The organism is Agathobaculum ammoniilyticum (assembly GCF_025567315.1).
In the GTDB taxonomy this organism is placed as follows: domain Bacteria; phylum Bacillota; class Clostridia; order Oscillospirales; family Butyricicoccaceae; genus Agathobaculum; species Agathobaculum ammoniilyticum.
Genome location: NZ_JAOQJE010000001.1, coordinates 146,762 through 204,432 on the forward strand (window position 1 = coordinate 146,762; position 57,671 = coordinate 204,432).

54 protein-coding genes, 1 pseudogene and 1 riboswitch (1 of these 56 cut by a window edge) are annotated in these 57,671 nt (G+C 53.5%); of the genes and pseudogenes, 37 read left to right on the forward strand and 18 right to left on the reverse strand.

Annotated elements, in window-relative coordinates; translation table 11 throughout:
* Window positions 1-649: 649 nt before the first annotated feature.
* Window positions 650-1,231: a TetR/AcrR family transcriptional regulator gene (locus OCV66_RS00750; protein WP_107630430.1), complete on the reverse strand. Its 582-nt coding sequence runs from the start codon at window positions 1,229-1,231 to the stop codon at window positions 650-652.
* Between the two features lie 307 nt (window positions 1,232-1,538).
* Between OCV66_RS00750 and OCV66_RS00755 the strand changes: the two genes are divergently transcribed.
* The gene (locus tag OCV66_RS00755) at window positions 1,539-4,820 is read left to right on the forward strand and encodes a M28 family peptidase (protein ID WP_262563556.1); all 3,282 of its coding nucleotides are present in this window, start codon (window positions 1,539-1,541) and stop codon (window positions 4,818-4,820) included.
* Window positions 4,821-4,872: 52 nt separating this feature from the next.
* Entirely contained in the window at window positions 4,873-5,010 is a 138-nt protein-coding gene (locus OCV66_RS00760) for a hypothetical protein (protein ID WP_162531768.1), read from the forward strand.
* 62 nt (window positions 5,011-5,072) lie between these two features.
* Here the strand turns inward: OCV66_RS00760 and OCV66_RS00765 are convergent, their stop codons facing one another.
* From OCV66_RS00765 to OCV66_RS00775, 3 genes and pseudogenes are all read right to left on the reverse strand, one after another.
* Window positions 5,073-5,552 carry an IS110 family transposase gene (locus OCV66_RS00765; protein WP_243182337.1) on the reverse strand — a complete coding sequence of 160 codons (480 nt, stop codon included), beginning with the start codon at window positions 5,550-5,552 and terminating at the stop codon, window positions 5,073-5,075.
* Between the two features lie 487 nt (window positions 5,553-6,039).
* Window positions 6,040-6,231: pseudogene (locus tag OCV66_RS00770) on the reverse strand (hypothetical protein); the annotation flags it as partial.
* 35 nt (window positions 6,232-6,266) lie between these two features.
* Window positions 6,267-6,581 carry a hypothetical protein gene (locus OCV66_RS00775; RefSeq protein WP_054325874.1) on the reverse strand — a complete coding sequence of 105 codons (315 nt, stop codon included), beginning with the start codon at window positions 6,579-6,581 and terminating at the stop codon, window positions 6,267-6,269.
* 242 nt (window positions 6,582-6,823) lie between these two features.
* Between OCV66_RS00775 and OCV66_RS00780 the strand changes: the two genes are divergently transcribed.
* The 7 genes from OCV66_RS00780 (at window position 6,824) to OCV66_RS00810 (ending at window position 14,734) form a co-directional block, all read left to right on the forward strand.
* Window positions 6,824-7,366, forward strand: a complete 543-nt coding sequence (locus OCV66_RS00780; RefSeq protein ID WP_054325875.1) for a hypothetical protein — start codon at window positions 6,824-6,826, stop codon at window positions 7,364-7,366.
* A gap of 103 nt (window positions 7,367-7,469) precedes the next feature.
* Window positions 7,470-7,664, forward strand: coding sequence for a hypothetical protein (locus OCV66_RS00785; RefSeq protein WP_147573662.1), 195 nt, complete (start codon window positions 7,470-7,472; stop codon window positions 7,662-7,664).
* A gap of 603 nt (window positions 7,665-8,267) precedes the next feature.
* Window positions 8,268-9,857 carry a PucR family transcriptional regulator gene (locus OCV66_RS00790; RefSeq protein ID WP_147573663.1) on the forward strand — a complete coding sequence of 530 codons (1,590 nt, stop codon included), beginning with the start codon at window positions 8,268-8,270 and terminating at the stop codon, window positions 9,855-9,857.
* Between the two features lie 159 nt (window positions 9,858-10,016).
* A complete protein-coding gene (locus OCV66_RS00795; protein ID WP_054325878.1) occupies window positions 10,017-11,117 on the forward strand; it encodes a DUF917 domain-containing protein in 1,101 nt (366 codons plus the stop codon).
* 109 nt (window positions 11,118-11,226) lie between these two features.
* Window positions 11,227-12,519, forward strand: a complete 1,293-nt coding sequence (locus OCV66_RS00800) for a purine-cytosine permease family protein (protein ID WP_054325879.1) — start codon at window positions 11,227-11,229, stop codon at window positions 12,517-12,519.
* A 216-nt stretch (window positions 12,520-12,735) separates the two neighbouring features.
* The gene (locus OCV66_RS00805) at window positions 12,736-12,912 is read left to right on the forward strand and encodes a transposase (protein ID WP_407925827.1); all 177 of its coding nucleotides are present in this window, start codon (window positions 12,736-12,738) and stop codon (window positions 12,910-12,912) included.
* Between the two features lie 373 nt (window positions 12,913-13,285).
* Entirely contained in the window at window positions 13,286-14,734 is a 1,449-nt protein-coding gene (locus OCV66_RS00810; RefSeq protein ID WP_159068014.1) for an aminoacyl-histidine dipeptidase, read from the forward strand.
* Between the two features lie 384 nt (window positions 14,735-15,118).
* On the opposite strand, the gene OCV66_RS00815 is transcribed toward OCV66_RS00810, so the two are convergent.
* On the reverse strand, window positions 15,119-16,471 hold the full coding sequence (locus tag OCV66_RS00815; RefSeq protein ID WP_242977788.1) for a hemolysin family protein: 1,353 nt from the start codon (window positions 16,469-16,471) through the stop codon (window positions 15,119-15,121).
* Between the two features lie 353 nt (window positions 16,472-16,824).
* Window positions 16,825-16,929, forward strand: a riboswitch (TPP riboswitch).
* 99 nt (window positions 16,930-17,028) lie between these two features.
* On the opposite strand from OCV66_RS00815, the gene thiD reads away from it, so the two are divergent.
* From thiD to OCV66_RS00850, 7 genes are all read left to right on the forward strand, one after another.
* A complete protein-coding gene (thiD, locus tag OCV66_RS00820; protein WP_107630438.1) occupies window positions 17,029-17,823 on the forward strand; it encodes a bifunctional hydroxymethylpyrimidine kinase/phosphomethylpyrimidine kinase in 795 nt (264 codons plus the stop codon).
* A 6-nt stretch (window positions 17,824-17,829) separates the two neighbouring features.
* The gene (gene thiW / locus OCV66_RS00825; protein ID WP_054325881.1) at window positions 17,830-18,339 is read left to right on the forward strand and encodes an energy coupling factor transporter S component ThiW; all 510 of its coding nucleotides are present in this window, start codon (window positions 17,830-17,832) and stop codon (window positions 18,337-18,339) included.
* The gene (gene thiM, locus OCV66_RS00830) at window positions 18,336-19,163 is read left to right on the forward strand and encodes a hydroxyethylthiazole kinase (RefSeq protein WP_242977789.1); all 828 of its coding nucleotides are present in this window, start codon (window positions 18,336-18,338) and stop codon (window positions 19,161-19,163) included. Before thiW ends, thiM begins: the two co-directional genes overlap by 4 nt.
* 64 nt (window positions 19,164-19,227) lie before the next feature.
* Entirely contained in the window at window positions 19,228-19,899 is a 672-nt protein-coding gene (gene tenA / locus OCV66_RS00835) for a thiaminase II (RefSeq protein WP_243182338.1), read from the forward strand.
* Between the two features lie 3 nt (window positions 19,900-19,902).
* On the forward strand, window positions 19,903-20,658 hold the full coding sequence (locus tag OCV66_RS00840) for an ABC transporter ATP-binding protein (protein ID WP_054325882.1): 756 nt from the start codon (window positions 19,903-19,905) through the stop codon (window positions 20,656-20,658).
* A complete protein-coding gene (locus OCV66_RS00845) occupies window positions 20,655-21,407 on the forward strand; it encodes an ABC transporter permease (protein ID WP_054325883.1) in 753 nt (250 codons plus the stop codon). The genes OCV66_RS00840 and OCV66_RS00845 overlap by 4 nt, the downstream gene beginning before the upstream one ends.
* Window positions 21,408-21,451: 44 nt before the next feature.
* Complete coding sequence (locus OCV66_RS00850; protein WP_147573665.1) at window positions 21,452-22,459, forward strand: ABC transporter substrate-binding protein; 1,008 nt, start codon at window positions 21,452-21,454, stop codon at window positions 22,457-22,459.
* 54 nt (window positions 22,460-22,513) lie between these two features.
* On the opposite strand, the gene OCV66_RS00855 is transcribed toward OCV66_RS00850, so the two are convergent.
* On the reverse strand, window positions 22,514-23,386 hold the full coding sequence (locus tag OCV66_RS00855; protein WP_107630441.1) for a LysR family transcriptional regulator: 873 nt from the start codon (window positions 23,384-23,386) through the stop codon (window positions 22,514-22,516).
* Window positions 23,387-23,508: 122 nt separating this feature from the next.
* Here OCV66_RS00855 and OCV66_RS00860 point away from each other — a divergent pair, with 122 nt between their 5' ends.
* From OCV66_RS00860 to OCV66_RS00870, 3 genes are all read left to right on the forward strand, one after another.
* Entirely contained in the window at window positions 23,509-24,048 is a 540-nt protein-coding gene (locus OCV66_RS00860; protein ID WP_147573666.1) for a prolyl-tRNA synthetase associated domain-containing protein, read from the forward strand.
* A 2-nt stretch (window positions 24,049-24,050) separates the two neighbouring features.
* Entirely contained in the window at window positions 24,051-24,845 is a 795-nt protein-coding gene (gene proB, locus OCV66_RS00865; protein ID WP_054325885.1) for a glutamate 5-kinase, read from the forward strand.
* Between the two features lie 119 nt (window positions 24,846-24,964).
* A complete protein-coding gene (locus OCV66_RS00870) occupies window positions 24,965-26,134 on the forward strand; it encodes an AI-2E family transporter (protein WP_147573667.1) in 1,170 nt (389 codons plus the stop codon).
* Between the two features lie 83 nt (window positions 26,135-26,217).
* Here OCV66_RS00870 and OCV66_RS00875 read toward each other — a convergent pair whose 3' ends face one another.
* Complete coding sequence (locus tag OCV66_RS00875) at window positions 26,218-28,572, reverse strand: M13-type metalloendopeptidase (RefSeq protein WP_147573668.1); 2,355 nt, start codon at window positions 28,570-28,572, stop codon at window positions 26,218-26,220.
* Between the two features lie 270 nt (window positions 28,573-28,842).
* On the opposite strand from OCV66_RS00875, the gene OCV66_RS00880 reads away from it, so the two are divergent.
* Window positions 28,843-30,213, forward strand: coding sequence for an S-layer homology domain-containing protein (locus OCV66_RS00880; RefSeq protein ID WP_054325890.1), 1,371 nt, complete (start codon window positions 28,843-28,845; stop codon window positions 30,211-30,213).
* A 50-nt stretch (window positions 30,214-30,263) separates the two neighbouring features.
* Here the strand turns inward: OCV66_RS00880 and OCV66_RS00885 are convergent, their stop codons facing one another.
* Complete coding sequence (locus tag OCV66_RS00885; RefSeq protein ID WP_107630447.1) at window positions 30,264-31,208, reverse strand: L-lactate dehydrogenase; 945 nt, start codon at window positions 31,206-31,208, stop codon at window positions 30,264-30,266.
* 130 nt (window positions 31,209-31,338) lie between these two features.
* On the opposite strand from OCV66_RS00885, the gene OCV66_RS00890 reads away from it, so the two are divergent.
* Together OCV66_RS00890 and OCV66_RS00895 are read left to right on the forward strand one after the other, a co-directional pair.
* Window positions 31,339-32,601 (forward strand): S-layer homology domain-containing protein, encoded by a 1,263-nt coding sequence (locus tag OCV66_RS00890; RefSeq protein ID WP_107630448.1) that lies wholly within the window; start codon window positions 31,339-31,341, stop codon window positions 32,599-32,601.
* A 67-nt stretch (window positions 32,602-32,668) separates the two neighbouring features.
* Complete coding sequence (locus OCV66_RS00895) at window positions 32,669-33,700, forward strand: copper amine oxidase N-terminal domain-containing protein (RefSeq protein ID WP_147573670.1); 1,032 nt, start codon at window positions 32,669-32,671, stop codon at window positions 33,698-33,700.
* A 70-nt stretch (window positions 33,701-33,770) separates the two neighbouring features.
* Here OCV66_RS00895 and gltA read toward each other — a convergent pair whose 3' ends face one another.
* The 3 genes from gltA to OCV66_RS00910 all read right to left on the reverse strand — a co-directional run bounded on the left by gltA (window position 33,771) and on the right by OCV66_RS00910 (window position 36,879).
* A complete protein-coding gene (gene gltA / locus OCV66_RS00900; RefSeq protein WP_107630450.1) occupies window positions 33,771-35,162 on the reverse strand; it encodes an NADPH-dependent glutamate synthase in 1,392 nt (463 codons plus the stop codon).
* Between the two features lies 1 nt (window position 35,163).
* A complete protein-coding gene (locus OCV66_RS00905; protein ID WP_107630451.1) occupies window positions 35,164-36,009 on the reverse strand; it encodes a sulfide/dihydroorotate dehydrogenase-like FAD/NAD-binding protein in 846 nt (281 codons plus the stop codon).
* Between the two features lie 123 nt (window positions 36,010-36,132).
* Window positions 36,133-36,879 carry an SH3 domain-containing protein gene (locus tag OCV66_RS00910; protein ID WP_054325895.1) on the reverse strand — a complete coding sequence of 249 codons (747 nt, stop codon included), beginning with the start codon at window positions 36,877-36,879 and terminating at the stop codon, window positions 36,133-36,135.
* A gap of 211 nt (window positions 36,880-37,090) precedes the next feature.
* On the opposite strand from OCV66_RS00910, the gene OCV66_RS00915 reads away from it, so the two are divergent.
* The 3 genes from OCV66_RS00915 (at window position 37,091) to OCV66_RS00925 (ending at window position 39,502) form a co-directional block, all read left to right on the forward strand.
* The gene (locus OCV66_RS00915; protein ID WP_054325896.1) at window positions 37,091-37,930 is read left to right on the forward strand and encodes a basic amino acid ABC transporter substrate-binding protein; all 840 of its coding nucleotides are present in this window, start codon (window positions 37,091-37,093) and stop codon (window positions 37,928-37,930) included.
* An 80-nt stretch (window positions 37,931-38,010) separates the two neighbouring features.
* A complete protein-coding gene (locus OCV66_RS00920; protein WP_107630452.1) occupies window positions 38,011-38,793 on the forward strand; it encodes an amino acid ABC transporter permease in 783 nt (260 codons plus the stop codon).
* Window positions 38,780-39,502 carry an amino acid ABC transporter ATP-binding protein gene (locus tag OCV66_RS00925; protein WP_107630453.1) on the forward strand — a complete coding sequence of 241 codons (723 nt, stop codon included), beginning with the start codon at window positions 38,780-38,782 and terminating at the stop codon, window positions 39,500-39,502. The genes OCV66_RS00920 and OCV66_RS00925 overlap by 14 nt, the downstream gene beginning before the upstream one ends.
* A gap of 38 nt (window positions 39,503-39,540) precedes the next feature.
* On the opposite strand, the gene OCV66_RS00930 is transcribed toward OCV66_RS00925, so the two are convergent.
* The 4 genes from OCV66_RS00930 to rpmB all read right to left on the reverse strand — a co-directional run bounded on the left by OCV66_RS00930 (window position 39,541) and on the right by rpmB (window position 43,106).
* Window positions 39,541-41,694, reverse strand: a complete 2,154-nt coding sequence (locus tag OCV66_RS00930) for a Tex family protein (RefSeq protein WP_054325897.1) — start codon at window positions 41,692-41,694, stop codon at window positions 39,541-39,543.
* A 103-nt stretch (window positions 41,695-41,797) separates the two neighbouring features.
* Window positions 41,798-42,127 carry a branched-chain amino acid transporter permease gene (locus OCV66_RS00935; RefSeq protein WP_054325898.1) on the reverse strand — a complete coding sequence of 110 codons (330 nt, stop codon included), beginning with the start codon at window positions 42,125-42,127 and terminating at the stop codon, window positions 41,798-41,800.
* A complete protein-coding gene (locus OCV66_RS00940) occupies window positions 42,124-42,813 on the reverse strand; it encodes an AzlC family ABC transporter permease (RefSeq protein ID WP_054325899.1) in 690 nt (229 codons plus the stop codon). The genes OCV66_RS00935 and OCV66_RS00940 overlap by 4 nt, the downstream gene beginning before the upstream one ends.
* A gap of 104 nt (window positions 42,814-42,917) precedes the next feature.
* A complete protein-coding gene (gene rpmB, locus OCV66_RS00945; protein WP_078096872.1) occupies window positions 42,918-43,106 on the reverse strand; it encodes a 50S ribosomal protein L28 in 189 nt (62 codons plus the stop codon).
* Window positions 43,107-43,307: 201 nt separating this feature from the next.
* Here rpmB and hprK point away from each other — a divergent pair, with 201 nt between their 5' ends.
* The 6 genes from hprK (at window position 43,308) to OCV66_RS00975 (ending at window position 48,513) form a co-directional block, all read left to right on the forward strand.
* A complete protein-coding gene (gene hprK, locus OCV66_RS00950) occupies window positions 43,308-44,240 on the forward strand; it encodes an HPr(Ser) kinase/phosphatase (protein ID WP_107630457.1) in 933 nt (310 codons plus the stop codon).
* Window positions 44,241-44,389: 149 nt separating this feature from the next.
* Complete coding sequence (locus tag OCV66_RS00955) at window positions 44,390-45,112, forward strand: phosphatase (protein ID WP_054325900.1); 723 nt, start codon at window positions 44,390-44,392, stop codon at window positions 45,110-45,112.
* A 12-nt stretch (window positions 45,113-45,124) separates the two neighbouring features.
* A complete protein-coding gene (locus OCV66_RS00960; protein WP_147573671.1) occupies window positions 45,125-46,048 on the forward strand; it encodes an ROK family protein in 924 nt (307 codons plus the stop codon).
* 144 nt (window positions 46,049-46,192) lie between these two features.
* Entirely contained in the window at window positions 46,193-47,737 is a 1,545-nt protein-coding gene (locus OCV66_RS00965; RefSeq protein ID WP_161804668.1) for an N-acetylmuramoyl-L-alanine amidase, read from the forward strand.
* Window positions 47,738-47,756: 19 nt separating this feature from the next.
* A complete protein-coding gene (locus tag OCV66_RS00970) occupies window positions 47,757-48,161 on the forward strand; it encodes a C-GCAxxG-C-C family protein (RefSeq protein WP_262563557.1) in 405 nt (134 codons plus the stop codon).
* A 130-nt stretch (window positions 48,162-48,291) separates the two neighbouring features.
* Window positions 48,292-48,513, forward strand: coding sequence for a DUF6514 family protein (locus OCV66_RS00975; protein WP_147573672.1), 222 nt, complete (start codon window positions 48,292-48,294; stop codon window positions 48,511-48,513).
* 37 nt (window positions 48,514-48,550) lie between these two features.
* On the opposite strand, the gene OCV66_RS00980 is transcribed toward OCV66_RS00975, so the two are convergent.
* The 3 genes from OCV66_RS00980 to OCV66_RS00990 form a co-directional block, all read right to left on the reverse strand.
* On the reverse strand, window positions 48,551-49,117 hold the full coding sequence (locus OCV66_RS00980) for a chromate transporter (RefSeq protein WP_147573673.1): 567 nt from the start codon (window positions 49,115-49,117) through the stop codon (window positions 48,551-48,553).
* Window positions 49,114-49,656, reverse strand: a complete 543-nt coding sequence (locus OCV66_RS00985) for a chromate transporter (protein ID WP_054325905.1) — start codon at window positions 49,654-49,656, stop codon at window positions 49,114-49,116. The genes OCV66_RS00980 and OCV66_RS00985 overlap by 4 nt, the downstream gene beginning before the upstream one ends.
* Window positions 49,657-49,792: 136 nt before the next feature.
* Window positions 49,793-50,161, reverse strand: a complete 369-nt coding sequence (locus OCV66_RS00990; RefSeq protein WP_054325906.1) for a VOC family protein — start codon at window positions 50,159-50,161, stop codon at window positions 49,793-49,795.
* A gap of 143 nt (window positions 50,162-50,304) precedes the next feature.
* On the opposite strand from OCV66_RS00990, the gene OCV66_RS00995 reads away from it, so the two are divergent.
* The 6 genes from OCV66_RS00995 to ftsH all read left to right on the forward strand — a co-directional run.
* The gene (locus tag OCV66_RS00995; protein ID WP_107630462.1) at window positions 50,305-52,293 is read left to right on the forward strand and encodes a DHH family phosphoesterase; all 1,989 of its coding nucleotides are present in this window, start codon (window positions 50,305-50,307) and stop codon (window positions 52,291-52,293) included.
* 43 nt (window positions 52,294-52,336) lie between these two features.
* A complete protein-coding gene (rplI, locus tag OCV66_RS01000) occupies window positions 52,337-52,783 on the forward strand; it encodes a 50S ribosomal protein L9 (RefSeq protein ID WP_054326073.1) in 447 nt (148 codons plus the stop codon).
* Between the two features lie 79 nt (window positions 52,784-52,862).
* Window positions 52,863-54,227, forward strand: coding sequence for a replicative DNA helicase (dnaB, locus tag OCV66_RS01005; protein WP_054325909.1), 1,365 nt, complete (start codon window positions 52,863-52,865; stop codon window positions 54,225-54,227).
* Window positions 54,228-54,230: 3 nt separating this feature from the next.
* A complete protein-coding gene (tilS, locus tag OCV66_RS01010) occupies window positions 54,231-55,568 on the forward strand; it encodes a tRNA lysidine(34) synthetase TilS (RefSeq protein WP_147573674.1) in 1,338 nt (445 codons plus the stop codon).
* A gap of 7 nt (window positions 55,569-55,575) precedes the next feature.
* Entirely contained in the window at window positions 55,576-56,130 is a 555-nt protein-coding gene (gene hpt / locus OCV66_RS01015; protein ID WP_242977792.1) for a hypoxanthine phosphoribosyltransferase, read from the forward strand.
* Between the two features lie 44 nt (window positions 56,131-56,174).
* Window positions 56,175-57,671: the 5' portion of an ATP-dependent zinc metalloprotease FtsH gene (gene ftsH / locus OCV66_RS01020; protein WP_054325911.1), read on the forward strand. It continues 411 nt past the right edge of the window; only the first 1,497 of its 1,908 coding nucleotides appear in the window; its start codon is at window positions 56,175-56,177; its stop codon lies off the right edge, out of view.

A 57,671-nucleotide genomic window follows, 5' to 3' on the forward strand; every position in this document is an offset into this window, starting at 1 on the left:
CCATGATTTCAACCGCGAGGGAGATGTGCATGAGCATTGGACCAAGCTGACCGCTGACCCAGATTGGACGAAGTATCAAACTGACAGATAGGACGGGAGACAAGGGTAAACCATACGAAGTTGGGGGCTTCGGCCTCGGCTTCTCCGAGCCTTTCGCTTCGGCGGAGGGTTCGGAGAAGCTCATAAAAAGAGAAAAGGAGCTGTTGCTTATTCACTATGCGGCAGAAACTTAATTTCCACCATAAAATACCGGAACGAGGGATGCCTATGGCTATGGCCTTGGGTTAGTATCTGAAAACTGTATAGCTCCCACAAAAGAGCCCGCAAAGGCCGTTCAGGTCTTTGCGGGCTTTCGTTATGTCGGGTTATGGAAAAGTTTTTGGAATACCCCCGTATTTTGCTGGTTTCTCCCGCAGCCCATAGCATCCCCCGTTCCCGCTGTTCTTTCGGCCTGCATCCTCTTTTTCTCTGTCACCGTTCCGACAAGCTCCCCTGCTTTGAGACAAAGTGTCCCGAAGCCCGCTGCCGCTCACAGATAAATCGACTGTAAAAGTGAATGGCGTAGATAGAGGAAAGCCTTATCTGAAATCTTTGACTACATCATAAGATCATTTCAGATAAGACTTTTCCATTGTATATAACTAGTATACTAGCGCATGATCAATCCATACAACATTGTGTGCAGCAATTCATGTGCTTTCTGCTCAGCATCGGGTACCGAATCCTCACGGATATAGACCCCCAGAAAATTTACAAACGCTCGAAACTGCGCAATAGCTTGATCAAGCGTCAGACGATCGGCCAGATTTTCTTTTTGCAGGATGGTGCGCAATGCATGATCGTTAAACTGGTCAAACTCCTGTCGGCATTTTGCAATCTGTTCGGCCAAATGGCTTTGCGGATATATCAGCACATCGTAAAACAACTGACGATGCATCGGATGCTTCTGAAAAAAATCTATGCGCATGGCAAAGTATTGGTCGATCGTCAGTGTGGAGAGATCAAGCTGCCCACGCAGGAAATTCGTCATTTCCTGAAACAAAAGAGATATGCAGTCAAGATACAGTGCATCCTTGTTTTCATAATAATGATATAGCAGTCCCTTGGAAATGTTTCCTCTGGTGCAAATCTGGTTGATACCGCTGCCGGCATATCCGTGCTCGGCAAATTCGGTAAACGCGTGCATGCGGATCATGCTGCGGCTGCGCCGGCTTCGTTCTGCCTGCTTCATAATCCATCACCTCTTGGTTACAGTATAGCAAAATTTCTATGATACAGCAATACAGGAATTGACTGTTTGGTCTGTTTGTTGTAATATAAAACAAACCAAACGGTTTATTTTATGATCTCAGACAGGGGTGATACATATGAAAAGGGCGATCGTGTCGGCTGTATTGTGTTCCACTATATTGGCAGGTACATCTGGTGCCACTGCATGGCCAGGATGGGCGCAGGACGCAAGGGATTGGGCACAATCGCTTGCGTTAAGCGAAGATATTCTGGATGCACCGGAGGCCGCTGTTACACGCGGACAGGCGGTGCAACTGCTATATGAGGTGGCAGGGCGGCCGAATGCACCGGCAGACACGCCATTTACCGACGTGCCGGAAACCTATGCCGATGCAACTGCATGGGCCGCTGAGCAGGGCTTTGTCGAAGGCCTTGGTGACGGAAAGTACCAGCCTGAAAGACCATTGACACGGCAGGAATTTGCCGCTATGCTGTACCGCAGCGCAGGTGGGCCAGCGGTCAGCGGCAGTGAGCTTTCCGCCTACACGGATGCGGCATCGGTTGCAGACTGGGCATGGGACGCGGTGCTCTGGTGTAGCAAGATCGGGTTGCTTAACGGCAGATCCAACCACCTCCTTGCACCGGAGGATACCATCATCTTGGCGGAGGCCGTGCTGATCCTCCAGCGGGATGCACAGCTGCCGGATACCGCGCAGCTCCAGAAGGATCTTGAGACCCTAAGCATGCAGCATCACCCGATCGGCTCGGTGGGTGAGCAGGCGGCGGTGCAGTATCTGCAAAGCCGTTTCACAGAGATGGGCTATCTGGTCAGCACGCAAGACTATACGAATGATGCAGGGCAGACCGGCGCTAACGTGATTGCGGTCAAGCCGGCGGCAGCGGCAAATGCAGATATCCTTTTGGTGTCTGCCCACCATGATAGTGTGCCGACGGCCTACGGTGCGAATGACAATGCTTCGGGCGTGACCGCGCTGCTCGCGGTTGCGGAGGCGATGAAGGACACGGCGACCGATACCGAGATCCGCTTCATCAGCTTTACGGATGAGGAAAACGGAAAAAACGGCTCGCGGTACTACACCTCGAAGCTCTCCGAAGCAGAGCGCAGCCGCATGATCGGCGACATCCAACTGGATATGCTGGGCGGACTCGGTTCGAGCGGCAGCAAGGTCTGTACGATGGACGGCGAAACCAACTGGCTGAGCGACCTGATCGGGCAGAAAAACGCCTCCTTTATGATGGGCGCGGAGACCGCGAGCGACCACGCCTCTTTCCAACTGGCGGGCGTGCCGAGCGTTCTGGTGATGCAGAACGGGCGCGGCTACCTCTATCACTCGGCGGCGGATGTCGCCAGCCAGATTGACCTGTATACCCTTGCAGGCGCGGCGCAGACCGTGACCGCTGCAGTGCAGGAAATCGCGGATGCGGATACGCCGTCCTATAGGGATATAGCGCATGCGCAGGCGGAGGGCTATACCTACCGCCAGACCCGCCAGAACGTGATTTATTTCAACAGCTCGCTCGCGGACACAGAGGCTTATATAGGCGTTGTCGGCGAGCTGGTGGATACGGAAGAGGTAAACGGCGACGGCTGGACCGATGTTTACGACACCTATCTGTACTCTATGCGGTGGTTCGACGGAGAACAGCCGATGAACACCTACTACCGCTACCGCAACGGTTTTTTGCAGAATATTGAGATCCATCCCACCGAAACCGGCTACACCTCAGATCAGGTGCGCAGCCTGATCACTGCAATGTACGGTGCGCCATCCGCTTCGGTGCAGGGAAGTGAAAGCTGGGCCGACGAGGTGTACAGCAAATACATCACTCTGTCGGATACGGCTGAGGGCTGTATGGTCACAGTGTCAAACTATTCGCTCGGCATCACCAACGTGATCGCAGAATATCCGGTCGTGAACGGCCGCGCGCAGATCGGCAATGCCCAGCACGCAAAGGTGTGGGACTTCCTATGCGCTATCCTGCCGGATGAGGCGCGTGTCAAAATTGCGGAGTTTAACCTGTATACCGACGGCTACAGCAATGTTCTGGCCTATACCTCGCCGGTTGAGGACGAAAACGGCGGGACGGATAACACCCGCTTTTCCATCAGCATCGACTACTACGATGTGTATGATGAAAACGGTAACTCGCGCGACTGGAGCAAGCTGACTTATACCATCCTTCATGAGTACGGCCATGTGCTGCTCGAAGATGAGACACAGGTTGACCTATTGGTCGGCAGCGATACGCACGACCCAGCGGGCTTTGTACCCGGCTCGTTCCGCAAGACGTTTTATGACCGCTTCTGGAAGCAGATCGACACCGGTGCCGGTGTAAATGATTACGAACAAAACCCGACGCACTATGTCAGCCGCTACGGTGCAAATTACTTCCATGAGGATATTGCGGACACCTTTGCGGTGTTCGTGCTGGGTGCCAAGCCTGAGGGCGATACTGTGGCCGAGCAGAAGCTGCTTGCGTTCTGGGCGGATGCAGATATGGTGACGCTGCGGCAGGCAATCCGGGATAATATGAGCCTGGATCAGCCACAGAAGCCGGTGGAACCGGAAGAGCCGACTGAGTCGGAAAACCCAGACAGCGGAGAGGAGGTGCTCTGCGTAACAGATACTGCACAGATCAAGGCAGAACTCAACGATGCGATTGCGACGGTGCGGCAGCCTGCCGCCTTTGTAATCGCTGCGCTGGAAGATACCTCTGATCTTAAAATGGATGTGCAGAACCTCTATAACAGCCTGCTTTCCGAGCATCCGGCGTATAAATACGCCTATGATATGCAGGTCTCGGTCAGCAACAGCGTGCTGCGCTGCACGTTCTCCTACATGCCCTATCGAAGCGGGGACTATCCAACGGGTTTTCAGGGTGTGAAGGCCGCCTGCCTGAACGATCTTATCCGGATCGCATGGGACAATAAAACGAAAGAAAGTGTATCCATCCGCATCACCGATCCGGAACTGACGGTGGACGATATGAACAAGGCGCTTCAGCAGGCTGGCGGCAGCTATATCCTGTGCCAGCTGAACGAGGACGGCACAGCGATCACCTTTACGCCACAAAATCATCTGGGCCGGACGGAGGCGCTGGAACGTTTATCCGAGATTGACCGCCTAACCAGTAAAGTGGTAGATGAAATCATCACAGCGGACATGACTGGGGCCGAGAAGGCCGAAGCGCTGTATACCTATGTGACCGAAAACGTGCGATATGACCAGCGGTATTACGTGGACCGAGACAATATGCCGTACGATTCGCAGACCGCTTATGGCGCGCTGCACGACGGGCTTGCCATCTGCGGCGGGTATGCACAGGCCGTACAGCGCTTATTTGAAGCGGCAGATATCCCGTGCTATACCGTCACCGGCACGATGGGCGGTGAAAACCACATGTGGAATATCGCCTATCTGGACGGTGTATGGCGGTATTATGATGCGACCAGCGACCGCGGTCGTGCGGCCTATTGGTTTAATTATTTTGGAGTGCCCTCAGAACAGCTTGCGCGGTATGAGTGGGACACGGATTGGGTGCAGCGGCTGACACGGTCTGCTGTTTGAATAGAGCCGCCATTGTAAAAAGTCCAATGGTATGAAGTCAAGGAGATGATATATGAAAATTTTGAAGAAAAGTGAAGTGAAACGGCTATTTAGTCAGGAAAAAGGCAACATCGAACCAAGCCCTACCCCCTATGATTTTAGAAACAGGGCTTTGGCGTCAGAGCGGCAAGTAATAAGCCCAGCTCTCTAATGGGATATACAGGCGGTTGTCCTTCAGCAGTCGAAAGATCAACCGAATCAGTTTTCTGGCAGTTAAAGCGAGTGCGCGTTTGTGCTGGTATTTGTTGATTTGAGGTCATAGTAGCGCCAGAACGCGGAGTCGCATCTTCTCACAAAGTTGGCAGCTTCCAGCAGGTAGTAGCGGAGATAGCGGTTGCCGGATTTGATCATTCTGGAGTGTTCGGCCTCGAAGTTGCCAGACCGGTTCTTGTACCAGACAAGACCGGCATATTTGGCGACAGAGGCTTGAGAATCAAAACGGTGAATATCGCCGATTTCAGCGACGATACCGGCTGAGTAGACTTTGCCAATGCCTGGGATGGATGTCAGCGTGTTTCGAATGATCTCAAACTGGTGTTCAATGCCTTGTCCAAGATCTTGCCCCGCTTTTCCAAGGCCTACATCGAAGCGGTGGATACGGCAATGGCTTGGTTCACGGAGTTGTTTACGGTAACAGGCAAGCGGTAAGATAGACCTCCCTGTTGATTCTGCCGAAATGGAGATGGTCGGCAATCACAAAGGCATCCCCCAGTCGTTTTTCGGCAGGTCTGGATAGGCTTCCTTGAAATCATGCGCCTGCTTTGGGTTGAGAACATGGATCTTCCGTTGAAACCGGCTCAAGCTGCCACATCCTCATGCAGTGCGCAAACAAGGCTGTCACCATAGATGGAGGCAATCACTACATCGTTGAGCTACATGGAACCAAGCGCCGACACGATTCTCTCTGACAACCGTTTAGCACCACTCAGGTTATTCTGCATGGAAAAACTGGAGTGCAGGCTTTGAGATACCCATGATAACCGGAGCATCCGCAACCTCGTGTATCAGAATCATTCCAGAGAAGACCAATGCGATATCCCTCACGGCTGAAAGAGCGGCCTTTCCTCCGACGAACAGCCAATGAGTTTGCAGCTAACTTCCGGCTCAGGGGAACAGACTTCCTTTGAGCAGCCTTGTGGCTCAACTGGAGGAACCAAAACTTGACCCTGCTGTCCTACAGCTATTGTATCACGGGCATCTCAATGCCTGCCGGCCTTTTCGCTACGCTACTGGTTCCAAAGGAAAGATGTAGCGCCAAGATAGAAAGGAACTTCGATGCTTTTGGCTTTTGGGGCAATGGATGCTGGGCTAATGTTTCCAGCAGTGCTGGGTGGGGGTCCCATACGACATTAACGGCGGTACGAATATTACGCTCTACGCACTTCTAGGTAGTCGCGTAGTGTTTCGCTACTTCTGGATACAGCCATTTTGCCACCAGAGCAGCCGGTCTGGCTGCTGGGTCGCCAGATACACTGCATAAGAGGTGTGAAAGAAGCCAGTGTAATTTGCCGTAAGACCGAGTTGGTATAACAGTGTGAAAATTTCGGAAATATCGGGGGTGTTCTTAGGGGGACTCCTTTTACGGAATCCCTTCAGGAAGGCGTTTAGTTCATCAGCGTTCAACATGAGCAGAAGGAAAAGCCGAGCGATTGCAGAAAAGCGGTATTGCTCACGCTCTAAATCTCCGTATGCCCGGCTGGTAATGCGCAGCCGCTCCGCCATTTCCTCATGCGTCAGGTTTTAGAGCTTCTGAAGCGTATCTGTGTATTCCGCAAGAAATTCTTTTGCTAACATTTTGTACAGTTTCATGAGATAAGACCTCTATTTTCGACAGATTCTATGGAAATCTTATTCTGGACAGAAGCGTGCTTCCAGGTAGCACACTTCCTCCCTTGAAATGTTCTATTTCTGTTTTATTCGATTGTTATTGTTATTTTTTGTTATTATACGAGGAGGAAGGACCTATGAAGAAAAAGACGTTTGCCGGTGGGATCAGTCTGGTTTGCGCATTGCTGCTGATGGGCTGTAGCATTGCGGGGGCTGGGACCAGCAAAAAGTCGGATACCGAACAGGCAGAGGCTATACAATACACTATCGCGGATGCCGATGAGCTGATCGGTAAGGCAGATAGAGATATTGCGGATGTTTTCGGCGGTGGAGAGGAGAACTGGACGAGTGATAAATCGACATATATCGGCCGGATGTATCAGACCGAGCTGTATGGAGAGTCGGTAACGATCCATGCCGTGTGCGGTGGTGAGAAGACCGTGGACGCGGTTTCCATCTGGATCACCGACGGCGGACAGGAAGTTGCGGATGAACTTGTGCAGATTTGGCAGGATCGTGTCACAGCGTTCACAGGCACGGAAATGCAGGATCAGGGCATCGCAGAAGAGTCCGGTGCAAAATCATGGAAATGGCCTGCGAGCGACCGATTCTACACCCTGCGTTTAATGGGAAATATTTTGACGCTTGATATCAATCCTGCTGTTGGTGAAATAAAATAGAAAAACGGTGGCCGATTAGATAAGGGGTTGTCTATCATTTTATCGATCATATGTATCCGATCAAATTCTAATAGCATATTGATCGTTGATCGGGGAAAACAAGTTGCAGTGGCTGGCAAAGAGGCGCCAGATGCGCCGTGGTACATCTGGAACGGAACTGCATCCAGATCAAGCGCAAACAATTAGAAAAGGTGATACAGTCTGGACGTTATCTAACGAAAAAGAGCCTGGATACATATTAATTTATATCATAAAAAGTAAAATGAAAGGCTGTGATTTTATTGTAATTATGATATAATCAATATATCGCATCAAGGCTCTTTCCCTAACAGACGGAAAAGAACGATACCATGTTGGAACAGCGGACTGAGGAGAATCAGAGTAAAGCAAGATATTTTTATAAATATGTAGCTATAGACGGAAAGCAGAAGTCTGTATACTTGTAGAAGCTGCCAGCGATGAACAAAGTACCTGTCAGGAAGCGAGATTGTATCCCCCTGTGCAACAAGGAGCAGGAGATACAGAAAAATTTTGCGGACAGGCGTCTGCATAGTAGACGATGCGATAGGCGGGAAGCTGATCGCCAGACCGGCCGCTTTGATTATTCGTTGAATGCTTACAATCAGGAACAAGGACAAAACACGGATAATTCTGGCCGAGGAACATGAATAGGCATCGTTTTGCATCATTAAAAAGAACAAACGATATAGGAAGTTGTGAAAATCAAAGCGAGGAAATATGAAGTGTATTCTGAAAAAGTTCTATTGAACGCTCAAAATCAATGTTTTATAAATATTTAGCAGGTAAATAGTTAAACGCTCTATGAGTACACTCCCTCTTACAAAATCGACTATGCTTGCTATAATTTTTCACAATACTACTCTAATATGAGGCGGCTTTCATGAGTATTACCCTTGCTGATGTACTTCGGTTGCCATCGATGGCTGGTGCAGAAGTCTTATCTGGACACAATTCACTATTGCAGCCGGTAGAATCTATAAATGTTTTAGAATATGCCGAGATAAGCGATGAATTGGAACAGTTTTTCGGTTCCAACCATTACGAGGGCAGTGAACTGATTATCACCGCCTTTGCTAACATCCGGAATGATATAGAAACGCAGTGTGAAAATATTAGGCGGTATCATAGCATTGGTGCTGTGGGTTTCATCTTGTTTTATGTGGGATTTCTCCTGCCGGAAGTTGATCAACGACTGATCGACCTGTGTAATGAGTTGGAATTTCCTTTGATTTGCATGCCAAAAGGACGGCTAAATATACGATACAGCGAGATTATCGGTGAGATTATGTTCGAAGTATTCCGATCTCGTCAGAGGGAAAGCTACTTCGTTAGTGACCTACTGCAGCGTATATCCGATTTGCCTCCCCATCAGCGAAACATAAAGGCGCTTATGCGTATGTTAAGCGATCATCTTCATGCTTCTGTAATCTTGACCGATCCCTTTTCGCAAGACCATTTGTGCGTTTGCTGGCCGCGCGCCCTACTTGATACCATACAAGACAATTTAAGCAAGTGGCTTAGGAAAATGGAAGGGCTCAACTCGTTGCAAATTTCCCTTGGGGATAGCATCGGCCATCTCCGGCGTTGCCCTGTTCTCTTTAGCGATCCCGGCGAACGTTGCGTGTATTTGCTAAAATATAAGGACTCTTTATCGGAGGATGTTCTTTGGCAAACCAGTGAACTAATTCGACTATTTATCAATATCTGGAGCAAGAATCCGCAGAAAATGGTCACCACAGAAATCGTTCGGGCTATTATTAACGATGATGTTGGTCAAATGACCCGTTTATCACAACTTTTTAATATCGATGTCAGCAAGCTAAATCAAATGTGGCTTTTCCATCCTAAAGACAACAGCCAGCAGTATAGTGAAAGCATAGTACGGGAGATTACCGAGTATTTTTCATCTCATTATAGCTTGTTGTTAATCAGTTATTACGAAGAAAACCTGGTAGTATTCACTTGCGCCCCTGACCGGTACGACCAGAGGCAGGAGTTGCTTGATAATATCTGCCCTCTACTTGCTCAATCCTGCGCCAATTACGATATTGTTTGCTATGATTGCTTACAGACTACGAAAAGCGTGCGCAATGCCTACTTGGATAGCGTTGCATGTCTTGATGCAGCGCGAAAGATTTATCCAGAGAAATTGGTCATGCGTTCCTCAGATATTTTGTTTGCAAGGCAGTGTTGCGCGTTGTTGGGCGACCGTGAAAGACTGCAACAGTATCTGGATATATTGAATCAACTCCAAACAGCCAATCCCGTTCTGATTTCTACGCTTGAGACATATCTGCTGGATACTCCATCTAACATGGCACAGACAGCGAAGCTCCTTTTCGTCCATTTAAACACAATCAAATATCGGCTTCACATTGCTCAAGACCTGCTCGGATATGTTCCCAGCCAGATGCCTGACGCATATCCGCTTTATATGGCCGTATCCCTGAATCGCCTACTTAGAGAATAATGTTTGTTGACGGGCCTGCTTGTTCAAAACGAATAAGCAGGCCCGCTGTTTTTTTGTCCCAAAAGACAATTACAGATCAACAGTGTAGAGCTATAATTTTTATAGAACAATTTTTACACTTATACCACACAAAACATGTAATTTAGGAGGCGGCATGATATGAAGAAGTTCGATGTCTATGATTACGACAAACTGGTGGATGTCATTTATGGTGCTACTTTTTTTGGTGCAGGTGGCGGTGGATCGATCTCCAATGGCATGGACCTTTTGAACACCTTCCCTAAGGATGTAGAGTTAAAAGTCTATCCTCTCAGCGAAATGGAGGACGATGAGTATTCGGTTATGGCCGCCGGCTTGGGTTCTCCGTTAGCTATGAAAGAGAAAGGCTTTGGACCTGAAGCTATCAGTGTGGTTAAAGGTATGATGAAAGTAGCAGAGGATGCCGGAAAGAAAGTTGCCTACGTTTATTCCGGGGAACAGGGCGGGTTTAATACAATGGTTCCCATTTATGCTGCCCTTCACGCAGGACTTCCGTTGCTAGATCTGGACGGCAATGGCAGAGCAGTACCCGAGTTAAATACCGGCTTAGCTCCAATCAATAATATCCCGATAGATCCTTTAGTTTTGGCAAATTCCAATGGTGATCTTGTGGTAGGCCATCCTAAAAATCCGCTGGACAGTGTAGCCTGCGAGACAATTGCCCGCTCTATCTGTATGGCGTATGGTATGAGTGTAGGCTTCTCTACTTGGATGATGAGCAAGGCCGATCATGAAAAGGCATCCGCCATTGGGCAAATTAGTCGGGATCAGCAGGTGGGTGCTATCCTTCGGAATAATGCAACCACTAAGGATAACCTTTCCCAAAAGCTTGAAGAAATTGGTGTAAAACATAAGGTGTTTACTGCCGGAAAAATCAGTAAAATTGATGTCTCCGTGGAAAATGGATTTGACTTCGGTAAGACAATAATTACCGGTGACGATGGTAAATTGTATAAAATAGACTTTAAGAACGAAAATCTTATTATCCGAGACGCGCAAGATAGTGCTCTGCTGGTAGTCCCGGAACTCATTATCCTTCTCGATACTGACACAATGAAGCCTCTGACCAACGCTGACACAAAAGAAGGACAAAATGTAATGCTTCTGGGTGTCAGGGCTCCTCAGCGCTGGTGGGATCACGAGTCTGGATATAGTTGCTGGGCTCATATCTTGAAGTTAATCGGTTATTCTGTGGCAGACAAAGCTATCCCCTTGAACTGATTGATTATATATTTGCACCTCTTGGCGTGGGGGAGTCCCCCACGCCGTTTGTCAAATATTTGGACACTCCTGACGATTATGGAAATAAAAAAGTAATGGAGGAGAACATATGGCGAAAAATTCACAAGTGGAATCTGCCGGCCTAAACGCTATCCCGATAGAAGAACGGAAAAGCTGGCCTGGAGTTGCATTTATTTGGGCTGGTTCCTGTTGCTGTGTTCCTGCGCTGATGGTTGGCGCTGGCATCACTATGGGCCTTCCTTTTGGCTTGGCTGCCTTAGCGATGATAATTGGATATAGCGTCTCTGTTATCATGATGATCCTTATGAGTATCCTCTCTGCTGATCGTGGGTTGCCGGCTGTCGTTGCAATCTCCAGTTCTTTTGGAAAAGCGGGTGCAAGCAAATTGGTTTCTCTGATCATAGCATTTTGTTACACTTGTTGGTTTGGATTTCAAGCAGTTGTTTGCGGTGAAGCCTTTGCATCCATTCTTCAGGGGATTGGTGTGCCTATCCCCAGCATGCTTTCCACTATCATTTGGGGAATGATTATGTGCATTACTGCAGTTTATGGATATTCCTGGATTGAAAAGCTGAATGTCATCGCAGTTCCCGCACTTATTCTCATTTTAGTATATGCCATGATTGTAGTATTTGGCGACCCTGAATCCATTGTTAAAATCACCAACCATACCCCTACTACGCAAATGTCGATGATTGCTGCTGTAGGAACTTCTATTGGCGGTTTTGCTTCTGGCGCTGTTTTATCCGGTGATGTAACTCGCTACTGTAAAAGCCGAAAAGATGTTGTTATTTCCAGTATAGTTGGTGTCATTCCGGTAGGCGTTGGTACGATGCTGGTCGGATCTATACTGGCAATCCATTCAGGGGCTGTTGGAATGGACACTGGAAGCATTGTTACTATGCTTTCCAGTGTCGGCAGTCCCATCTTGGGGATGCTGGTGCTGGTTCTCGCGACATGGACAACCAATGTATGTAATGCCTATTCCGCTGGGTTTGCATTGTTAAGTTTGACAGGCGCCCATGATAACAAACGCGCATGGTTTACATTAGGAGCCGGCATCATAGGCACACTGCTGGCAGTGATTGGGATTACTAATTATTTCAACAGTTTCTTGAATATCCTGGCTGTATTCATACCTCCCATCGTAGGTGTCGTCGCTGTGGACTACTTTGTCATAAAGAAAGGTAATCCTGCCGCGTGGGCAGAGAAGCCAGGTTTCAATTGGGCTGGTGTTATTGCTTGGATTGTTGGCTCTGCCATAGCATTATTGCTACCAGAACTCCTGATTCCTACTCTCAACGCCATTGTCATTGCTTGTATATTGTATCTCATTCTGTATCCAATATTCTATCGTGGAAACCGTACCGGCGTAGAGTGACATTGAGTCTATTTCTATATTTTATGGGCAAGACCGGCTATAAAAGGTCAAGAGGTTAGTACGAAAAAGGTGGAAGAAAGATGAGAAGTGATCAGGGCATGATAAGGTGCCGGGGAGCAGTCTGCGGCTGAAAGGGACGCAGTATGTAAGAAGCGATGATCTCAATAAATTCAGAGGCGGTAGGGATACCGGTCAGGGGATAGCCAGATTTCTGGCATCTTGGACATCCTTGGGGTCATTATTTTGAGCGAAATTGGAGACATCCACCGCTTTGACACCCCCAACAAGCTGGCTGCCTTTGCCGGGTTGGATGTACGGGTTACACAGTACGGAGAGTTTATCGGAACTCGGCAGAAAATTTCCAAACGTGCCCTCTTTGCTGTTGGCGAATGAGATGCTGTCCAGTAGGGCTTTCCCACTTTCATCTATAAACGGTTGCTTCGTGCTTGTATTTCGCGATGTCGATCCCGCAGTAGAACATGGCGAAATCCCCTGTTACAAAATTTCAGACAGAGTTCCCTTACGCTTCTTTGCAGGGCACAGCCTCGTCAGATATACCCCGCATACTCGCTATCCAGCTCATTCGTGTCTACCCGCAAAGACAGAGGCGCAATTCTTTCGTCCGAAGCACTTCTTCAATGAGCTGATCTGTACCCTCTGTCTGTTGGCCCTATTATCTCATCTGCCTGATGAAACAACAAGTGGGTTTTATGCGGTTCCCACCACAATCCAAAACCGTAAATACATTATACAAGGAGAGGATATTATGAACGGTTTAACGGGTTTACAGCCGCAACGAGTGTTCCAATTTTTTGAATCGATCTGTAGAATCCCCCATGGCTCTGGCAATGTATCTGCTTTAGTAGACTATTGTGTCCAATTTGCAGAGGAACAGGGTCTATCTTGGACTCGAGATTCATCGAACAATCTGGTAATCCGCAAGTCTGGTAGCATAGGATATGAAAATTCAGATGTACTAATCCTTCAAGGACACACGGACATGGTTTGTGAGAAAGATACTGGCGTGGAGTTCGATTTTGAGAAAGATAGTATTGTCCCGTTCGTAGACGGGGACTGGATTCGCGCAAATGGAACTACATTGGGTGGAGACAATGGCATCGCGATTGCTATGTGTTTAGCATTACTGGAAGACAATTCGTTGGAGCATCCGCCTTTGGAGGTTCTGTTTACCTCAGATGAGGAGGTTGGGATGCTTGGCGCATTTGCATTTGACTGCCGCAATTTATCGGGACATAAACTCATCAATTTAGATTCCGAACGCGAGGGGGTGTTGATGTGTAGTTGCGCCGGCGGGGCTAATGTCCATTCTATAGTTCCTATCCAACGAGAAAGCAAAAGCTTACCTCAAATCACATTGGAAATAAGTGGGCTGAAAAGTGGACATTCTGGTGTGGAGATTGACAAGGGTCGTGCTAACGCTAATGTCTTAATGGCAAGAGTATTGAACGCGATAGCAGAAAAAACATCCTGTCAGTTAGCTGAGCTTAATGGTGGAACCAGAGAGACTGCTATTGCGCCTAAAAGTAAAGCAATCCTATTTGTACCGGCCAACGAAATAGATATGGTGTTACATATAGCGGCCTCCATAGGCGAATCACTCAAGAAAGAATATGCGTCGACAGAGCCGGATTTAACTGTTGCTACAGAGGTTCGGCCTGAAAAGGAGGCTCTCATTCTCACTGTGCCATGCACAAAAAGAGTTGTGCAGTTGTTGCTGGCTTTACCAGATGGGGTGCAGGCTATGAGTATGGATATGCTTGGTCTGGTGCAGACCTCTGTCAATTTTGGAGTGTTGGAGTTGCATGAGCAGGAGCTATTTCTTTCCCATTCCGTACGTAGCTCTATGACGACACAAAAAAAATGGGTGTTAGATCGCGTGAAAGCAGCTGTTACTTTAGCTGGTGGAGATACTGATATCTCTGGAAATTATCCAGGGTGGGCCTATAATCCAAGTTCGGTAGTCAAAGACACCATTGTAAACGCTTATCGATCCTTGTTTGGTGTGGATGCGAAAATCGATGCAGTTCATGCTGGAATAGAATGTGGCCTGTTTGCAGACAGTATTGAGGACTTGGACTGTGTATCTATCGGCCCAGATATGGAAGATGTCCACACATCTAGGGAACGTCTTAGCATATCTTCTGTACAACGTACCTACATGCTTTTAAAAAAAGTGCTTAAGGATAGCAAGTAGTCCACTACTTTTTCCTGATCTGATACATGATACGACAAGCCCGACGAAATCTTGTGATTTCGTCGGGCTTGTTTTGCTTTCAATGGATTCATTATAACCAGGAAATTTAAAGGCGGAAGTGAAACGGAGAAAATCGACGGTTACTCCTAACACAGTTCTTATTGTGAGCCGGTATGTAGTGGTTTAAAGTTTTTTTAAGCTGGTATAGGGACAGCAACCTCCAGCCGAGCCGTCGATAGTCGGGAAGGACGGCGTGCCTGGTGCGCTGTCGTTAAAATGGAAAGCCACTTTGCAGGCAGGAAAGATCCAAACAAAAAGCTGATAATAAAACTGCAGCCTATTGAGATAGGCTGCAGTTTTTTGCTTCACGATCCGTTATGTAGATCAGGCTGTCTGACCAGAGGCATCGTCGCAAGTAACAGGGGCGGTGCTTTTCAAATGAATAATAGCGTTTTCCACCTGGTGTTCCCGAATGCTGATTACTTTGACTACCATACAGCCGATTTCAAGATCAAATTGAGAGCCATCCTGTGGAACTGTGCCAAGGGTTCCAAAAACCAAGCCGTTGAAGGTATCGTGATCCTCATACGCAAGGGGAATCCCCAACGCTTCTGACAAGTCCTCGAGGGAAGCACTGCCCTGTACCTGCCAGGTGGATGTATCAAGCTGGACGATGGGAGGAGATACCTGGGCTTCAGTTTCCTCGTCGCCTAGATCGCCAACCAACTGTTCGATCAGATCATTAAGCGTAAGGATACCATCCAGGCCGCTGTATTCGTCCAACACAACAGCGAAGTTGTGATGGTTCTGACGCATGTTTCGGAATAAAACGTCCGCTTTTACACTATCAGGGACAAAATATGCCGGCTTTACCGCGTTTTTTAGGACAGAATCCCGACTTTCATCCTCTAACCGGAAATAATCCCTTGCATCCAAAATTCCGATCACGTCGTCGGCCGTCTCGCCGCAGACCGGATAGCGGGTATGGCGGCTGCCATAAATCGTTGCCTTCCATTCTTCCATGCTTTCTTCCAGCCATAGAAAAACCACATCGGTTCTGTGAGTTGCGATGTCGCCTGCTGTCAAGTCATCAAACTCGAATACATTTTGGATAAATTCCTTTTCCTCGTGGTCGATTGCGCCTTTTTCACTGCCGACATCCACCATAATGCGGATGGACTCTTCGCTGACCTCCTCATCGTCTGCCTCCGGATCGATCCCCAGCAGCCGAAGGATTGCGTTGGTGGAAATGGTCAGCAGCCAAACGATGGGGGCAAAGAGCTTTGCGATCGCACTCATCATGGAGGCCATGCCGAGGGCAAGCGTTTCCGCTTTCCGCATGGCGACACGTTTGGGGACAAGCTCGCCGAAAATCAGGGTGACGTAGGAAAGAATGACCGTAATCACAATGACGGCGATGGTATCGAGCGTGGCGGCCGGTATCTGGACGCCTAAGGAAACCACCCAGCCGACCAAAACATCCGAAAAGTTTTCCGCAGCGAACGCGCTGCCCAAAAAGCCGGAAAGCGTGATGGCAACCTGTATTGTTGCCAAAAAGCGCGCCGGCTGATTGGTGAGGCGGGCGAGACGAATTGCCCGTTTATCGCCGGCCTCGGCCAGTTTGGCGAGTTTATTATCGTTCATCGAAATGACCGCAATTTCCGCGCAGGCAAAAACCGCATTAAACGCAATCAAAACCAATTGAAGTAACAGCATCAATCCAATAGACTTTTCCAAGGTAATCCTCCTCGATGATTCTTCTGAAATACTGTCCGGTCGCAGAAACGGACAGCTACAAAAGCAGGCACAGCAAATCCACCCTGCAAAAAGGGCGTAATGCTATGCCTGCTGATATGATTTCCTGAAAAATTACGTTTTCATCTGCGTCGCTACTGTCCGCGTTATCCATAATGGCAGGGATACTCCTTTGTAAAATAGGTTGGGTTCATTATACATAAAGCTCCTGACGCTGTCAATCCGGTTGCTATGGAATAAATAATTCTTCACGGATTCTTTATATGAGGGAAGCAGGGGAGGAAAGGGACACATTTTCCGTATATCTCTTGACAAATAAAATGTGGAATGATACGATAGCACTGCAAGGGAGCTTCCGTTGGAGGCTGAGAGGAGGGGGTCCCCCTCGACCTTACCTGATTTGGATAATGCCAACGTAGGGATGCAGAGGAAAACGCCTGTTGTCACATGCTGTGAAACGTGTCGAATACATGAGAACATCCTGAAGAGGGGTGTTCTTTTTGTTTTTAGCGAGATATTAGTTCGTGTAGGAGGATATTATGTTAAAAAAAATACTTACGATTGCCGGTTCGGACTGTTCGGGCGGAGCTGGCATCCAGGCTGATCTGAAAACAATGGCGGCGCACGGCGTATACGGTATGAGCGTGATCGTTTCTGTGGTCGCGGAAAACACCGCGCGTGTGATCGATATTCAGGATATTAGTCCAAAGATGATTGAGGAACAGATCGACGCTGTGTTCGAGGACATCGTGCCGGACGCGGTCAAGATCGGCATGCTTTCCTCACCCGCCTGCATGAAAGCGGTAGCCGGAAAGCTTGAACAATACCAGCCGCAGCATGTGGTGATCGATCCAGTGATGTTCGCCAAAAACGGCGACCCGCTTATGGAGCCTGCTTCCGTCGGCACATTGATAAAATATGTGCTTCCGTATGCGGATCTGCTGACGCCGAATATTCCGGAAGCGCAGCATATTGCCGGCATGAAAATCAGCACACCGGAGGATATGGAGGAGGCGGCGCGCCTGATTTACGCCAAGGGCTGCAAAAACGTGCTGATCAAGGGTGGGAGGAACATGGCCGGCGCGGTAGACGTGCTTTTTGACGGAGAGAGTGCGCGGCGCTATGAGATTGGGCAGATTGATACCAGTAACACGCATGGAACAGGCTGCACCCTCTCCTCCGCGATCGCGTCGAATCTGGCGCTGGGGCATCCAGTTCCGGAAGCGGTGGAGCTTGCGAAATCCTATGTGACGGATGCGATCCGCCGGGCGCCCGGCCTGGGGCATGGGTGTGGTCCGCTGAACCACTTTTGCCGTATATTTCCGGAGGAGTGAACGATCATGAATAACAAATCTATCCGAAAGCTTTGCTTCGCCGGCCTGCTCGTCGCGGTTGCTGTAATCGGAAGCCTGCTTGTCATTCCGGTATTCGGTGCGAAATGCTCTCCGGTGCAGCATATGGTTAATGTGACCGCAGCGGTCCTGCTGGGGCCGGGATATGCGCTGGGCATGGGTTTTGCAGCGGCGCTTATCCGCAACCTACTGGGTCTGGGTACCCTGCTGGCGTTTCCCGGTTCGATGATTGGTGCGCTGTTGAGCGGCCTTGCCTACCGGATTTTTCCCAAGCTTTCCGCCGCCTATGCCGGCGAGGTGTTTGGTACGGGCGTATTGGGCGCGATAGCGTCCTATCCGGTCGCCGCTTTGCTGATGGGCAATTCCACCGCAGCCCTGTTCACCTTCGTCCCCTCGTTTCTTGCTTCCACTGTCGTCGGCGCGGCGGTTTCGGTCCTTGTTCTGTCTGCTCTGAAACGGACGCACGTTTTCAGCCAACTGGAGGGTACCCTACGGTGACAGAGTGTGTAGCGCAAATTGTAGAGCGTACCCTGCAAAAACGGCCGATGGTTCATTCAATTACCAATAACGTCACGGTCAATGACTGTGCGAATATCATACTCGCCGCGGGCGGATCGGCGATCATGGCGCAGGATGAACGCGAGGTGGCTGAGATCACCTCGCGCAGCGACGCGCTTTCCTTGAATATGGGCGCGCTGCGGGCGCAGGAAGCGATGCTGCTTTCCGCGCATGCCGCAAAGCGCAGAAAACGGCCGGTCATCCTGGATCCCGTGGCTGCGGGGGCGAGCCGACTGCGGGGGGAAATGTGTGCCCGCCTGCTGGAGGCTGGGCTGGTTTCTGTGGTGCGAGGCAACGCGTCCGAGGTGTGGGCGCTGATGACAGGCGCGCAGCATACGCTTGGCGTGGAGGTGAACGCGCTTGACCAGGTGACCGAGCAAAACCTCAGTGAATCCGCGCGGCGTGTGAGCCTGTTCAGCAGGGAAACCGGCGCGGTTGTTTTGCTGAGCGGGGCGCTGGATATTGTTTCCGACGGAAAGTGTACCGCCGTACTGCGCGGCGGCAGTGAGATGATGCGCCGTATCACGGGCGCGGGATGCATGCTGACTTCGCTGACCGCAGCATACTGCGGCGCAAATCCGGAAAATCTTTTTGAAGCCGCGGTCGCGGCATCGGGGGTGATGAAAACCTGCGGGGAATTGGCGTACCGGCGTGTATGTGAAGAGATGGAGGGCACCGCTTCCTTTCGTACACGCCTGATTGACGCGGTCAGCATGCTGACCGGAAGCGATCTTGCGGCAAAGCTCCGCGTACAAATTCTGTAAGAAAAATCAACAAGTGCTGCCGGCCAAACGCCGTCAGTCGGGAAAATTCATTGGGGGTACCACCTTGAAAAACAATTCAATAACCGAAAGGATGCTCGACGCATCCCGCCCGATCTGGGAGGGGTACTTATCCCACCCCTTTGTGCGGGGGATCGCGGACGGCAGCCTTGCTGTAGAAAAATTCCGTTTTTATCTGTTGCAGGACTATCTGTACCTGTTCGACTATGCCAAGGTGTTTGCGCAGGGCGTGGTCAAATCACAGGAGCCTGAGGTGATGCGGACGTTCGCCTCCTATGTGGCGAGCATCCTGAATGGCGAGCTGGAAATTCATCGGGGCTACATGCGCCGCATGGGCATTACCGAGGAGCGGGCCGAAACCGAAAAGCCGACCTTGAGCAATCTCTCCTATACCGCTTATATGCGCGCTGTCGCGGCGGAGGAGGGGCCAGCTGAGATCATGGCGGCCGTGCTGTCCTGCGCGCTCAGCTATGAATATATCGCGAAGTGGATCGTCCGGAATTATCCGGACGCCGAGCAGCACGGCTTTTACGGCGAATGGGTGCGGGGCTATGCGAGCAAAAGCTACGCGGAGGAAAACCAGCGGTTGACCGCGCTGATGGAACAGCTTGCCGCAGGGTATCCGGAAAAGCGCCAGGCGCGCCTGACGGACATCTTTGTCGCCTGCTCGCGCTATGAGGCGATGTTCTGGGACATGGCTTGGAACGGAGAGATGTGAGCGATGCTGGAATTTCAAAAGGTTGTTTTCCAGTACGACAGCGAGGATTTCAATATTATCAACGGCTTGTCGTTTCAGATTGAAAAAGGAGAATTCGTTTCGGTGATCGGGCCGTCCGGCTGCGGCAAGTCCACGATCTTCCGGCTGGTGGGTCAGCTTCTGACACGCAAGGCGGGGGAGATTCTGGTCGGCGGAGAGCGCATCGACGGGCGGCGCGGCTACTGCGGCTATATGCCGCAGCGCGATCTGCTGTTCCCATGGCGCACCGTGCGGGATAATCTGTGCCTGCCGATGGAGGTGCGCGGAGATGTCAGCCGCGCGGAAATGGACCGCCGCGCGGAAGAGACGCTTGCGCATGTCGGTCTGTCCGGCTGGGGCGATAAGCGGCCGGACGAGCTTTCCGGCGGGATGCGCCAGCGCGCGGCATTCGCGCGCACGCTGTTGACCGGTTCCGAGCTGCTATTGCTGGACGAGCCCTTTTCCGCACTGGATTTCCTGACCCGTATCACCATGCAGGAATGGCTGCTCGGTCAGTGGGAAAACGACCACAAGACCGTGCTGTTTATCACGCATGACGTGGAAGAGGCGATTTTTCTGTCCGGCCGCGTATTGGTGGTGGAGGAAACGCCGATCTGCCGCCTTGCTTCGTTCGAAGTGCCTGCGCCTTATCCGCGCACGCGCGCCTGTCTGACCGAGCCGAGAATGCTCGCCCTGCGGGAACGCCTGATCGGCATGCTCCGGCGGGAGGTGGCGGTATGAAGCGCTGGAATGCGAACCTGCCTGCGCTGGTACTCCTGTTCGCTTTGCTGCTTGTGTGGCAGCTCGGCGCGACGGGAATGGATGCCGCATATATCCTGCCGTCCCCCACACAGATACTGGTCCGCATGTGGGAGCTGCGAGAGCCGCTGCTGACCGCGCACCTGCCGGCGACGCTGCTGTGTACCGGCATTGGGCTGGCCATATCGGTTGTTCTCGGCCTGTTGCTCGCAGTACTGATGGATGCAAGTCCGGTGGCGGAAAAAATGCTGTATCCCCTGATTGTGGCTTCGCAGACCATCCCGACGACCGCGCTGGCGCCGCTGTTTGTCCTGTGGTTCGGATATACGATCTGGAGCAAGGTGCTGGTCACCGTGCTGATCACATTTTTCCCAATCGCGATCACAGTGTTTGACGGCTTTCGGTCGGTCAAGACCGATATGATGGATATGCTGCAAACGTTCGGCGCGGGGCAAAGGGAGATATTTTTGAAGCTCAAGTTACCGGCCGCGCTGCCGTATTTCTTTTCTGCCATCAAAATGGCGATCCCGTTGTCCATCATCGGCGCGGCGATCGGGGAGTGGCTGGGCGCGCAGGCGGGGCTGGGGTATTTCAGCCGGCGCATGATGACGCAGCTTGACGGGGCGGGCGTGTTTGCCCCCATCGTGCTGCTCAGCGCGGTGGCGATGCTTGCAGTGGCAGCCGTATCCTGGATAGAGAAAAGGGTCATTACCTGGCGCGGAAGCCTGTGAGCGGAGGAATTTGCTGTAACAGTGGAAAGGAACGGAATTGATTGATGAAAAAAAGAGTGTTTGCCGCGATTGCGGCTTTGACGATGCTGCTGGGCGGCTGCGCCGGCAGACAGACAGAAAACGCTTCGGATAACGGCGACGGGCTGCGCGAACTGACGGTCGTACTCGATTGGTACCCGAACGCGCTGCACGCGTTCCTCTATCAGGCGGAAAAGGCGGGATATTTCGCGGAGGAAGGATTAACGGTCAATATCCAGCCGCCGGCCGGTGTCAATGACGCGATGAGCATGGTCGCGGCGGGCAAGGCGGATATCGGGCTGTACTACCAGCAGGATGTGATACAGGCGCGTGTCCAGCAGGATGTGCCGATCAAATCGATCGCTGCCGTCGTGCAGACACCGCTTAACATTGTTCTTTCGCTTAAGGATGAAAATATCACAAAGCCGGAGGATCTGGTCGGCAAAACGGTCGGCTATGCCGGTACCGAGCTGTCGGAAGCGCTGATCCGCAGCGTTATGAAAAACAGCGGCGCTGATCCCTCGGATGTAACAATGGTGGATGTAGGCTTTGAACTGATGGCGTCCATGACGACCGGCAACGTGGATGCAACGATTGGGTGCCTAGTCAACCATGAGGTGCCGCAGATGGAGAAGGAAGGTTTTGCGGTTAACTACTTCTTTCCGGATGATTTCGGCGTGCCGAAATATTACGAAGGGATTTTTTTGGCGAGCGATGAAATGATAGCAAACGAGCCGGAAGTGCTGGCAGGATTCCTGCGCGCCTGCGCAAAGGGCTTTGATGATTTCCAGAGCAATACGGACGAGGTGCTGCAGGTGCTGCTGGACAATCAGGACGAGGCGAATTTCGCGCTCGATCCAGAGGTGGAGAAGCAGTCCTGCGAAACGCTTCTTCCGCTGATGGAGACAGCGGATGCGCCTTTCCTCAGCCAGACCGAGGCGTGCTGGCAGGAGAACATTAACTGGATGTACGACGAAGGCCTGATTTCGGAAAAGCCGGATGTGTCAGAAGTCATGGCGTCGATCGAATTTTGAAATAAAAATGACCGCACAGCGTGCAGCGTAAAAGCTGATGCTGTGCGGCTTGTTTTATGCATTCCGGTAGGGCAGGTAGTCTAAAAAGCGTTTGACCGCTAGGGAAACCGTTTTATTATCCCGCAGCGCGAGGCCAATATTGCGGTGAGCCGGAACGTCAAGTTCTTTCGCGACAATGCGGTAGGGGATGCGCTTTAGAATGAGTTGGGGTAGGATGCTGACGCCAAGGCCGCTTTCCACCATGGACATGATCGCATAATCGTCCCAGGTCGTAAAGTGTATGGGGGGATGGAGGTCACAGCGCTTGAGAATTTCGGAAACCTCCGTATTTGCTCCTTTTTCAAGCAGCAGAAACGGTTCGCTGCCAAAAGCGGAAACAGGGAAACGGCTGCAGTCCGCCAAAGGGTGCTGCACAGGGAGAACGGCAAGCAAAGGGTCCTGCTCTAAAAAGATGGTTTCCAGATCGGGATGCGCCGGCAGGCGCAGAAAGCCGCAATCGACCCTACCTTCCATGATCCAGGTTTCGATTTCCGTGTAATCGCCGAGCAGCAATTCATAATCTATATGGGGATAATCCTTTTGAAACGCACGGATGATGTTGGGCAGCCAGTGCGTTGCCACGCTGGAGAACGTGCCGATGCGGATCAGGCCGGACTGCAGGCCGTTCAATTCCTCCACCTGCATTTGCAGCTTGCGGTATTCCTCGCAGACGCGCTTCGCATACGGCAGGAGCGTGAGACCGTCCGACGTGAGGCGAACGCCAGCCCGCCCGCGTTCAAGCAGGGAGACGCGCCACTCGTTTTCCAGATCGCGGATCATGCGGCTGATACCGGACTGCGAATAGGAAAGCATCTCGGCAGCCTTGGTAAAGCTTCCGCATTCCACGGTTCGGATCAATGCGAGATATTTTTGAATATTCCCATCCATATGCCATGTCCCATCCTTTACATCTGATTTTATCATGGTTTGCATGAAAAACATTCGTTTTTGTAATTTATAAAAATATGGTACAGTATATTTGTCGATGATGCAAGGGAAAGAGGCAAAAAATGTTTTATGTTAGCGAGATTCAAACCACAGCGCCTGTGGTGTACAAAACACCGCTTCAAAAATCTGTTTATGAGACGCTGGAGCGGCTTCAGATTCCGTTTGAGCGCGTGGATACGGATGAGGCGGTCACCATGGAGGATTGCGCCAGTATCAACCGAAAGCTGCAAATGGATATGGTGAAAACCCTGTTCCTCTGCAACCGGCAGCAGACGTCGTTTTATTTGTTTGTCACGAAAGGGGATAAGGCGTTCCGGTCCGGAGCCTTCAGCAAAGCGTTGGAGATTGCGCGTGTTTCGTTTGCGCCTGCGGAGAGCCTTTTGGAGATGCTGGGGACAAAGGTCGGGGCTGCGACGGTATTCAGCGCTTTGCTGGACCGGCAGAACCATGTGCAGCTCGTCTTCGATCGGGAGGTGGCGGATGCGGCATGGTATGGGTGCAGTGATGGGACTACGACGGGCTATATGAAAATACAGACAGCGGATATTATGAAAAAATTTCTTCCGTTTGTCAACCATGCGGCAATCGTGATCGAGGTGTGAAAATGGGATTATATCAGAACCGGATTGTTATAAAGGTAGGGACATCGACGCTGACGAACGAATGGGGAAAAAGCGACTTCCGATCCTTTGACCGGCTGGCCTGCGTGCTTTCCGGCGTGCAGAATATGGGGTATGAGGTCATACTGGTTTCTTCCGGCGCGATTGCGGTAGGGAAAAATAAGCTCAACCTGCAGGCCGCAGAAAGTATGCGGCACAAGCAGGCCGCCGCAGCGGTAGGACAGTGCAGCATCATGTTCCTGTACGATAAATTTTTTGGGGATTACGATAAAACGATTGCCCAGATTTTGCTGAATGCGGACGATATGGAGCAGGAGGAGAAAAAGGAAAACCTGATCCATACCTTTGATACCCTGCTTGAGCTGGGAATCATTCCGGTCGTCAATGAAAATGATTCGGTCAGCTATACGGAAATAGAGTCGGACGAAAAGCTGTTCGGAGACAACGATATGCTTTCCGCCATTGTCGCAGTCCTATGTCGGGCTGGAAAGCTGATTATCCTCTCGGATATCGACGGATTGTACGACAGCGATCCCCGTCTCCATCCAAACGCAAAGCTGCTCAGCCGGGTAGAATGCATAGACGAAAGCAAATATGCACTAGCAGGCGGCGCAGGCTCGCGGCGGGGGACAGGAGGGATGCGCACCAAATTAAAGGCCGCGGAGCTGGCAGTCTCCCAGGGGATCGATACAATCATTGCCAATGGCAGGCATCCGGACGCGATCTATGAAATCATCAGAGGAGGCGTTTCGGGAACACTGTTCCCGGGAAAGCTGTGAATCGGCGCCAAGACGGGAATCTCTTAAAATAAAGTAAATTTTGCGGCAATAGTCTTGACTTCATCAAAGGATAGTGCTTATATAGAGATACTTATATTGTGCAAGAGGGGTTCAAGGCGTTGAATTTGAATAGAGACAATATCCTGAAAATCATGGGGCTGATCCTATTTACGGTGCTCCTCTATGCCGGACTGCAGAACACAAAGCTGTTTGCCGATGCGTTGCGCTATCTGTTCGGACTTATGGCGCCGTTTGTGATCGGCGGCTGTATTGCGTTTGTGCTGAATGTGCCGATGCGCTTTTTTGAAACCAAGCTGTTTTCCCGCCTTAAACGGGCGAAAGGGAAAAGGGCCGGCAAGGCGAAGCGCATTTTCAGCCTGATCCTTACGCTTGTTGTGGTTGGCGGCGTGATTGCCATTATGCTGTTCCTGATCGTGCCGGAGCTGTATCAGTCCTTTTCTGCGATCGGCAGAGAAATGTCCTATGCCCGCGTGCGCATCCCGCAGCTTTTGGACGAAGCAACCGCGCTTTTGCCGATGTTTGAAAGCGAAATTGCTTCAATTAAGGACAGCTTCCTTAATGTGGACTGGAAGGCAATCGGTTCCATGCTGATGGAATTTTTCCGGAACGGGAATATCCTGAGCAATACAGTCAGCATTGCGACCTCGGTGGTCAGCGGCTTTGCCAACGCCATCATCGGCATTGTTTTCGCCATATATATTTTGCTGCAGAAGGAAAATCTTGGGCGGCAGTTCCGACGCCTGTTTTATGCGTTCCTGCCAGAAAAACAGGTTGACCGTTTCCTCATGGTCTGCGGTCTGACCTCATCTTCCTTTAACAGCTTCCTGTCCGGCCAGTGCCTGGAAGCCTTCATCTTGGGAATGATGTTTTTCGTCAGCATGTCGGTTTTCCAGATGCCTTATGCTTTGGTTATCGCGGTCCTGATCGGCATTACGGCGTTAATTCCGATTTTCGGCGCGTTTATTGGCTGTATTGTCGGCGCTTTTCTGATTTTGATTGTCAGCCCGATAAAGGCGCTGTGGTTTATCGTTCTGTTTTTGGTGCTGCAGCAGATCGAGGGGAACGTAATTTATCCCCGTGTGGTGGGCAGCTCGGTGGGCCTTCCCTCCATCTGGGTGCTGGCGGCGGTAACGCTGGGCGCGAGTCTGGGCGGTGTGCTGGGCATTTTGTTTGCCATTCCGGTATTCTCCGTCATATATACTCTGCTGCGGACGGATGTCCGCGCCCGTATCAGGGAACGCGGGATTGCGGAGGGTAAAATCAAATAGTGTTGAAAAGGAGTCAAAAAGGGTCCGTATCGCTTTGATACGGACCCTTTCGAATTTCTTTGTACAATTAGTAGGGATTTTTTTTACCAGATCGCCACGCGGTCCTCGGGCGCAATCCACATACCGTCGCCCTCGGTGATACCGAAAGTGGTGTAGAATGCGTCAAGCGTTTGCAGCACGCGGTTGGCGCGCAGCTTATCCGGTGCGTGTACGTCGACTGTCGTATAATACGCAGCGGTTTCGCGCGGCATGGTAGAGCACCAGGTGTTCGCCATGGCGCGGAACATAGCTTTCAGATCGGGATTGGTTTCGCGCTGGACGGCTTCCAGTATGCACTGCGCCGCGCCGAGATCGGCGATGTTCTCCGAAAGGGTGAGCGCGCCGTTACAGGTGATGCCGGGCGCGGCTTCCACGCCGTCATAGAAAGCGGTCACTTCATCGCAGAGCTGTTGGAAAGCGGCGTAGTCCTCCGCCGTCCACCAGTCGGCGGCGTTGCCGTTCTTGTCGTACTTGGCTCCATTGTTGTCAAAGGCGTGCGTAATCTCGTGCGCGATGATGTAGCCGATGCCGCCGAGGTTCTCCTCACGCGAGGCGTTCACGTCATACAGCGGAGCTTGCAGGATGCCCGCAGGAAATACGATTTCATTGCTGGAGGGTACATAGCAGGCGTTGACCGTATAAGCCGCCATCGGCCACAGGCCCTTGTTGACCGGCTGGCCCTGCCACTTGATCAGCATCTGCTGCTGCGCTTTCAGCAGGGTGATGATATTGTCAAAGTAGCTGCCGCCCTCGTCCGCGGTTTTGAGCGTCACGCCCTTGAAATAGTCATTCCACTTGCCTTCATCCGGATAGCCGACCTTGACGCCCAGCGCGTCCAGCTTTTCGATTGCTTTCGCCTTGGTCGCGTCGCTCATCCAGTCGAGCGAGCGGATGCGGCTCTCGTAGATGTCAATGAAGTCGTATACCATATCCTCCACATCGGCCTTGGCTTCCTCGGAGAAGTATTCCGCAGCGTACAGGCGGCCCAGCTCGTCGGACAAATACTGCTGGACAAGCTGGGTGGCCAGGGCTTCGTCGCTCAGCGTGCCGGAGATGCCGAGGAAAGCTTCCTGATAGGCGTCGGAGGCATCCTGGAAATCCTGGCTGAGCATGCCGCCGTAGCCTGCAAGGATGGTCAGGCGCAGATAGGCTTTCAGGTCGGTCAGGTGCTCCTCGGTGAAATATTTGGGCGAGGCTTCAAGCAGGCCGATGTCGGAAACGACGATCTGGTCGTCCGAGCGGGCCAGGCCGGATTGCGCGTAGATATCGTCTAGGTCGAGCGTGGGATAGAGCGACTTCAGTTCATCCATGGTGTAGACGTTGTAGGTCTTGTCCACATTGCCGTAGTCCTGCCGGTCGAGCGCGTGTGTGGACAGTTCCTTTTCCATTTCCCAAATGCGCTGCGCGTCCGCCGCAGCGCTCGCTTCGTCTGCGCCGCCGATTTCAAACAGCGTTTGGATATAGGTCAGGTACGCGTCCTTCTGGCTCCCACCATTGGCATATGTGTCCTTGCTCAGCGAGGGGGAGAAGGCGGAAAAGCCGACCGTATAGCGGGTGGAGTCCTTCGCGTCCGCCGAAAGCGTGAAGCCGACCAGCGCGTTGCCCGCCAGCTCCTCTGCGAGCTGCTTTTTGACCTCCATCACCTCGTCTACGCTCTGCGCGGCTTCGGCTGCTTCCAGATAGGGACGGATCGGCTCGATACCCGCCATATTGCGCGCGTTCCAATCGAGGATATTGGTATACAGCGCGGCGATGCGCTGCGCGTCCTCGCCCACGGGGTTCGCAACCGTGCGCTCGATCAGATTGTTGAGCGGCTCGGTGTCGTACATCTTTTCATACAGCGTGCCCGTGGAGGACTGGCCTGCCGGAATGACCGAGCTGTCCAGCCAATCCTTGTTGACCGAAGCATAGAAATCGTCCTTCAGGTTGGAGCCGAACAGGGTATAGGTACGGTGGATGAACTTGTCGAGTTGTTCCATGGTGACGTTCTCATCCGGCGAAAAGGTTGTGGACGAGGTGCCGGCAACAATACCGGCGGCGAACACGTCCGCCAGCTCCTCCTTCGCCCAGGCGGGGACGTCGGTGAAGTTGGACGCCGGATAACCCTTGCGGGCGTTGTCGCCCTGCGGGGCGGGCAGGCCGCCGAACGCGCGCTGCAGCATGACGAGCGCCTCGGCGCGGGTGACGGGGGCGTTTTCCCGCAGGTTTCCGTCTGGGTCGCCGTGCATCACATCCGCAGCGGTCACGCCGGGGTTGTAGTCGTCCGCCGCGGCGATGAGCGCGGCGCAGACTTCACCACGGGCAGCGGGAATCTCGCTGTCTGCCGCGAGCGCGGCGGGAAGCGAGGCCAGCAGAGCGGCGGCTGCCAGGGCGGATGCAAGGATTTGTTTTGCTTTCATAAGCGGTCCTCTCCTAACTATATTATTGAAATGATACAATTGTACAATGAGGCATTTGCCTTGTCAAGTGCCATATTGTACATATATTATATATACAAAATAGCATGGAAGATGAACCCTGTCAAGCAACTTTTCCATAAAAGCAGGAGGTACATATTAAGATTGCGTAAATGCGAAAAAAAGAAATAGAAAATTGTTTACATTATCTAAATGTAATGGTAAAATAAATCAAACAGCAGTCAAGCTGCTGTAGTAAAAGGAGGCAGAAAGATGAAAACAAAATTAAGGATTGTGCTGGCATCCGTGCTGGTAGCGGCGGGCCTTGCGGTAACCGCAGGTGCTGCAAGCTATGATAATTGCGCTGATCAGCTCAAGGATTTGGGACTGTTTCAGGGTACGGAGGACGGGTATGAGCTTGACCGCGCACCGACCCGCGGCGAGGCTGCAACCATGCTGGTACGTCTGCTCGGTAAGGAAGCGGAAGCGAAAGAGCTTACTTATGAGGCTCCGTTTACCGATCTGGATGACTGGCAGAAGCCGTACGTCCAGTATCTGTATGATAATAAGCTGACCAATGGCGCGACCGAAACGACCTTTGAGCCGGAAGAGGCCTGCTCCGCGCAGATGTACACGACGTTCCTGCTCCGCGCGCTCGGTTACAGCGATGCGGCAGAGGGCGATTTCACCTATGACGCGGCGATTGATTTCGGCGAGACCATCGGCCTGGTCGACTATGCCAACTGCAATGAGAGCGCGTTCCTGCGCGACCATGTGGCGGCGATGAGCCTGACTGCGCTGAACACCGACGTGAAGGGCGAGACCGAGACCAAACTGCTGGAGAAGCTGGTGGCGGATGGCGCCGTAGACGAAGCCAAGGCGGAAAGCCTGCTGGCGTTCTTTGACAATTATGATGCCTATGTGGAAGCGACCGCCGCTATGGGCGACGCGACCAAGATGGACGTTTCCGCTGATGTTTCCGCCAGCGTTGCGCTGGGCGATCAGCAGGTCATGAGCCTGTCCATGCCGATGGAAATTAAGGCGGACATGGATATGGAGAGCCTGGATCAGTCCAAGATGGCCGTTACGGGTACGATAGAAGTGACAATCGATGAATCCCTAGTGGAAGAGGGTGCGGATACATCGTTTGAAATGCCGATGGAGTACTACTACACGGATGGCGTTTACTACATGAATATGGGCGATCAGAAGGTTAAGATGGAGATGTCCATGGAGGATGCGATGTCCCAGATGGGCGATCTGACGGACCTTCAGAACAGCGAGCCGATCTGCCTGATCGAGTCGATCACGAAGTCCGGCAGCACAATGACGGTGACCTATTCTTCGGCTGGCATGAGTGGCCTGGTGAATTCTGTTCTGGATTCCATGAATATTGACACTGCGGCAGAAGGCGTAGCGATCGATATCGGCGAGGTCATCTCCAAGGCGACAGTTTCCAATGGTAAGATCAGCGGCATGGATATGAACATGAAGATGACCATGACGGTTGAGGGTCAGACCATGACCATGGATATGAACATGAAGTGCGACATCAACTCGATTGGAAATGTAACGATCACGCTTCCGAGCGATCTGGACAGCTACACTGACCTGATCGGTGGCGCGGATGAGGCTGCTGCATAACAGAAACAGTGTGAAATAAAAGGCGGAACGGCTTTTGCCGTTCCGCTTTTTTAATCGCCCAGCTCGTCGATCAGCTCTTTCATTTTTTGCGCGGAGGACTGGAGCTGGAACAGTTCATCCTGCGACAACGGGATGTCGAGCACGGATTCTGCGCCGTTCCTGCCCACAACGGCGGGTAGGCCGAGGCAAATGCCATCCACACCGTAATGGCCGGAAATCATGGAGGATACAGGGAGAACCGAGTGTTCGTCTCGTACAATTGCCTCCGCGATGCGCCGGACCGCCATACCGATGCCGTAGTAAGTCGCGCCCTTGCCCTCGATAATAGAATAGGCGGCGTCACGTACATTTTCGTAGATGCGCTGCATCGCCCCGAATGAATCGTCCTTTCCGGTGATGCGGCAGTAATCCGCGAGATCGACGCCCGAGATATTTGCGCTTGACCAAACGGCAAGCTCGCTGTCGCCGTGCTCGCCGATGATAAAGGCATGGACGTTGCGGCTGTCCACATTGAGGTGCTGGCCGACCAGGTATTTGAGCCGCGCGGTATCAAGAACGGTTCCTGAACCGATGACCTGACCGGCGGGCAGGCCGGACATCTTCTGTGCCATATAGGTCAGCACATCGACCGGATTGGACACGATCAGCAGTACGGCGGACTGGTTGACCGCCATCAGATGTTCGATGATCGAGGACATGATGACACGGTTCCGGCCGAGCAGCTCGATACGCGTCTCGCCCGGCTTCTGGTTTGCGCCCGCGGCGATGACGACAAGCCCGCACTCCGCAAGGTCGCCGTAGTCGCCGGCACGGACAAAGCACGGCTTTGCAAAGGAAATGCCGTGGTTGATATCCGCAGCCTCGCCTTCCGCCTTTTTGCGGTTCATATCGACAAGTACGACTTCAGAGAAAAGGCCGGAGGTGGACAATGTAAACGCGCTGGTCGCACCGACAAAACCGACGCCGATCACGCCACATTTTTGTATACTAGTCATTGAAGAGCACTTCCTTTCCGTTTCCCGCATAGTATGCCCGCTTTCCCTTGGAAAACATACGAAGCTGTGCTATAATTAAAAAACAAATCATCACAAATTTGGAATATTGAAACGATGGGAGACAATGCGAATGAATAAATGGACGCGTATGCTTTGCGCGGGCGCGGCGTTGGCCGCAGCCCTGACGGTTTCGGCGTTTGCCGCGGATTTTACCGAATGTGCGGAGCATTTGGACGATATGGGCCTGTTCAGAGGAACCGAGCAGGGATATGAACTGGACCGCGCGCCGACCCGCGCTGAAGCGGCCGCGATGCTGGTTCGGCTGCTGGGGAAAGAGGAAGAAGCCGGCCGGCTGGCGTATGACGCGCCGTTTACCGACCTGCAGGAGTGGGAAAAGCCCTATGTGCAGTATCTGTATGAAAACGGTCTGACGACCGGCGCGACCGAAACGACATTCGAACCAGAGGAACAATGTACCGCGCAAATGTACGCGGCGTTTTTGCTGCGCGCGCTGGGCTATACAGAAGCAGATGGGGATTTTGTTTACGCGGATTCATCCCGCTTTGCCAGTCGGATCGGGCTGTACGATCCGGCAACTGTAAATGAAGCGGATTTCCTGCGCGACCATGTTGTGGCGGCAAGCTATACGGCGCTTTCGATATCTCCGAAGGGTACGGATGACACGCTGCTGGCGCGGCTGGCAGCAGCCGGCGCGGTAGAGGAGCCGGCTGCTGCGCCGTATCAGGAATTATTCCAGGCCTATAACCGTTATCTGGATGCGACCAGTAAAATGGATGGATTGACGGCGTTGTCCGTCGGTCAGGAGCTGCGCGTGGATGCGGGTACCTTTGTAATGACCTGCGAGGAGCAGACAGCGATCGATTTGGGCGCGCCGGCGATGCTTACAGACCGCACAGTCACCCTGTCTGCGGAGCAGGCCGGAGAAAAAACATTTACTGCCGAAAGTTATACGGCAAATGGCTTTCGCTATTTGCGGCAGGACGGGACAAAATCGCGGCGCGCTTTGACCAATGGGCAGATGCAGCTCGCGTTTGAAGGTTATGCGCGCGTCCCTGTGGCATTGATCGATTCGGTTTCGGTATCCGGCCAAAGTTATACCATTGGATATAATCAGGCGGGGCTGGCGCGGTTGGACAGTGTGCTGGAAGCTGCGCAGTCGGCAGTGGGGGCGCTGGGCGATCTGGAAATCGAAGGGTTTACTGTCGTGCAGGAAGCCTCGGATGGTTTGATTCAGGCGCAGGAGGTCCGGTTTGGCTTTGCGGCAGACGGCATATCCGGCCAGGTGGAGAGTCGCATGACGCTGCAGGGAGTTGACAATCAGGTCACGGTTTCCGCGCCGGCAAACTTGGAGCAATACCCCTTGGTAAAATAACAGGGCGGCCGTGTAAAGGGAACAAAAGAGAACGGGGCGTCGTCCAAATAGAAAAGGAGGGATATGCATGAAAAGGAAGTTTTTGTCCAGTATGCTGGCGGCCGCGCTGCTGTATGTCGGCTCGTTTTCAGCAGGGGCTATGGGTGTGGAGGAGGTGAGCGTGCCAAACAAGCAGCTGCCTGCGCTGCAGCAATCGCCGGCAGGAGAGTATGCGACCGTTCTTGAAATGCAGGTCAAATCCGGCATGGAGTCGGTCATGACGGTCAAAACCGATATGTATGACCGGTTGGTGATGCGCTTTTCCAACACCTTGCTCATGGACACCCAAACAGGTACTCCGGTTTCGGAAACCGATATCGCAGCGGGCGACAAGGTATTCGTCTATTATGCGGACTATGTGATGGAAACTGAACCGCCGCAGACCGACGCGGCGGCGGTTCTGGTCAACCTGGAGGATGGACATGCGCCGGCGCGCCTGCTCACTGCGGAAGCCATCCAGCATCCCGCGGAGGAGGATGGGAGCGTTACCATCCTGACGGATAATGGAGAGTTGCTGCTTACCGTGCAGAAAGATACGGATATTCGGCCGTTAGGCACAAAAAATATCGCTTCAGCAGATGATATCCATATGGGGACACGGTTTTTCGCTTGGTACGATCAGGTGGCGTTGTCCGAGCCGGGGCAGGCGGTTGCAACGCGTATTGTCATCCCCGCGCAGCAGGGTAGCCGTTTTGCGATCGTCGTGGAAGGGGACATGGTACTTCCACTCGATGGGCGCGTGGAGCAAGGTATCTTGATGGTACCCGTGCGTACGGCGGCAGAGGCGTTAGGCTATACGGTGGTCTGGAATGGCGAAAACGAAAGCATATCTCTGAAAAAAGGGGAGCGGGAAACGCTGTTGGTATTGGGAAAGGACCAATATGCCGCGGATATCCGCATGGGCGTGGCCATGGCGCTTGGCGCAGCGCCCTACGAGGTGGATGGCGTTAGCTGGGCGCCTGCGGAATTCTTTTCCCTGTTGGGCGAGTCGGTCACTCTGCGTGCGGGAGAACTGCATCTGGGGATCGTGAGAAATAACCAGTTGCCCGCGCCAAACTGAAGCAGTGGAGAAAACCGGTGAGGAAAAACAAAAGGACCTGCATGTATGCAGGTCCTTTTTCAATAGGCAGTTATTTTTTGTTTTTAATGTATTCATCCATCGCAGCAGCGGCGCGCTTGCCCGCGCCCATAGCGAGGATAACGGTGGCTGCGCCGGTGACGGCATCGCCGCCAGCAAAAACTCCGTCCTTGGAGGTGATGCCGTGTTCCTCATCCGCTACGATGCAACCCTTGCGGTTTGTGTCCAGTCCAGGGGTGGTCGTACGGATGAGCGGGTTGGGGCTTGTGCCGATTGCCGCAATCACGCAGTCCAGATCGAGGGTGAATTCGCTGCCCGGCACCGGCACCGGACGGCGCCGGCCGGATTCATCCGGCTCGCCCAACTCCATCTGCTGGCACTTCATGCCGGTTACATTGTAATTCTCGTCCGCGGTGATTTCCAGCGGCGCGGTCAGGAACTTGAAGATAATGCCCTCTTCCTTGGCGTGATGGATCTCCTCCAGACGGGCGGGGAGTTCCTTTTCCGAACGGCGGTAAACAATGTAGACCTCCTCCGCGCCCATGCGCTTGGCGCAGCGCGCCGCGTCCATCGCCACGTTTCCGCCGCCGACAACCGCTACCTTGTGCGCGTGCAGAATCGGCGTATCCGCACCGTCGCGGTAGGCCTTCATCAGATTGATACGGGTCAGGTATTCGTTTGCCGAGTACACGCCGTTTGCGTTTTCACCCGGCACGCCGATAAAGGTTGGCAGGCCCGCACCCGAGCCAACGAAAATCGCCTCATAACCGTCCGCAAACAGTTCGTCAATGGTTTCCGAACGGCCGACGACAAAATTAAGTACAAATTCGACGCCAAGGTCTTTCAGCGTGTCGATCTCCTTCTGGACGATCGCCTTGGGGAGACGGAATTCCGGTATACCGTACATCAGCACGCCGCCGGCGGTATGCAGCGCTTCAAAAACAGTTACTTGGTAGCCCATGCGCGCCAAATCACCCGCGCAGGTCAGACCGGCAGGGCCGGCGCCCACAATCGCACACTTGTGGCCATTCGCCGCAGGCTGGACGGGTTTTTCTTCACCGTGCTCGCGCGCATAATCCGCGACAAAGCGCTCCAGGCGGCCGATCGCGACCGGCTCACCCTTAATGCCGCGTACGCATTTCTGCTCGCACTGTGTTTCCTGCGGGCACACGCGGCCGCAGACAGCGGGCAGCGCAGAGGTTTCCTTGATTTTGGCCGCAGCTTCGAGGAATTTGCTCTCGGCGACAAGCGCGATAAATTCAGGGATCTTTACCTGCACTGGACAGCCCGAGATACAGGGCTTATGCTTGCAGTTCAGGCAACGCTGCGCTTCCTCGACCGCCATTTCCGGTGTGTAGCCGAGTGTGACCTCATCAAAGTTCTTGTTGCGGACGTTGGGGTCCTGCTCCGGCATGGGCATTTTTTTCGGATTCATGTTCGGCATCTCACTTGACCTCCTGCTTCATCAGATTGCACTCGTGACGCTCGACAGACGCCTTTTCCTGCGCCTTGTACATCGCGCTGCGGCGCATCGAACCATCGAAGTCAACCAGATGCCCGTCAAAATCCGGTCCATCCACGCAGGCGAACTTGGTCTCTCCGCCAACCGTCAGGCGGCAGCCGCCGCACATGCCCGTGCCGTCCACCATGATCGTGTTCATAGAAACAATGGTCTTGATGCCATAGGGGCGGGTGGTTTCCGCTACGAACTTCATCATGATCATCGGCCCGATGGCGATGACCGCGTCGTACTGGTTGCCCGCCTCGATCAACTCTTTCAAAACTTCGGTGACAAGCGCCTTGCGGCCGTTCGAGCCGTCGTCCGTGACAACATAAAGGTTGGTGGATGCGGCTTTCATCTCGTCCTCGAGGATAATGATATCCTTGTTGCGGAAGCCGGCGATCAGGTCGACCTCGCAGCCCATCTCATGCAGCTTTTTCGCCTGCGGGTAGGCAATGGCGCAGCCCAGACCGCCGCCGACAACGGCGACTTTTTTCAAGCCCTCAAGCTCGCTCGCTTTGCCCAGGGGACCGACGAAATCGTGCAGGCAGTCGCCCACGTTCAACTGGCCGAGTGCCATTGTCGTCGCGCCGACCTCCTGGAAAATAATCGTGATCGTACCCTTTTCGCGGTCATATTCCGCGATTGTCAGCGGGATCCTCTCTCCGTCCTCAGTCACACGCAGGATGATGAACTGACCAGGTTCCGCCTTGCGCGCGACATGAGGCGCTTCTATTACCATCAGCTTTGTGTTGGCATTCAGCGTCTTTTTTTCTAAGATCTGATACACTCTTTAAGTACCTCCTTGCGTTAAATCGCATCGAACAGTATTATTATACTGTTTATGCGGTGGGAACGCAAGTATAAATAAGGACACATAATCGGTTGTTTTGACCAAATTATACAATCCGATTCAGTAATTGAGTACAATATAGTCGCCGGATACATACCCTTCGTATTGATCGTAGCGCACAACGTACCACCCGTCATATTGCCCAAGCACAAAAACCTGCGCGCCGTTGGGCGCCTTGCCGATAACAGGCGCGGAAAGGGAGGGAGCGGAACGGATGTTCAGGTTGCCGGAAGATACCTCCACAGTGGCGGTTTGGATCGGTTGCGGTTCGACAAAGGGGATTTTAAAGTACTCTGTCAGGGAAAGGACGACGTTTCGGGCGATTTCATCGATATGATTGCGGATCCATTCCGCGTCCATGGGATTGTCGTGGTAGGCGAATTCGATCAGGACGGAGGGGGCGCGGGTGCGCGTGACCTCGCCGAGCGAGGTGGTCGGCCGGACGGTAACATCGTCGGGGTTGGGATAGAGGGCTTTCAGGCCGGAAACAATGGTCTGAGCAATCTCTTCGCTGCGCAGGGAATCGGGATAATAATAAACATCCGTGCCGCGAAGCTGACCAGACAGATTGACGGGCGCAGCGTTGGAATGTAGGGCGATATGCGCGTCGTAATTGCCCTCGTTGGACGCGCGGATGGAGGAGGCGGCTGTCATTTCCGGAGTGTTGCGCGTGAATTCAATGCCGGAAGCGGTCAGGTAGGGTGCCATTGCATCCGCGATCTGGTTCATATAATACTCTTCGCTGCCATGTCCATCATAATAAAGGTTGTATTCTTGGGTTGAGGGAGATAAGTAGATACTCGGCATAACTAGGACCTCCAAACAGGATTTTGTCGCTGTCAGACTATGCCGCGGTACGGAGATTGGTCACCATGAACGATATAATAAAAAAGAGCGGGTGTTTTTCGGCGGTTTTCCCTGTTTTTTGTGTTGCATTTTTAAACGCGGCACTGTATAATATATCTTGTCTGAAATGTTCGGCCGCCCAAACGGCCGAGATAAGGAGGAGAAAGAAGCAATGAAGAAATTTTCGATTGCAATGCTGAGCATGGTGCTGGCCGGCTCTCTGCTGTTGAGCGGCTGCGGCGGCAATACCGACACCCAGCAGAATGAGGATAGCAACACGGACGCGGCCGCGACCGACAGCACGGATACGGCGGATGGCGGCGTGCTGCGCATGGGTACCAACGCAACCTTCCCGCCGTATGAGTTTACCGATGAAAACGGCGAGGTTGCAGGCATTGACGCGGAAATCGCTGCGGCGGTTGCCGAGAAGCTCGGCATGGAGCTTGATATCACCGATATGGCGTTTGAATCGCTGATTCCGGCGTTGCAGGCTGGTACGATTGATATTGTTCTGGCTGGTATGACGGTGGATCCGGAGCGTGCGGATCAGGTGAACTTCACTGATTCTTATGCAACCGGCGTACAGGTAGTTATTGTTCCGGAAAATTCGGATATCGCACCGGTAGAGCAGGAGGATGGCTCGCTTGCGGTAGATCTGACCGGTAAGACCATCGGCGTGCAGACCGGCACGACCGGCGACCTGTACTGCACCGATGATTATGGTCAGGAGAACGTCAAGCAGTTTGATAACGGTCCGCTTGCGGTGGCCGCTTTGGTCAACGGCCAGATCGACTGTGTGGTTATTGACCAGGAGCCGGCAAAGAATTATGTAGCGGCTAACGAGGGCCTCAAGATTTTGGATACCGCATACGCAAACGAGGATTACGCGGCGGCGATCAGCAAGGACAACACAGAGTTGCTGGAGCAGGTAAACGCGGCGATGCAGGAGCTGAAAGACGACGGTACGCTTCAGTCCATCATCGACAAATACATCACGGCAGATGGCGAGTAATTGATTTGGTTATGAACGAAAGGGGACGGCGCGCGCCGCCCCTTTTCGCTCGATTATGAGAAATAGAAAGGGGATAGGCTGTGGTAACGCTCACATTGTCAAACTGGCTGGAAACCGCGCCTGACTGGATTCTCTCGCTTCCGGAAAATCTGCAAAGGCTGCTGTTCCAGCTCTACCAGACCTTTATTTACCAAGACCGTTGGACTTGGTTTGCCCAAGGCCTGCGTATCACATTTATCGTAACGATCGGCGCGCTTATTTTGGGTATCATCATCGGCCTGCTGGTCGCCATGGTCCGCACGGCGCACGACTCCCAGCGGATGGGCAAGCACAATCCGGTGCTAGGCGTGCTGAATGTATTGTGCAAGGTATATCTGGCCGTGATCCGTGGTACTCCAATGATGGTTCAACTTTTAATCAGTTGTTTTGTCATCATGGTGCCGAAGGATGACTTCGGCAGCCTGATATGCGGTATTGTGACGCTGGGCATCAACTCGGGCGCCTATGTTGCGGAGATCGCGCGAAGCGGCCTGATGTCGATCAGCGCCGGCCAAATGGAGGCGGGGCGCTCGCTTGGCCTGAACTACGGCAAAACGATGCGCTACATCATCATCCCGCAGGCCATTAAAAATATCCTGCCTGCGCTGGGCAACGAGATGATTACCCTGCTCAAGGATACCTCGCTGGTTTCGGTCATTATGCTGCGCGACGTGACCAAGCAGGCGCAGAATATCGTTGCCAATACTTATCAGCCCTTTGTGCCGTATGTCAGCTTGGCGGTCATTTATCTTGTGATCGTCCTGATTTTGACCAAGCTGCTCGGTATTTTGGAAAGGAGGCTGCGTGCAAGTGATCGACGTTAAAAACCTGTGCAAGTCCTTTGGGGATCATCAGGTGCTCAAGGGCGTCAACGAGCATATCGAAAAGGGAGAAAAGGTCGTTATTATCGGACCGTCGGGGTCCGGCAAATCCACTTTTCTGCGCTGCCTCAACCTGCTGGAGGAGCCTACCAGCGGCGATATCATTTTTGAAGGGCAGAATATCACCAGCAAGGTGACCGATATCAATTTGATCCGCCGCAAGATGGGCATGGTGTTCCAGCAGTTCAACCTGTTTCCTCATCTGACCGTGCGTGAGAATATTAAGCTGGCACCTGTCAAGCTCAAGATCATGACAGAGGATGAGGCGGACAAGCGTGCGATACAACTGTTGGAGCGCGTCGGTCTGCCGGATAAGGCGGACAGCTATCCGGTTCAGCTGTCCGGCGGGCAGCAGCAGCGTATCGCAATCGCCCGCGCGCTGGCAATGAATCCGGATGTGATGCTGTTTGACGAGCCTACCTCCGCACTGGATCCCGAAATGGTCGGTGAAGTGCTGGAGATCATGAAAGAGCTTGCGGACGATGGCATGACCATGGTTGTGGTTACACACGAAATGGGATTCGCACGCGAGGTCGGCACCCGTGTACTGTTTATGGATGGGGGAAACATTGTGGAGCAGAACGAGCCGCACGCTTTTTTCACCAATCCGAAGCATCCTCGGCTGAAAGATTTCCTGTCCAAGGTATTATAAAAAACGGGGTACAGCTTTTGCTGTACCCCGTTTTCCGTTTATTTGGCCTGCTTCATGGAAAGGGCGATGCGGTGGCTTTTGGGATCAGCCGACAGGACGACCACATCCACGATATCACCGACGGTGACCGCTTCGGAGGGGTGCTTGATATAACGGCTGCAGATTTGCGAGATATGCACCAAACCGTCCTGATGGACGCCGATATCCACGAACGCGCCGAAATCCGCCACATTGCGTACCGTTCCTTTGAGCTTCATACCAGGCTTCAGGTCCTTGAAATCGAGGACATCCGCGCGGAGCAGCGGCGGCGGCAGCTCATCGCGTGGATCGCGCCCGGGCTTCTGAAGCTCGGAAATAATATCCATCAGGGTCGGCACACCAACCCCGCAGCGCTGTGCGGCATCGGTTCGGCCCAGTTTCTCTATGCGTGCAGAAAGCTCTCCCAGCTTGCCGGAAGCAGCGTCCTGAACGGAGTATCCGCACAGGGTAAGCAGCGTTTCAGCCGCGGCGTAGGATTCGGGATGGACCGCGGTCCGGTCGAGCAGGTTGTCACTTTCCGGTACGCGCAGAAAGCCCGCACATTGCTCATAAGCCTTGGGGCCAAGCCCTTTTACCTTCAATAGCTGCCTGCGGCTGTCAAAACAGCCGTGTTCCTCACGATAGGCAGTAATATTTTTCGCCACGGTACCGGAAATGCCGGCAACGCGCGACAGCAAAGCGGAAGAAGCAGTGTTGAGATCCACGCCGACAGCGTTGACGCAGTCCTCAACCACGCCATCCAGCGCCTCGGATAGGCGTGCCTGCGGCATATCGTGCTGGTATTGCCCGACACCGATTGCTTTGGGGTCGATTTTGACCAGTTCGGCCAGCGGATCCTGCAGACGACGGGCAATCGATACGGCGGAACGCAGGTTGACGTCATAATCCGGAAACTCCTCGGCCGCAAGCCTGCTCGCGGAATAAACCGAGGCACCGGCTTCAGAGACGACCATGTACTCGATGCCGCCGCCGTATTCCCGAATAAAGTCGGCAATCAATAGCTCGCTTTCCTTGGAGGCTGTGCCGTTGCCGATCGCGATGCAGGTAACATGGTGCGCGTCGCACAAACGGCGCAGCGTTTTTTTCGCTTCGTCCACTTTTTGATAGGGCGGCGTGGGGTATATGACAGCGGTATCCAGCACCTTGCCGGTGCCATCCACCACGGCGAGCTTGCAGCCGTTCCGGTAGCCGGGGTCGAAACCGAGCGTCACACGGTTTTTCACAGGCGGCTGCATAAGCAGGGGGCGCAGGTTGAGCGCAAAGGTATGGATCGCCTGTTCGTTTGCCGTATCGGTCAGTTCGCTGCGCAGCTCGCGCTCCAAGGAGGGGAACAGCAGCCGTTTCCAGCTATCCTCACAGGTGGTGCGCAGCATGGCGCAGAACGGATTTTTGGGATGCAGGACAGCGCGGTTCAGCTCGACCAGCGCCTGGCTGTCGTCCACGGTCAGGGCCACCTTGAGCTTACCCTCCTTTTCCCCGCGGTTGATTGCAAGGACACGGTGGCTTTGCAGCCGGCGGACCGGCTCGGAAAATTCGTGATACATCGCATAGACGGTATCCTCCGCGTCGGTTCCGGCGGTTTGTATCACACCGGTCTGGCGGATCAGGCGGCGCAGGCGGCCGCGGATATCCGCATCGTCCGAGATATCCTCCGCAATGATGTCCGAGGCGCCTGACAAGGCTTCCACAGCGGTTTCGATGCCTTTGGCGGGAGCGACGAAAGGCGCGGCAAGCGCGTCCAGATCGGGGGAAGGCGTGCGCGCGGCAAGAAGCTGTGCAGCCAAAGGCTCCAGACCCTTTTCGCGGGCAACAGAGGCGCGGGTGCGGCGCTTGGGGCGGTAGGGGCGGTAGAGGTCGTCGAGCGCGGCCAGGGTCTGTGCCTCTGCGATTGCGTGGTCAAGCGTCTCGGTCAGCTTGCCCTGCGACTCGATCGATGCGCGGATTTCCGCACGCTTTTCATCCAGGCTGCGCAGATAACCGAGCCGGTCAGCAAGCGTGCGGATCATCTGGTCGTCCATCGCGCCGTGCAGCTCTTTCCGGTAGCGGGCGATAAAGGGGACGGTATTCCCCTCGTCAAGCAGTTTGACGACATTGGAAACGTATGATTCCGGCTGCCGCAGCTCATGCGCCAGCATATTAATAATAGTCTGCATAAAATAACTCCTTTTTCAGCTTGCTTTATTGTACCACAAAATTCTTGGTCGGGAAATAAAAAACCGCATTGGAAAACCAATGCGGTCAGGGATAGACAGGGCATCAGACAAATATACCCTGCACCAAAAACATATACAGGATGGTGCCGATGCCGATCGATAACAGGTTGTTCCGTTTCCAGACGTGCAGCAGCGCAACGACAGCGATACAAAGCAGCTCCGGCGCACCGTGCGGCACAGCAAGCCAGTCCACGCTTTTGACGCAATAGATGACCAACAGAGCGATCACAGCGGGTGGGAGCGTCTCGCCGAGATAGCGCACGATCGGGGGGATGGGCTTTTTTCCATTAAAAAGCAGGAACGGCGCGACGCGTGTCGCAAAGGTGCAGAGCGCGGCGACGGCAATCATGGCAAACGCTTTTTGCGGGGTCATTCCGACACCTCCCCTGCAAGCTTCCCGCGTAGCGCGACCAGCATGACGCAGATGGCCATCATGGCGGGCAGGATAAAGTTATCCGGACCGAGCAAGGTAAGCGATACAGCGGCCGCGCCAAGCCCGAGAAAGGCAGGGATATGGCATTTGCTGCTTTTCCACTGCTCGACAAAAATCACAGTAAAGAGCGCGGTCATCGCGAAATCAATGCCTGTGGTATCGAACGGCAGCACGCCGCCGATGATTGCGCCAATAACCGAGCCGATGATCCAGTAGCTTTGGTCAAGCACGGAGATCAAAAAGCGCATCGCAGCAGGGTCGACACCGTCCGGCGTTTTCAGCGAACAGAGCAGGGAATAGGTTTCATCGGTCAGGGAAAAGATCATGTACCACTTGGCGCGCCCCATCTGGTAGAAGGTATCGAGAAAAGAAAGACCGTAAAAGATATGGCGGCAGTTGAGCAGAAGCGTCATCACCGCGACGGTGACAAGGGACGAGTTTGCTGCAAGGAGCGAAACCAGAAGATATTGTCCGGATCCGGCGTAGATCGTCAGGCTGGACAGAAACGCCCAGGGAGCGGTAAAGCCGGCATCGCGCAACATCACGCCAAATGCGAAACCGATAAAAAGATAGCCGCACAGCACTGGGATTGTGACCGTAAACGCGGGGCGGAGCGCCTTTTTCATGGGAATCACCTACCGTTAAGGGTACTGAGGAAAGGGATATGCAATAGAAAAGCGCCCTGCAAGCAGAGCGCCTCAACATGCTTTCAACGTATCGCGCGGGAAACTCAGATCGCGCGGGTTACCTTGCCGGAGCGGAGGCACCGAGTACATACGTTGATATGGCGGGGAGTACCATCGACCAGAGCCTTCACACGACGAACATTCGGTTTCCAAGTTCTGTTGGAACGACGATGAGAGTGAGAGACCTGAATACCAAAGGTCACGCCCTTGCCGCAAATATCGCACTTTGCCATTTTCCTGCACCTCCTTCTCTTGTGCATTGCGTAACGGATATTATAATACCATAATGCCTGTAAAAATGCAAGCGGTTTTTTCATAAAAAGTCCTATTTTTCAAGTTTTGCCGCAGAAGAGCGGGAAAACGTTGAAAAAGGTGGAAAATCAGGGTATAATACAAGCATCGACATACCTGCCGCTGCGGAGGGGAGTATTTTTATGCAGTTAAAAGAATTTGGCGTCAGCTTAGGCGATCTGATACAGGAGTTTGATTTTGAGGTCGTCTACGGACCGGAGGGCTTTGAGAAAATCGAGATCACAAAAGATGATGTCAACCGCCCGGGACTGCAGCTCGCCGGTTTTTTTGATTATTTCGATCCCAATCGTATTCAGATTGTGGGCAAGGTGGAATCAAGCTATGTAGAGCAGATGACGCCGGAAGCGCGGCTGGCATGCTTTGAGCGGCTGTTTTCCACCGGCATTCCGGTATTGATTGTCTCGCGGAATATCGATGTGTTCCCCGAGTGCCGGGCGGCGGCGGAAATGTATAAGGTGCCGATCCTGCGCACCAACGAATTTACCTCAACGATCATGAGCGCGGTGATCGCTTCCCTTAAGGTCAACCTCGCGCCGCGGGTGACGCTGCACGGCGTCCTTATCGAAATTTACGGTGAGGGCGTCCTGTTGCTGGGCGATTCCGGCGTCGGTAAATCCGAGACTGCAATCGAGCTGGTCAAGCGCGGCCACCGGCTAATCGCGGACGACGCGGTTGAGATCAAGCGCGTGTCGGACAAGACGCTGGTCGGCACGGCGCCCGAGGTCATCCGGCATTTTATCGAGCTGCGCGGCATCGGCATTGTCGATGTGCGCCGGATCTTTGGCATCGGCGCGATCAAGATGACTGAAAAGGTCGAGTTGGTTATCAACCTGGAGCCGTGGGAGGATGGAAAGCAGTACGACCGCCTAGGCCTGGATGGACAGACGACCAGCATTCTGGATATCGCGGTTCCGTCGCTGACGATTCCGGTCAAGCCCGGCCGCAATCTTGCGGTCATTATTGAAGTCGCCGCCATGAACGACCGCCAAAAGAAGATGGGCTTTAACGCGGCACGCGAGCTGCAGGAGCGCATGCTCAAGCAGTACGGAAACTGATGCGCAGAGGTACGGCCGGCCACCTCGCAGCGCTATGACTTGCCTGCGCGCCGGACGTTTTTGAAAACAGGCGTCAAACGCCTGTTTTCTGTTTGGATAGACACTTTACGCGAAATGGATTTCACCACAAAAAGGAGCAATTGTTTTCTATGCACATCGTAGCAGACCTGCATACCCACACGATCGCCAGCACACACGCGTACTCCACGGTATATGAGATGGTTCGCGGCGCAAAAGCAAAGGGACTGATCGCGATTGGCATTACTGACCACGGTCCGGATATGACAGACGGCCCGCATGAGTGGCATTTTTCCAACCTGAATATTATTCCGCGAGAGATAGACGGCGTGGCCGTGATTCGGGGAATAGAATTCAATATCTGTCCCGGCGGGGCGCTGGACCGGATGAGTGAAAAAAGCCTGGAGCCTGTGGAGTTTGCGCTGGCCTCTTTCCATGACTGCTGCTTTGCCCCCTCCACGCGGGCGGCGCATACAGAGGCGCTCGAAGCAGTGCTGCATGATAAACGGGTGCAGGCGTTTGGGCATCCGGGTAACCCCAAATTTGATTTTGATATGGAGCATATTATTTCACAGTGCAACCAGTACGGCAAGTTGGTGGAGATCAACAGCAATTCCTTTGCCATCCGGAAAGGAAGCAGGGAGAACTGCACGGAAATCGCGCGCCTGTGCAAAAAATATCAGGTGCCGATCGTTGTGGACAGTGATTCGCATATTGAATATACAGTCGGCTGTGTAGACAACGCATTGGAGATGCTGGAAGAGATCGGGTTTCCGGAGGAGTTGGTGGTCAACAGTAGCGGGGAGCGTCTGGATGAATATTTTCGTGGACGCGGTTTGACGCTGTTCGGATGAAAAGGAGGAAACATGATGCGGATCGGTATTGATTTAGGTGGAACAACGGTAAAAGCGGCGCTTTGTCGGGAGGAGGGCACGCTGCTGCATAAAATGAACGCGCCCACCCGTTTGGGAGACGCGGATGGGCTGCGGGCGGATATGAAAGCGCTCGCGCTCGCGCTTTGCGAAAAAGAGGCAATAACGCCGGAGCAGGTACAGAGTATAGGTATCGGCGTACCTGGCTCGTTCGACAAGGAAACCTGCACGCTGCGGTTCGGAACCAATTTGGATATGAGCGACGTGTGCTTCGCGCAAGCGTTCGAGCCGGAATTCCAGTGCGCGGTCCAACTGGATAACGACGCAAATTGCGCAGCGCTGGGAGAAGCGATTGCGGGCGCGGCAAAAGATACCAGAAATATGCTGATGATTACCCTGGGAACCGGCGTCGGAGGCGGGATTGTGGTAGACGGAAAACTTTATACCGGCTGCAACGGCATCGCGGGAGAATTGGGACACATCGTGATACGACAGGGCGGCGAGTCGTGCAACTGTGGACGAAAGGGCTGCCTGGAGGCCTATACCTCCGCTTCGGCTTTTGTCCGCTTTGCGGAGCGTGCCTTGGAGGCAGGAAGAAAGAGCGTTCTGGAAGAAAATCGGGGGGCGCTGAACGCCAAAATGATATGTGATGCCGTAGACGCGGGTGACACCCTGGCGCGGGAGCTGTTTGAGGAATACTGCGTCAACCTCTCCTGTGGGCTGGCGAACCTGGTCAATATTTTTCAGCCGGAGTGCATTGTCATCGGGGGTGGCCTTGCGGGCTATGGGGAGAAACTGATCGAGCCGCTGCGCCGCTTAACAGAAGCGGAAACCTTCCAGGGCGCGTCATGCAATGCAAGGATCATTGCGGCCGCGCTGGGAAATGACGCGGGGCTGATTGGCGCGGCGATGCTTTAACGCAAAACTGTAATATAGAGCGGCGCATTTGTAATATTACAAATGCGCCGCTCTACCCTTCAAAGCATTGAAATTCGGGCTTTTTCGTGATAAAATACGTTCCGTATTATGAGAAAACCAGCTTGTTCAACCCGGAGGTCTATCATGCGTTTGAAACGAATGATTGCCCTGCTGTGCGCATCGCTGTATATTTTAACTGGCACAGCCGCAGCGGGTGAAATAACAAAAGAGGAAACCGAACAGCAAATCGTTCTGGAAGCCGGCGTGCCGGCGGCAGAAGAGGGCCGCGCTGTTTCGCAAAACGCGGCCCCGCAAATGCCGTCCGCACGCGCGGCGCTCAAGACGGTTCCATCGACGCACAAGGTCACGGTCAATGGGCAGGCCGTCAGCCCGCAGGCCTATAATATTGACGGATACAACTATTTTAAGCTACGGGATATTGCGTTTCTGCTCAGCGGCACCACGGCGTCGTTTGATGTGCAGTGGAATGGGGAGAAAAACGCGATCGACCTGATATCCGGCGCGGTCTACACCGCGGTGGGCGGGGAGATGAGCGTTGCATCCTCCTCTACGCTCCGTGTACAGGAATCGACCGCCAAGCTGCTGCTGGATGGCAGCGGCGTATCCATCAAGGGCTATAATATCAATGGGAACAATTATTATAAGATAGCGGACGTATCGACTGCAATGGGGTTTACTGCGGCATTTGAAAGCGCGACGCAGACGGTGCAGATCAAAACGCCGTCTGCGCCCGATCCGGAAATGCAGCCGGAGCCTGATCCGGAAGGGCCGCAGGAACCTGCGGAACCGGAAGAGCCTTTCGTGACAGGGGTCTATCAGGTTAAGGTCAGCGACTACCTTTCGGTACGGACGGGTCCCGGGCTTACTTATGCGGCGGTCGGCAAGCTCACAAACGGTACAGAAATCGTCGTGGATTCGATAACGGATAATTGGGCGCATATCATGGTTGGAGACGACGGGAGCGACCGCTATTGCAGTGCGGACTATCTTGTACGGGTGAAGGACTATGATACGTCCGAGGGAGAGCCGGAGCCGGTTATCAAGCCGGTGCGGCCGGAACGCACCTCGAATATTGATGGAAAAATGACCGTGATCGTTGACCCCGGCCATGGCGGCAGCGATGTTGGCGCACATAACGAGGACGGTTCTCTGGATGAAAAGCATATCAACTTGTATGTTTCGCAATATCTGGAAGAATATCTGGAGGAAGCGGGCGTTCGGGTGATCATGGTACGCGATACACTGGAGGAGGGGAGCTCGCTCTCCCTGCGCGGTCAGATCATGGAAGAATATGTGGACACGGTTGATCTGTTTTTCAGTGTCCATCATAATGCGGCCAATACGACGGCACGCGGTGCGGAAGCGCTGGCGCAAATCGTGGATAAGGACGGAGGGCCGACCAGGATTCTGGCGGAGGCACTGCTGGAGGAGTATGAGAAGCTGGGCGTCCCGATCCGGCAGGTCGTATTCCGAGAAGGAAGCAACGGAGATTATTATTATACGAATCGCGTGGCATCCGCGCTGGGTATTCCTGCCCTGACCAGTGAATTTTGCTTTATCGATAACGAGGAGGATCAAAAGCTTATCGATAGCGAGGAGGATTGGCAGGCGGAAGCGCTGGCGCAGTTCCATGCGATCATGCGCTATTTCGAGCAGGTTGAATATTAACGGACAGGAGAGATTGAACGTGACAGAAAGAGAAGAGCGGGCGCAACGTTTGCATGACAGCGGCTATAACTGCGCGCAGGCGGTTGTGTGTGCTTATTGCGACCGGTTTGGGTTGGATGAAAACACGGCGTTTAAAATGGCCGAGGGCTTTGGCCTGGGCATGGGGCTTATGGAGGTTTGCGGCGCGCTGACCGGCGCGTTCATGCTGGCGGGCTGCAAGCAGAGCAAGGGCTGCAGCCACCCGGGGGAAACAAAGGCGCAGACCTATAAGTTGACAAAAGCTCTAGCGGCCGCGTTTGAGGAGAAGAACGGCACCTACCTTTGCAGAACGCTAAAAGGCGTGCCGGATGGAACGGTAAGGCGGTCCTGCCCAGGGTGCATTAGTGATGCTTGCCAACTTATCGAAGAATATTTGTTGAAATAGCCTATTTGCCGCAGATGTCAACCCATCTGCGGCAACTTTTTTTGCTATCGTTCGCCTGCTTTCGACAGACGGCACCTGTGCAGGGGCGTAAAATGAGGGTTATGAATTGCAAACAAAGGGGGCGATAGCTGTGGTTCGCTATATTGTTACTGAACAAGCCCGTGCTGAACGGACGCAGTATGGTATAGCCGCCATAACGGAGCGGAAGCGCGTGGACCAAATTGATGATGTTGCGCTGACGCTCGAAGAAACCATGCGGCTGGTTTCGTTGTTGCAAGATAATGGCGTGGCACCGGAACATTTTCGAGATGTTGTGGAAGATTATCTTTCGGGTTTGATGATGGTCGAATAAAAAACGGCGGAAACGATAGGGTTTCCGCCGTTTTTTATTAAAACTGAAAGAGGATGCCTCCGATGGCCCCTGCAAAAATGAATAGAATGGGATGGAGCCTGGGGAATTTCCAAATACACAGCGATAGCGCCAGGAAAAAGGCGATCGCAGGGAAATTTAATAACGCAAGCAGGTTGCCGACGCCCTTCCAAAGCTCGGTATGAAAAAGCGAGGCGGCAAATACCTCCAGCATAGCGCCGAAAATCAATCCGGCGGAGGCAGGGCGCAGGCCGTAAAAGGCATCCCTGACAAGCGCGGAATCGCGAAACCTGGTCAGGGCGCGCGAGATCAGGATGATGATGACCACGGAAGGGAAAACGAGCGAGCAGGTTGCGATGACAGAGCCCCCCAGCCCCGCGGCATGGAAACCGGCGTAGGTCGCGGTATTGATGCCGATCGGCCCAGGCGTCGATTCGGAAACCGCGATCATGTCCAACAGGTCGTTTGGTGTAAACCAGGGGTATTTGAGCGAAATGGCCTTGAGAAAGGGCAGCGTCGCCAGACCGCCGCCGACCGAAAAAAGGCCGGTTTTGAAAAATTCCCAGATTAGCTGTAAATAGATCATGTGCGCCGCCTCCGGAAGAAACCGATCGCAATGCCTGCCGCGCCAGCCAGAAGCACCATCACTACGGGAGAAACCTCAAAAAATGCAACGGCGGCAAATGTAATAAGCAGTATCAAGGTGGTAGGCAGGTCAACAACACCTTTCCTCGCCATTTTCAAAACCGACTGCAACACAAGCGCGCAGACCGCGATGCGGATGCCGGAAAAAGCGTGCTGCACCACGGCAAGATGCGCAAACTGCTGGATACAGGCAGCGATGATAACAATGATTATCAGAGACGGCGCGACCATGCCGGCCGTAGCGCAGATCGCGCCAGGCACTCCGTGGGTCTTATAGCCGACAAAGGTGGAGGTATTGACTGCGATTACACCGGGCGTGCATTGGCCGATGGCATAATAATCCATCAGCTCGTCCTCAGTAGTCCAGCCGCGGTTTTCAACGATCTCCCGCTGGAGCAGGGGCAACATGGCATAGCCACCGCCAAACGTGCATACACCGATGCGGGCAAAGGTGAGAAACAGGTCAAGATAAGGGTTCAAAAACAGCCAGCTCCTTTCCGTATACGGTATCAGTATATCATATTTTGATGGATATGGATGGAAAATATCCGTAAAATTGCGAATGGGGACAAAAAAGGCTGCCAGAATCTGTGCTGACAGCCTGCGGATCGGTAAATCAACGGGAGGGGATGACCTCGAGCCAGTATCCATCCGGATCGGAAATAAAGTATATGCCCATCGCGGGGTTTTCAAAGCAGATACAGCCCATCTGCTCATGCTTGTGATGAGCGGCTGCAAAGTCGTCCACCTGAAACGCAAGATGGAATTCGTTATCGCCAAGGTTATAGGCATGGTCCCAATCCCGCAGCCAGGTCAGCTCCAGTTGGTGGGCGCTTTTGCCATCGCTCAGATAGACGATGATAAAGCTCCCATCGTCAGGGCTGATGCGGCGGACTTCGGACAGGCCGAGCGCCTCTTGGTAGAATGCGAGCGACCGGTCCAGATCACGCACATTGAAATTATTGTGTGCAAACGTAAATTGCATAAAGGTTTCCTCCTTTTCGGGTATGGGATTACTTTACCACGTTTTTCCGCAAAACACAATCGGCATAGACGATTTTTGTTTACATTACGGCCGTGCGATGATATAATTAATATGCGTATTTGCGTCCGAAAGGGGGACGGAAATTGAAAAAGAAATTTCAAAAAGCGCTGCAGCCTGGGCAAACATGGTTTTACCTGCTGTTTTTGCTGTTTGCGGCGGGCGGATTATATTTTTCGTTGTGGTATGGCGCCGCGGGCATAGCGGTCTGCGGCATACTCCGGCTTGCTTCGCTGCGTCAGGAATCCGAGCGAAAACGTCAGGTGCAGGACCTGATGGAGAATATTGAGGTCAGCGGTGGTGAAATAAAGCCCGCGGTAACCCACTCTCCGCTGCCGACGGTTGTTGCGCTGGCAACGACCGGCGAGATCGTTTGGGCAAACGAAGCGTTTGCGGAAATCAGCGGCCAGTTTAGCGGCGCCCGCCATATGCGAATGACCGAACTCGCGCCAACGTTTGAAACACGGTGGCTGATCGAGGGGAAGGAAGAATTCCCGGGAGAGCTTCGTATGGGGCGTCGGGCATACCATGTATTCGGCAGTATGATTCCAAGCGGCGCCGGACAGATGATGATGCTCTATTTCATTGACTGTACGGAATACGTCCGGCTGCGGGACGCGGCGGAAACGCGCCATCCGGCGCTTGCCATCATCGCGATCGACAACTACGAAGAATTGATGAAGAACGCGACGGACTCAGAAAAATCCGCGATCCTTGCTGATATTGACCGCCGCCTGTCCGAATGGACGCGCGACAGCAGCGCGGTCCTGCGGAAATACGACCGCGATAAATACATTTTTATCATCGAAAACGCTGAGCTTGACAAGCTTGCGGCGCGGAAATTCGCCGTGCTGCAGGAGGTGCGCGATATCCGCAACCACGAGGGCGTCCTCGCTACACTGTCGATCGGTATCGGCAGGGACGGGGAAACGCTTGCGGAAAGCTATCAGTACGCTGGGCTGGCAATCGACATGGCGCTGTCACGCGGCGGTGACCAGGCGGTCATTAAAAACCGGTACACCTTTGAGTTTTACGGCGGCCTGAGCGAGGAAGTGGAAAAGCGCACCAAGGTCAAAAGCCGCGTTGTGGCAAACGCACTGAGTCAGCTCATCCGAGACTCCTCGCAAGTGCTGGTCATGGGCCATAAGAACAGCGATATGGATGCGATCGGAGCGGCGGCGGGCATGGTATGCGCGGCGCGCGTCAAGGGCAAGCCCGTGCATATCGTTGTGGACCAGCAGCACACCATGGCGTCGGATCTGATCGAACGACTCGAGTCCCTGCCCGAATACAAGGACGTTTTTATCAGCGCAGAAGACGCCATGATTATGTGCGATTTTAATACGCTTCTGATCGTGGTGGATGTGAACCGTCCCGGCTATGTAGAAAGCGAAGCGCTGCTTCAGTCGATCAATAAAGTGGCGGTCATTGACCATCACCGCCGCGCTGCGGATTATATAGAGAACGCGGTCGTTTCGTTGCATGAGCCATACGCTTCCTCCGCATCCGAGCTGGTCAGCGAGCTGCTGCAATATCTGGTGCCGAACAACGATATCCTCACCGGCGAGGCGGAGGCGATGCTCGCGGGCATCTATCTGGATACCAAGGGTTATTCGACTCGCACCGGCGTGCGCACGTTCGAGGCCGCAGCCTATCTGCGCCGTGCGGGCGCGGAGGTGAGCGATGTCAAGCGCCTGTTCCAGTCAAGCTTTGATCAGTATATGGAGCGGCAAAAAATCATCTCTTCCGCGCGCAATTGTGGGCAAGGCGTGATTTTCGCTCTCACAGATCAGGAGATCGACCGCATTGCGGCTGCACAGGCGGCGGACGAGCTTTTGTCGATCATTGGGACAAGGGCCAGCGTTGTCGCGTTCCGCAGCGGGGTGGATATGGCGGTTTCCGCCCGTGCCTCCGGACAGGTCAATGTACAATTGCTGATGGAGCGTCTTGGAGGCGGCGGCAACCATTCCGCCGCGGGGGCGCAGCTGAAGAATACGACGCCGGAGGAGGCGGACCGTATGATTACCGAGGCGATTCACGGCTACTTTGCCGATCAGGAAAGTGAAGCGCAGTAGACAGATAATGTAAGTGTATCCCGTTGAAAAGGAGAAAGATATCATGAAAGTAATTCTTACAGCAGACGTAAAAGGAAAAGGAAAGAAAGGCGACCTGATCGAGGTCAGCGAGGGCTATGGCCGCAATTTCCTGCTGCCGCGCGGTCTGGCTGAGCCGGCCACCGCGGATAATCTGAACGTGAAGAAAGCACAGGACGAGGCGCATGCCCGCAAGGTGGCGCTGGAACAGCAGGCCGCACGGGAAGCGGCGGAAAAGCTGAAGGTCAGTCCGGTCAAGGTGCCGGCGAAAGGCGGGGCAGGCGGACGCCTGTTCGGCGCGGTGACCTCGAAAGAAATCGCGGAGGAGTTGAAAAAGCAGTACGGCCTAAATGTGCCGAAGCAGAAAATCGTGCTGGAGGAGCCGATCAAGACCTTTGGCGTCCATCGGGTGAAGGCCAAGCTGTATCAGGATATCGCGGGAGAGATTCTGGTGCAGGTCGTAGAAGCATAGTCAGGTAAGGGACAAATAGGGCGGAAAGCAACCGCCCTGGCGAAGCGGTATATTTTTATTGGAAAGGCGGTGTGCAGCTTTGGATGAGCTTCTTATGCGGCAGGTGCCGCAGGACCTGACTGCGGAGCAGTCTTTGCTGGGCGCCATGCTTGTCGATCCAAACTGCATACCGGAAGTGATCGAGCAGGTGCGCGCGGATGATTTCTATGCGGATGAGAACAAACGCATTTTTGAAACCATCTATTCCATGTTCAACGGCGCGCAGAAGATCGATCCGGTCACCGTGCTGGATATGCTGACCCGTCTCGGCTATTACGATGAGGCAGGGGGCAGGGCATATCTCTTTCAGTTGATGGAGGTAACGCCTGGAACGCGCAACGTTTCGGAATATGTCCGCATTGTGCGCGACAAGAGCCTGCTGCGGCAGCTTGCCGACGCGGGCGCCGAAATTCAGCAGCATGCGCTGGAAGCGCATGGAGAAGCGTCCAGCATCGCGGAGTTGGCGGAGCAGCGCATCTATAGCATCCGTCAGGGACGGGAGATCAAAGGCCTGTCCAAGCTGAGCGAGGTCATCGCGGACCTGTATACGGAACTCGATGAGCGTGCCAGGTCGGACAGCGATATCCCAGGCATGTCAACCGGATTTCACGCGCTGGACACGGCGTTGACAGGCCTGAACAAATCCGACCTGATACTGATTGCGGCGCGTCCCGGCATGGGTAAGACCGCGTTTGCGCTCAACATTGCGCTCAACGCGGCAAAGGCGAGTGTAAAGGGCAAGCCGAAGGGCTATAAAAAAGGGACGGGCGTGTGTGTGTTCCAGTTGGAAATGGGCAAGGAACAGCTTGCGAGCCGCTTTTTGTCCAGCGAAGCGTTGATCGAGTCGCAAAAGCTCAAGACTGGTAACCTGGATGGGGACGATTGGGTCAAGATCGCCCGCGCGTCCGGCGTGCTGGCTGGCCTGAATATCTATGTGGACGATAATCCGGCGATTACTGCGGCTGAAATCAAGGCGAAATGCCGGCGGCTGGGGGACGAGTTGGGCCTTATCGTGATCGACTACCTGCAACTGATGCACGCAGGCGGCCGGCATTCGGATAACCGCGTGCAGGAGGTCGCAGAGATCTCGCGTTCCCTCAAAATCATGGCGAAAGAGCTCAATGTGCCGGTCGTCTGTCTGTCCCAGTTGTCACGCGCGTCCGAACAGCGCGCGGATAAGCGGCCGATGCTGTCCGATCTGCGCGAATCCGGTGCGATCGAGCAGGACGCGGATATCGTCATGTTTATTTATCGTGACGATTATTATGATGACGAATCGGAGCAGAAGAACATAGCGGAAATTATTATTGCCAAAAACCGACACGGCGCCACCAACACGGTGGAGCTGCAATGGGTCGGTCAATATACAACGTTTTCCAATCCAGACAGAATCCACGGGGAGTAGGCCATGCTGGAAATCGTAAAACACACGATCGAGGCGCACCAGATGCTGACACCCGGCGAAGCTGTCCTGGTGGCGCTTTCCGGCGGGGCGGATTCCACAGCCCTTCTGCGGGCGCTGCTGCTTCTGGGATACCCTGTGCGGGCGTTCCATCTGAATCATTGCCTGCGCGGAGCGGAAGCGGAACGGGATGAAGCGTTCTGCCGGTCGCTGTGTGCGCGCCTGCAGGTGCCGCTGACCGTTTCGCGCGCGGATATCCGCGCGGAGTCCGTCCAGCGCGGGGAAAGCATTGAAACAGCGGCGCGTCATATCCGGTATGAGCGGCTTTTCGCCGCTGCGGGAGCGGATAGGATCGCGACCGCCCATACGGCGGACGACTCAGCGGAAACCGTGCTGTTTCATTTGGCACGGGGTACCGGACCGGAGGGGCTGACGGGGATACCGCCGGTACGCGGCCAGCTTGTGCGACCGCTGATTGAAACAACAAGAGCGGATGTGGAAGACTTTTTGCGGCAGTTAGGGCAGGACTATGTGACCGACAGCACAAATGCGGATGACCGCTATACGCGCAACCGCATCCGGCATGCGGTAATACCGGTGCTTCGTGAGATCAATCCGGCGCTGCCGGATGCAGTAACGCGTCTGAGCGGGCTTCTGCGGCAGGACAACGCGTATCTGGACGGGGAAGCCGAACGTCTTCTTTGCGCGGCGCGGCGCGCTTCCGGCAAATGGCAGGTTGATACGCTCCGGTCGGCGCATCCGGCGCTGCGTTCGCGGGCGGTAAAAATGCTTGTGAAGCATTCGGGCGTGACGATGCGGGATATCGCCGCAACGCATATTCAAGCGCTGGAACGCCTTCTGGAAACAGACGATCCATCCGCAGCGCTCAGTCTGCCGCATGGGTTTACGGCGCGGCGGGAATATGATACAGTATATATAACAGCCGCAGCCGCACCAGCGCTTCGGCGGGAACCGGTTTTGCTTACCGTTCCGTTTGACAGGCCGGTTTGGGGCGGCACGCTGCATTTGTCGGTTCGTCGTTTAGAAAAAAAGCAATCTTTTTACAAATCATTCAATACTTTTCTCGTGGATTGTGGTACAATATGTTTTGATACGTTCTGTGTCCGCGCCCGCATGCCGGGAGACAGGCTGCGCCTATCGAAAAAGGGCGGCAGCCGCACGCTGAAAAAGCTGATGATCGACCGGAAAATCCCGCGCTTACAAAGAGATGAGTTAGCGGTTCTGGCGGATAAAAACGGCGTGATCGCGGTGCAGAATTTGGGGATGGATATTTCGCGTGCTCCCAAAGGGGGCGCGCTGATAGAAATAACGATAGAGGGGTAACTGACAAATGGCATTTGACATGCGAGACGACATCAAGGAAGTTTACTTCACGGAACAGCAACTCGCGGAAAAAGTGGCGGAGCTGGGCGCGCGTATTACGGAGGATTATCGGGATAGGAATCCCCTGATCGTCAGCGTACTCAAGGGATCCTATGTTTTTATGGCAGATCTGACCCGCAGGATCCAAACGCCGTGCAATATTGATTTCATGGTGGTATCCAGTTATGGAAAGGGGACCAAAACCTCTGGCGAGGTGCAGATCATCAAGGATATCGAGCAGCCGATCGACGGGCGCGACCTGTTGATTGTAGAGGATATCCTCGATTCAGGCGTCACGTTGAATTATTTGATGCAGGTGCTGATGGCGCGCGGAGCAAATTCGATTCGGCTGTGTACGCTGCTGTCCAAGCCTGCGCGGCATAAGGTACATGTGCCGATCGATTATCTCGGCTTTGAAATACCGGATGAATTTGTGGTCGGCTATGGCCTGGATTATGCTGAAAAATACCGTAATTTGCCGTATATCGGCATTCTCAAACCGTCTGTTTACGGCGGCGAGTAAATACACGAACGAGGAAGAGGTGTCATACCGATTTGAAAGGAAAAATGAAAGGCTTTGGCCTTTATCTTCTGATACTGGTGTTTTTGCTGGCCGGTGTCAGCTATGTTGTGAGCCAGACGTCGCGCACCGAGCCGATCACCTATCTGGATGTATACAAATACTTCCAGGAGGAGAAAGTTGATCAGTTCAAGGTGGATGGCGGGACGCTGACCATGCATCTGAAGGACGACGGACGCGTTGTCAGCTATGACTTGGGGAATTACTTCAGCGTATTTTACGAAGAACTGGGTGAAACGATCCAGGAGCAGGAGCAGAACGGCACGCTGACAGAGGTAAATTATATCACTACGGAAATACCGTGGTGGGCGAATTTGGTGCCATACCTCATCCTGATTGTTCTGCTGGGCGCGTTCTGGTATTTTATGATGAACAAGCAATCCGGCGGCGGCGCAGGTCCGATGCAGTTCGGCAAAGCACGTGCAAAGCTGGCGCAGGACGATAAAAGGAAAGTCACTTTCAATGATGTGGCCGGTGCGGATGAGGAAAAGGCCGAGTTACAGGAGATCGTGGAGTTTCTGAAAAACCCGCAGAAATTTGTGCAGATCGGCGCGCGCATTCCCAAGGGCGTACTCCTGGTAGGCCCTCCGGGTACTGGTAAAACATTGATCGCGCGTGCGGTTGCGGGCGAGGCCGGCGTGCCGTTCCTATCGATTTCCGGCTCGGATTTTGTCGAGCTGTATGTCGGCGTTGGCGCTTCGCGCGTACGCGATCTGTTCGAGCAGGCGAAAAAGAACGCACCGGCGATTGTGTTCATCGACGAGATCGACGCGGTAGGCCGCCAGCGCGGCGCGGGACTCGGCGGCGGGCATGATGAGCGCGAGCAGACGCTGAATCAACTGCTTGTAGAGATGGACGGTTTCGGCGCCAATGAGGGCGTTATCGTGATTGCGGCGACCAACCGTAAGGATATCCTCGACAACGCATTGCTCCGCCCGGGCCGTTTTGACCGCCAGGTCTATGTTGGCGCACCTGACGTTAAGGGGCGCGAGGCAATCCTGAAAGTGCATGCCCGCAACAAGCAGTTCGATCCGGATGTCAAGTTCTCGGATATCGCTAAAACCACGGCCGGATTTACCGGCGCGGATCTGGAGAATCTGCTCAACGAGGCAGCACTGCTGGCAGCGCGCCGCAATAAAAAGCTGATTTCCCAAGATGAGATCGAGGAGTCCCTGCTCAAAGTCGTGATGGGTGTGGAAAAAAAGAGCCATATCATTACCGAGCAGGATAAGCGCCTGACAGCATATCACGAAGCAGGTCATGCAATTTGTTTCCATGTCCTGCCGACGCAGGATCCGGTGCATCATGTAACGATCATTCCGCGTTCCTCCGGTGCAGGCGGCTTTACCATGCCGCTACCGGAAGAGGATCAGGCGTACCGCACCCGAAAGTATATGGAGGAGTATATCATCGTTTGCTTGGGCGGTCGTGTCGCGGAACAGCTTACGATGCCGGATATCTCCACCGGCGCCTACGGCGATATT

Bases quoted from the DNA above. Each gene is read 5' to 3' on its own strand.
- OCV66_RS00750 (WP_107630430.1), bottom strand. From the start codon at position 1,231: ATGAAGCAGGCAGAACGAAGCCGGCGCAGCCGCAGCATGATCCGCATG.
- OCV66_RS00760 (WP_162531768.1), top strand. From the start codon at position 4,873: ATGAAAATTTTGAAGAAAAGTGAAGTGAAACGGCTATTTAGTCAGGAA.
- OCV66_RS00775 (WP_054325874.1), bottom strand. From the start codon at position 6,581: ATGGCGGAGCGGCTGCGCATTACCAGCCGGGCATACGGAGATTTAGAG.
- OCV66_RS00780 (WP_054325875.1), top strand. From the start codon at position 6,824: ATGAAGAAAAAGACGTTTGCCGGTGGGATCAGTCTGGTTTGCGCATTG.
- OCV66_RS00790 (WP_147573663.1), top strand. From the start codon at position 8,268: ATGAGTATTACCCTTGCTGATGTACTTCGGTTGCCATCGATGGCTGGT.
- OCV66_RS00795 (WP_054325878.1), top strand. From the start codon at position 10,017: ATGAAGAAGTTCGATGTCTATGATTACGACAAACTGGTGGATGTCATT.
- OCV66_RS00800 (WP_054325879.1), top strand. From the start codon at position 11,227: ATGGCGAAAAATTCACAAGTGGAATCTGCCGGCCTAAACGCTATCCCG.
- OCV66_RS00810 (WP_159068014.1), top strand. From the start codon at position 13,286: ATGAACGGTTTAACGGGTTTACAGCCGCAACGAGTGTTCCAATTTTTT.
- thiD (WP_107630438.1), top strand. From the start codon at position 17,029: ATGTTAAAAAAAATACTTACGATTGCCGGTTCGGACTGTTCGGGCGGA.
- thiW (WP_054325881.1), top strand. From the start codon at position 17,830: ATGAATAACAAATCTATCCGAAAGCTTTGCTTCGCCGGCCTGCTCGTC.
- OCV66_RS00840 (WP_054325882.1), top strand. From the start codon at position 19,903: ATGCTGGAATTTCAAAAGGTTGTTTTCCAGTACGACAGCGAGGATTTC.
- OCV66_RS00845 (WP_054325883.1), top strand. From the start codon at position 20,655: ATGAAGCGCTGGAATGCGAACCTGCCTGCGCTGGTACTCCTGTTCGCT.
- OCV66_RS00850 (WP_147573665.1), top strand. From the start codon at position 21,452: ATGAAAAAAAGAGTGTTTGCCGCGATTGCGGCTTTGACGATGCTGCTG.
- OCV66_RS00855 (WP_107630441.1), bottom strand. From the start codon at position 23,386: ATGGATGGGAATATTCAAAAATATCTCGCATTGATCCGAACCGTGGAA.
- OCV66_RS00860 (WP_147573666.1), top strand. From the start codon at position 23,509: ATGTTTTATGTTAGCGAGATTCAAACCACAGCGCCTGTGGTGTACAAA.
- proB (WP_054325885.1), top strand. From the start codon at position 24,051: ATGGGATTATATCAGAACCGGATTGTTATAAAGGTAGGGACATCGACG.
- OCV66_RS00875 (WP_147573668.1), bottom strand. From the start codon at position 28,572: ATGAAAGCAAAACAAATCCTTGCATCCGCCCTGGCAGCCGCCGCTCTG.
- OCV66_RS00880 (WP_054325890.1), top strand. From the start codon at position 28,843: ATGAAAACAAAATTAAGGATTGTGCTGGCATCCGTGCTGGTAGCGGCG.
- OCV66_RS00885 (WP_107630447.1), bottom strand. From the start codon at position 31,208: ATGACTAGTATACAAAAATGTGGCGTGATCGGCGTCGGTTTTGTCGGT.
- OCV66_RS00890 (WP_107630448.1), top strand. From the start codon at position 31,339: ATGAATAAATGGACGCGTATGCTTTGCGCGGGCGCGGCGTTGGCCGCA.
- OCV66_RS00895 (WP_147573670.1), top strand. From the start codon at position 32,669: ATGAAAAGGAAGTTTTTGTCCAGTATGCTGGCGGCCGCGCTGCTGTAT.
- gltA (WP_107630450.1), bottom strand. From the start codon at position 35,162: ATGCCGAACATGAATCCGAAAAAAATGCCCATGCCGGAGCAGGACCCC.
- OCV66_RS00910 (WP_054325895.1), bottom strand. From the start codon at position 36,879: ATGCCGAGTATCTACTTATCTCCCTCAACCCAAGAATACAACCTTTAT.
- OCV66_RS00915 (WP_054325896.1), top strand. From the start codon at position 37,091: ATGAAGAAATTTTCGATTGCAATGCTGAGCATGGTGCTGGCCGGCTCT.
- OCV66_RS00930 (WP_054325897.1), bottom strand. From the start codon at position 41,694: ATGCAGACTATTATTAATATGCTGGCGCATGAGCTGCGGCAGCCGGAA.
- OCV66_RS00935 (WP_054325898.1), bottom strand. From the start codon at position 42,127: ATGACCCCGCAAAAAGCGTTTGCCATGATTGCCGTCGCCGCGCTCTGC.
- OCV66_RS00940 (WP_054325899.1), bottom strand. From the start codon at position 42,813: ATGAAAAAGGCGCTCCGCCCCGCGTTTACGGTCACAATCCCAGTGCTG.
- rpmB (WP_078096872.1), bottom strand. From the start codon at position 43,106: ATGGCAAAGTGCGATATTTGCGGCAAGGGCGTGACCTTTGGTATTCAG.
- hprK (WP_107630457.1), top strand. From the start codon at position 43,308: ATGCAGTTAAAAGAATTTGGCGTCAGCTTAGGCGATCTGATACAGGAG.
- OCV66_RS00955 (WP_054325900.1), top strand. From the start codon at position 44,390: ATGCACATCGTAGCAGACCTGCATACCCACACGATCGCCAGCACACAC.
- OCV66_RS00960 (WP_147573671.1), top strand. From the start codon at position 45,125: ATGATGCGGATCGGTATTGATTTAGGTGGAACAACGGTAAAAGCGGCG.
- OCV66_RS00965 (WP_161804668.1), top strand. From the start codon at position 46,193: ATGCGTTTGAAACGAATGATTGCCCTGCTGTGCGCATCGCTGTATATT.
- OCV66_RS00980 (WP_147573673.1), bottom strand. From the start codon at position 49,117: ATGATCTATTTACAGCTAATCTGGGAATTTTTCAAAACCGGCCTTTTT.
- OCV66_RS00990 (WP_054325906.1), bottom strand. From the start codon at position 50,161: ATGCAATTTACGTTTGCACACAATAATTTCAATGTGCGTGATCTGGAC.
- rplI (WP_054326073.1), top strand. From the start codon at position 52,337: ATGAAAGTAATTCTTACAGCAGACGTAAAAGGAAAAGGAAAGAAAGGC.
- tilS (WP_147573674.1), top strand. From the start codon at position 54,231: ATGCTGGAAATCGTAAAACACACGATCGAGGCGCACCAGATGCTGACA.
- hpt (WP_242977792.1), top strand. From the start codon at position 55,576: ATGGCATTTGACATGCGAGACGACATCAAGGAAGTTTACTTCACGGAA.